This window comes from Aeromicrobium sp. (assembly GCF_047606445.1).
GTDB lineage: Bacteria > Actinomycetota > Actinomycetes > Propionibacteriales > Nocardioidaceae > Aeromicrobium.
Map to the genome: position 1 here is coordinate 1 of NZ_JASGEK010000017.1, position 57671 is coordinate 57671.

51 protein-coding genes, 1 pseudogene and 1 riboswitch (1 of these 53 running past the window's edge) are annotated in these 57671 nt (G+C 68.9%); of the genes and pseudogenes, 19 read left to right on the forward strand and 33 right to left on the reverse strand.

The features are described 5' to 3' along the window. Positions 1–185: 185 nt before the first annotated feature. Positions 186–1064, forward strand: a complete 879-nt coding sequence (locus QM621_RS04260) for a transglutaminase domain-containing protein (protein ID WP_414989118.1) — start codon at positions 186–188, stop codon at positions 1062–1064. Next, positions 1061–1927, forward strand: coding sequence for a CAP domain-containing protein (locus QM621_RS04265; protein ID WP_414989119.1), 867 nt, complete (start codon positions 1061–1063; stop codon positions 1925–1927). Before QM621_RS04260 ends, QM621_RS04265 begins: the two co-directional genes overlap by 4 nt. 19 nt (positions 1928–1946) lie before the next feature. Here the strand turns inward: QM621_RS04265 and QM621_RS04270 are convergent, their stop codons facing one another. Both QM621_RS04270 and QM621_RS04275 read right to left on the reverse strand, forming a co-directional pair. Continuing rightward, positions 1947–2567 carry a cysteine hydrolase family protein gene (locus tag QM621_RS04270; protein ID WP_414989120.1) on the reverse strand — a complete coding sequence of 207 codons (621 nt, stop codon included), beginning with the start codon at positions 2565–2567 and terminating at the stop codon, positions 1947–1949. Next, positions 2551–3486 carry a hypothetical protein gene (locus tag QM621_RS04275; protein ID WP_414989121.1) on the reverse strand — a complete coding sequence of 312 codons (936 nt, stop codon included), beginning with the start codon at positions 3484–3486 and terminating at the stop codon, positions 2551–2553. The genes QM621_RS04270 and QM621_RS04275 overlap by 17 nt, the downstream gene beginning before the upstream one ends. 245 nt (positions 3487–3731) lie before the next feature. Between QM621_RS04275 and QM621_RS04280 the strand changes: the two genes are divergently transcribed. Beyond that, complete coding sequence (locus tag QM621_RS04280) at positions 3732–4142, forward strand: hypothetical protein (protein ID WP_414989122.1); 411 nt, start codon at positions 3732–3734, stop codon at positions 4140–4142. Positions 4143–4151: 9 nt separating this feature from the next. Further along, positions 4152–6077, forward strand: a complete 1926-nt coding sequence (locus QM621_RS04285) for a hypothetical protein (protein ID WP_414989123.1) — start codon at positions 4152–4154, stop codon at positions 6075–6077. On the opposite strand, the gene QM621_RS04290 is transcribed toward QM621_RS04285, so the two are convergent. The 9 genes from QM621_RS04290 to QM621_RS04330 form a co-directional block, all read right to left on the reverse strand. Beyond that, a complete protein-coding gene (locus QM621_RS04290) occupies positions 6061–6888 on the reverse strand; it encodes a hypothetical protein (protein WP_414989124.1) in 828 nt (275 codons plus the stop codon). The genes QM621_RS04285 and QM621_RS04290 overlap by 17 nt on opposite strands. 49 nt (positions 6889–6937) lie before the next feature. Continuing rightward, positions 6938–8098, reverse strand: coding sequence for a hypothetical protein (locus QM621_RS04295; RefSeq protein ID WP_414989125.1), 1161 nt, complete (start codon positions 8096–8098; stop codon positions 6938–6940). Then, positions 8095–8805, reverse strand: coding sequence for a hypothetical protein (locus QM621_RS04300; RefSeq protein ID WP_414989126.1), 711 nt, complete (start codon positions 8803–8805; stop codon positions 8095–8097). Before QM621_RS04300 ends, QM621_RS04295 begins: the two co-directional genes overlap by 4 nt. Further along, positions 8802–9509, reverse strand: a complete 708-nt coding sequence (locus tag QM621_RS04305) for a hypothetical protein (RefSeq protein ID WP_414989127.1) — start codon at positions 9507–9509, stop codon at positions 8802–8804. The genes QM621_RS04300 and QM621_RS04305 overlap by 4 nt, the downstream gene beginning before the upstream one ends. Positions 9510–9647: 138 nt before the next feature. Continuing rightward, on the reverse strand, positions 9648–11240 hold the full coding sequence (locus tag QM621_RS04310; RefSeq protein WP_414989128.1) for a phospholipase D family protein: 1593 nt from the start codon (positions 11238–11240) through the stop codon (positions 9648–9650). Positions 11241–11264: 24 nt separating this feature from the next. Further along, a complete protein-coding gene (locus tag QM621_RS04315; RefSeq protein WP_414989129.1) occupies positions 11265–11696 on the reverse strand; it encodes a hypothetical protein in 432 nt (143 codons plus the stop codon). 3 nt (positions 11697–11699) lie between these two features. Continuing rightward, positions 11700–12683, reverse strand: a complete 984-nt coding sequence (locus tag QM621_RS04320) for a ribonucleotide-diphosphate reductase subunit beta (protein WP_414989130.1) — start codon at positions 12681–12683, stop codon at positions 11700–11702. Between the two features lie 32 nt (positions 12684–12715). Continuing rightward, on the reverse strand, positions 12716–15286 hold the full coding sequence (locus QM621_RS04325; protein WP_414989131.1) for a ribonucleoside-diphosphate reductase subunit alpha: 2571 nt from the start codon (positions 15284–15286) through the stop codon (positions 12716–12718). A 107-nt stretch (positions 15287–15393) separates the two neighbouring features. Further along, a riboswitch (cobalamin riboswitch) is annotated at positions 15394–15597 on the reverse strand. Between the two features lie 90 nt (positions 15598–15687). Beyond that, positions 15688–16050, reverse strand: coding sequence for a hypothetical protein (locus QM621_RS04330; protein WP_414989132.1), 363 nt, complete (start codon positions 16048–16050; stop codon positions 15688–15690). A gap of 60 nt (positions 16051–16110) precedes the next feature. On the opposite strand from QM621_RS04330, the gene QM621_RS04335 reads away from it, so the two are divergent. Beyond that, the gene (locus QM621_RS04335) at positions 16111–17151 is read left to right on the forward strand and encodes a 3-hydroxyisobutyryl-CoA hydrolase (RefSeq protein ID WP_414989133.1); all 1041 of its coding nucleotides are present in this window, start codon (positions 16111–16113) and stop codon (positions 17149–17151) included. On the opposite strand, the gene rraA is transcribed toward QM621_RS04335, so the two are convergent. The 3 genes from rraA to QM621_RS04350 all read right to left on the reverse strand — a co-directional run bounded on the left by rraA (position 17135) and on the right by QM621_RS04350 (position 19948). Then, positions 17135–17608 (reverse strand): ribonuclease E activity regulator RraA, encoded by a 474-nt coding sequence (gene rraA, locus QM621_RS04340; protein ID WP_414989134.1) that lies wholly within the window; start codon positions 17606–17608, stop codon positions 17135–17137. The two genes, QM621_RS04335 and rraA, sit on opposite strands and share 17 nt — an antisense overlap. Positions 17609–17618: 10 nt before the next feature. Then, entirely contained in the window at positions 17619–18365 is a 747-nt protein-coding gene (locus QM621_RS04345) for an enoyl-CoA hydratase/isomerase family protein (RefSeq protein ID WP_414989135.1), read from the reverse strand. A gap of 185 nt (positions 18366–18550) precedes the next feature. Continuing rightward, on the reverse strand, positions 18551–19948 hold the full coding sequence (locus QM621_RS04350; protein ID WP_414989136.1) for a short-chain fatty acyl-CoA regulator family protein: 1398 nt from the start codon (positions 19946–19948) through the stop codon (positions 18551–18553). Positions 19949–20109: 161 nt separating this feature from the next. On the opposite strand from QM621_RS04350, the gene aceA reads away from it, so the two are divergent. After that, the gene (gene aceA / locus QM621_RS04355; RefSeq protein WP_414989137.1) at positions 20110–21411 is read left to right on the forward strand and encodes an isocitrate lyase; all 1302 of its coding nucleotides are present in this window, start codon (positions 20110–20112) and stop codon (positions 21409–21411) included. After that, positions 21411–23012, forward strand: a complete 1602-nt coding sequence (aceB, locus tag QM621_RS04360; protein ID WP_414989138.1) for a malate synthase A — start codon at positions 21411–21413, stop codon at positions 23010–23012. Before aceA ends, aceB begins: the two co-directional genes overlap by 1 nt. Positions 23013–23294: 282 nt before the next feature. On the opposite strand, the gene QM621_RS04365 is transcribed toward aceB, so the two are convergent. The 7 genes from QM621_RS04365 to nth all read right to left on the reverse strand — a co-directional run bounded on the left by QM621_RS04365 (position 23295) and on the right by nth (position 29595). Next, on the reverse strand, positions 23295–24131 hold the full coding sequence (locus QM621_RS04365; protein WP_414989139.1) for an MT-A70 family methyltransferase: 837 nt from the start codon (positions 24129–24131) through the stop codon (positions 23295–23297). Positions 24132–24217: 86 nt separating this feature from the next. Next, a complete protein-coding gene (locus QM621_RS04370) occupies positions 24218–24961 on the reverse strand; it encodes a BglII/BstYI family type II restriction endonuclease (RefSeq protein ID WP_414989140.1) in 744 nt (247 codons plus the stop codon). Between the two features lie 136 nt (positions 24962–25097). Further along, complete coding sequence (locus QM621_RS04375) at positions 25098–26462, reverse strand: cytochrome P450 (RefSeq protein ID WP_414989141.1); 1365 nt, start codon at positions 26460–26462, stop codon at positions 25098–25100. Between the two features lie 4 nt (positions 26463–26466). Then, on the reverse strand, positions 26467–27636 hold the full coding sequence (locus tag QM621_RS04380; RefSeq protein WP_414989142.1) for a MarP family serine protease: 1170 nt from the start codon (positions 27634–27636) through the stop codon (positions 26467–26469). Continuing rightward, positions 27633–28277, reverse strand: coding sequence for an NUDIX hydrolase (locus QM621_RS04385; protein WP_414989143.1), 645 nt, complete (start codon positions 28275–28277; stop codon positions 27633–27635). The genes QM621_RS04380 and QM621_RS04385 overlap by 4 nt, the downstream gene beginning before the upstream one ends. Further along, a complete protein-coding gene (locus QM621_RS04390) occupies positions 28274–28843 on the reverse strand; it encodes a TlpA family protein disulfide reductase (RefSeq protein ID WP_414989144.1) in 570 nt (189 codons plus the stop codon). The genes QM621_RS04385 and QM621_RS04390 overlap by 4 nt, the downstream gene beginning before the upstream one ends. Then, positions 28840–29595, reverse strand: coding sequence for an endonuclease III (gene nth / locus QM621_RS04395; protein WP_414989145.1), 756 nt, complete (start codon positions 29593–29595; stop codon positions 28840–28842). Before nth ends, QM621_RS04390 begins: the two co-directional genes overlap by 4 nt. A 92-nt stretch (positions 29596–29687) precedes the next feature. Between nth and QM621_RS04400 the strand changes: the two genes are divergently transcribed. Genes QM621_RS04400 through QM621_RS04410 form a run of 3 tightly spaced genes read left to right on the forward strand, consistent with a single transcriptional unit; the run spans position 29688 to position 32595 of the window. Beyond that, complete coding sequence (locus tag QM621_RS04400) at positions 29688–30407, forward strand: Crp/Fnr family transcriptional regulator (RefSeq protein ID WP_414989220.1); 720 nt, start codon at positions 29688–29690, stop codon at positions 30405–30407. A 2-nt stretch (positions 30408–30409) separates the two neighbouring features. Next, positions 30410–32062 (forward strand): LuxR C-terminal-related transcriptional regulator, encoded by a 1653-nt coding sequence (locus tag QM621_RS04405; RefSeq protein WP_414989146.1) that lies wholly within the window; start codon positions 30410–30412, stop codon positions 32060–32062. 53 nt (positions 32063–32115) lie between these two features. Then, entirely contained in the window at positions 32116–32595 is a 480-nt protein-coding gene (locus QM621_RS04410) for a hypothetical protein (RefSeq protein WP_414989147.1), read from the forward strand. 6 nt (positions 32596–32601) lie between these two features. Here QM621_RS04410 and QM621_RS04415 read toward each other — a convergent pair whose 3' ends face one another. Together QM621_RS04415 and QM621_RS04420 are read right to left on the reverse strand one after the other, a co-directional pair. Further along, entirely contained in the window at positions 32602–33075 is a 474-nt protein-coding gene (locus QM621_RS04415) for a universal stress protein (protein WP_414989148.1), read from the reverse strand. A gap of 206 nt (positions 33076–33281) precedes the next feature. Beyond that, positions 33282–35570: a peptidoglycan recognition protein gene (locus tag QM621_RS04420; protein ID WP_414989149.1), complete on the reverse strand. Its 2289-nt coding sequence runs from the start codon at positions 35568–35570 to the stop codon at positions 33282–33284. A 361-nt stretch (positions 35571–35931) separates the two neighbouring features. Between QM621_RS04420 and QM621_RS04425 the strand changes: the two genes are divergently transcribed. Both QM621_RS04425 and tsaD read left to right on the forward strand, forming a co-directional pair. Beyond that, on the forward strand, positions 35932–36687 hold the full coding sequence (locus QM621_RS04425; RefSeq protein WP_414989150.1) for a lysophospholipid acyltransferase family protein: 756 nt from the start codon (positions 35932–35934) through the stop codon (positions 36685–36687). Positions 36688–36710: 23 nt separating this feature from the next. Further along, positions 36711–37754 (forward strand): tRNA (adenosine(37)-N6)-threonylcarbamoyltransferase complex transferase subunit TsaD, encoded by a 1044-nt coding sequence (tsaD, locus tag QM621_RS04430; RefSeq protein ID WP_414989151.1) that lies wholly within the window; start codon positions 36711–36713, stop codon positions 37752–37754. 21 nt (positions 37755–37775) lie between these two features. Here tsaD and QM621_RS04435 read toward each other — a convergent pair whose 3' ends face one another. The 9 genes from QM621_RS04435 to QM621_RS04475 form a co-directional block, all read right to left on the reverse strand. Continuing rightward, the gene (locus QM621_RS04435; protein WP_414989152.1) at positions 37776–38333 is read right to left on the reverse strand and encodes a Uma2 family endonuclease; all 558 of its coding nucleotides are present in this window, start codon (positions 38331–38333) and stop codon (positions 37776–37778) included. A gap of 109 nt (positions 38334–38442) precedes the next feature. After that, complete coding sequence (locus QM621_RS04440) at positions 38443–39192, reverse strand: enoyl-CoA hydratase-related protein (protein ID WP_414989153.1); 750 nt, start codon at positions 39190–39192, stop codon at positions 38443–38445. Positions 39193–39202: 10 nt separating this feature from the next. After that, positions 39203–40372 carry an acyl-CoA dehydrogenase family protein gene (locus tag QM621_RS04445; RefSeq protein WP_414989154.1) on the reverse strand — a complete coding sequence of 390 codons (1170 nt, stop codon included), beginning with the start codon at positions 40370–40372 and terminating at the stop codon, positions 39203–39205. After that, positions 40369–42267, reverse strand: coding sequence for an acetyl/propionyl/methylcrotonyl-CoA carboxylase subunit alpha (locus QM621_RS04450; RefSeq protein WP_414989155.1), 1899 nt, complete (start codon positions 42265–42267; stop codon positions 40369–40371). Before QM621_RS04450 ends, QM621_RS04445 begins: the two co-directional genes overlap by 4 nt. After that, on the reverse strand, positions 42264–43850 hold the full coding sequence (locus QM621_RS04455; RefSeq protein WP_414989156.1) for an acyl-CoA carboxylase subunit beta: 1587 nt from the start codon (positions 43848–43850) through the stop codon (positions 42264–42266). Before QM621_RS04455 ends, QM621_RS04450 begins: the two co-directional genes overlap by 4 nt. Before the next feature lie 10 nt (positions 43851–43860). Beyond that, entirely contained in the window at positions 43861–45027 is a 1167-nt protein-coding gene (locus QM621_RS04460) for an acyl-CoA dehydrogenase family protein (protein ID WP_414989157.1), read from the reverse strand. Next, positions 45024–46748, reverse strand: coding sequence for an acyclic terpene utilization AtuA family protein (locus tag QM621_RS04465; protein WP_414989158.1), 1725 nt, complete (start codon positions 46746–46748; stop codon positions 45024–45026). The genes QM621_RS04460 and QM621_RS04465 overlap by 4 nt, the downstream gene beginning before the upstream one ends. A gap of 52 nt (positions 46749–46800) precedes the next feature. Then, complete coding sequence (locus tag QM621_RS04470; protein WP_414989159.1) at positions 46801–47595, reverse strand: TIGR03084 family metal-binding protein; 795 nt, start codon at positions 47593–47595, stop codon at positions 46801–46803. A 1-nt stretch (position 47596) separates the two neighbouring features. Beyond that, on the reverse strand, positions 47597–48202 hold the full coding sequence (locus QM621_RS04475; protein ID WP_414989160.1) for a TetR family transcriptional regulator: 606 nt from the start codon (positions 48200–48202) through the stop codon (positions 47597–47599). Positions 48203–48411: 209 nt separating this feature from the next. Between QM621_RS04475 and QM621_RS04480 the strand changes: the two genes are divergently transcribed. Beyond that, complete coding sequence (locus QM621_RS04480) at positions 48412–50097, forward strand: DUF3352 domain-containing protein (RefSeq protein WP_414989161.1); 1686 nt, start codon at positions 48412–48414, stop codon at positions 50095–50097. Between the two features lie 58 nt (positions 50098–50155). On the opposite strand, the gene QM621_RS04485 is transcribed toward QM621_RS04480, so the two are convergent. After that, positions 50156–51421 carry an alpha/beta hydrolase gene (locus tag QM621_RS04485; protein WP_414989162.1) on the reverse strand — a complete coding sequence of 422 codons (1266 nt, stop codon included), beginning with the start codon at positions 51419–51421 and terminating at the stop codon, positions 50156–50158. A 104-nt stretch (positions 51422–51525) separates the two neighbouring features. On the opposite strand from QM621_RS04485, the gene QM621_RS04490 reads away from it, so the two are divergent. The 6 genes and pseudogenes from QM621_RS04490 to QM621_RS04515 all read left to right on the forward strand — a co-directional run. Further along, positions 51526–53013: a flavin-containing monooxygenase gene (locus QM621_RS04490; protein ID WP_414989163.1), complete on the forward strand. Its 1488-nt coding sequence runs from the start codon at positions 51526–51528 to the stop codon at positions 53011–53013. Positions 53014–53068: 55 nt separating this feature from the next. After that, positions 53069–53665 carry a winged helix-turn-helix domain-containing protein gene (locus QM621_RS04495; protein ID WP_414989164.1) on the forward strand — a complete coding sequence of 199 codons (597 nt, stop codon included), beginning with the start codon at positions 53069–53071 and terminating at the stop codon, positions 53663–53665. Positions 53666–53681: 16 nt separating this feature from the next. Continuing rightward, positions 53682–54149: a hypothetical protein gene (locus QM621_RS04500; protein ID WP_414989165.1), complete on the forward strand. Its 468-nt coding sequence runs from the start codon at positions 53682–53684 to the stop codon at positions 54147–54149. Between the two features lie 145 nt (positions 54150–54294). Further along, the gene (locus tag QM621_RS04505) at positions 54295–55614 is read left to right on the forward strand and encodes an ATP-dependent 6-phosphofructokinase (protein ID WP_414989166.1); all 1320 of its coding nucleotides are present in this window, start codon (positions 54295–54297) and stop codon (positions 55612–55614) included. A 115-nt stretch (positions 55615–55729) separates the two neighbouring features. Next, positions 55730–56617: pseudogene (locus QM621_RS04510) on the forward strand (DEAD/DEAH box helicase); the annotation flags it as partial. A gap of 312 nt (positions 56618–56929) precedes the next feature. Continuing rightward, positions 56930–57671, forward strand: the 5' portion of a protein-coding gene (locus QM621_RS04515) for a C-terminal helicase domain-containing protein (RefSeq protein ID WP_414989221.1). Its footprint extends 203 nt past the window's final position; 742 of the gene's 945 nt are visible here — the first part of the coding sequence; it begins with the start codon at positions 56930–56932; its stop codon lies off the right edge, out of view.

Below are 57671 nucleotides of genomic sequence, written 5' to 3' on the forward strand. Positions count from 1 at the left end.
AGCCAACAACGACAACCCCAAGCCCTACACCTGGACAGCCACCGCCGAGGACATCCTCGCCAAAGTCGCCCGCGCCCGGACCACACTCAACGAAATAGTCAACTAAAACTGCGCCGGACCACTAGGTACTTCGTCATGACAACAGCGACACCCCACCGGCTCGCCCCGTCTCGTTGGGAGGATCTGTGACAGCACCCGCGTCGAAGCGCATCTTCGTCAGCGACCGGCACTTCGTGACCACGCCCGTCGCCGTCAGGCCGGCGAAGATCAGCCGTCGTGACTGGGACGGCCTCGCGGTCATCAACGACCACATCATCGATCACGTCAGCTACGACCACGCCCGCGCCGCTATCACGAAGAACCGCGAGCAGCTCACGCCCCAGATGACCCTCGACCGCGGGCGCGGCGTGTGCAGCGACTACGCGGCGCTGTTCGAGAAGATCGCGCGGCAGGAGGGCTTCACGGCCAGGTCGGTCACCAGCGACCGGCTCAATCACGCCTGGAACGAGGTCAAACTGGCCGGACGCTGGTGGATCGTCGACGTCACCTGGAACGACGGCGAGATCTTCCACGACGGCCGCCCGATCCCGCCGGTCGTCACCAGCGACCCGGACTACCGCAAGCGCTACTTCCTGACGACGGTCGAGCGCGAAAGGCTCCTGCGCCGCCACGACCTGTTGGACGAGACCCACGACGTCCGCGACCAGAAACCTGTGGACTACGAGCGCTCTCGACAGGCCATCCGCATCATGGACCGGCGCAACGAGGAGGTCCGCCGTCGCAACGAGGTCGCCGCACGGCAGCGCGCTCTGGTCGACCAGCATCAGGCGCTCGTCCGTGAGTACAACAGCATCGTCCGGCGGCACAACGCCGCGACCGGCCGGGCCACCCGGGAGGCGCACAGCGCGAGCCTGGACCGCCTCAAAGTCAAGGAGGCCGAGTTGTCGGCGCTCATCGACCGCGCGAACGAGCGCGTCGAGGAACACGACCGGCTCATCGCCGAACTGTTGGGGCGTTACGAACGTCTGGCGGCCCGGCACTCGCTGGTGGTGAGCTACTCATGAGGCGCGCGCTGGTCGCGGTCGGCTTGGTCGTCGCGCTGGTCGCGGGGTGCGGCGGGGAACCGCCGGCCGAGACCCCCACGGAGCCGACGCCCGTGGTCGACACCCCGGTGTCGGTGTTGAACGAGCACCGTGAGGCGGCGGGCGCGCGACCCGTGGAGCACCGTGAGGAGCTCGACACGGTGGCCCGTCAACTCCTCGACGAGGTGGTCGTCGGCCGCGCGCCGACACAGGAGTACTTCAGCACGCGCATGGACGCCGCCAGTTTCCCTCACGGCGCATACGCGCAGGCGACGGGCGACGCCAGCTCGACGACGGTGGAGCTGACCGAATGGTGGATCGAGGAGGGCCGGACCAACGACCGCCTCCTCGACGACGCCTTCGGCTACGCGGGCTCGGCCGACGCCGAGTACGGTGACGGGGCGCGGGCCGTGGTGCTCGTGGTCGGCTACCGCGCCGACGACGGAACCCTGCCGCTGGCGTCCGACGGAGCCGCGGAGGCGCTGGAGCTGACCAACGCCGAACGCGCCCGCCACGGTCTGCCGCCGCTCACCCTCGACGACGAGTTGAACGCCGCCGCGCAACTCCAAGCCGACCATCAGGCCGAGATCCTGACGATGACCCATGATGGCCTTGGCGGACTGGCCAGCCGACTCGGCCAAGCGGGCTATGAGGCTCTGTCCGCCGCCGAGAACGTGGCCGTCGGTCAGATGTCCATCGCCGAGGTCGTGCAGGGCTGGATCGACTCCCCCGGCCACCACGCCAACATCGTCACACCCGAGTTCACCCACATGGGCTTCGCCGTCACCGTCGGCTCCGACGGCCGCGCCGCCTACTACGCCCAGGAGTTCGGCGCGCCGAAATAAGAGCAGCGAGGCCCACACGTCATTCCCGCCGCCACAGATCAGCGATCTCACGAGGCGATCTCACCTGGCCGACGATCGAGTCGATGATCGCCAAGAAGACCTTCTCCTCATGGTTCTGCCAAGGGTGCGGCTCAGCCAAGTCGCGCGGGACCACGACCTCGTACCCACGGTTCTGCGCGCCGAAGGCGGTCGCGAGAACGCACCGTCCCGCGTAGCCGCCGATCAGCACCAGCGTCGTCCTCCCGAGCGTCGAGAGGTGCTCCTCCAACGCCGCGCTCGAGAAGGCGTCGGGATAGACCTTCTCGAACACCGAGTCGCCCGACGCCGGGCTGGCGCCGACGAACTCATAACCACCGTCCAACCGTCGCATACGCGGCTCCTCCGGACGTCGCTCCCACCTCGCCAAGACGTTCGGCGGCGCGTGGTCGTCGCCTTCGGTCATCGTCGTCCAACAGACGGGAACGCCAGCGTCACGCGCGACCTCGATGAAGTCGTCGAGCTCGGCGACCGCACGCCGCATCTCCGACATCTCCTCCTTCCGGAGGAACGGGGAGACGGCGGGGTCGAGGTACCAGCGTTGTTTGTCGATCACCATGAGCACGCAGCGGCCCGGAGCCAACACGTCATTCCCCAGGCTCATAGTCGACCTTCCCCCGACCGTCGACCCGCGCCACGACGATCTCCTTATCCGTCATATCGGGATACGGCGAGTCATACTGGGCCACCCGGACCTGCCCTGCGGGCGGCACGAGACGTTTGCTCTCCAGGACGAGCCCCGGATAGTACGGATCCAGGTCGAGCGTGCGGAACAGCCGATGCAACGGGAGCCAGATCGCTTGGCTCTCCTGCCACCGCAAGTCGTCGATGTGTTTGAGGACCACGAGCACCGCGGCAAGCGCGGCCATCAACACCCCGCCGAGGACGGTGGTCACCACACCCGCGCTCGGCGCGAGCATCAGACCCCAGAGCGAGACGAACAGCGACAGCAAGACGAACCACTCGATACCGCTCACATGCTGCCGGATGAGCGCTTCGATCTGTTTGCGCCGCTCTCCCGATTGGCTCCATGTCGCCAGCATCTGCCCGTAGACGATCTCTTGAGCCGATCCGGCCGGCTCCAAGTCACGGAGCTGATCGAAGATCCGCAAGAACGACCCCGTCGACTGGTCGAAGTCGACCAGCCGGAAGTCGATCTGATCCTGCAGGTGCTCGTCGAGCAACACACGCAACTCGTCACGACAGTCCGGCCCGAAGGCGGCGGACAACTCGTACAGCGTCACGATGTCGGCGTCGCCCGCCTTGAGCAGTTCCTGAACTCGCCCGCTGGCCACGCGGGCGTTCTCCAAGGTGAAGGCGGCGAACAGGCCGAAGACGAAGTAGGCGGCCCCGGTGAGAGTCTCCGACGTCTGCCACTCCGGGAGGAGATGAGCCAGCCAGGACACGGCGAGGTGGAGCGCCAGGACCACGATCATGGCGAGCCACACGGTGGTGATCGTGCGCGTCCGGTGCCACCGCCTGACCAGCCACCGGCGCAGCCGCGGTCTCCCGATGGCCGCCATGCCTCACCGTCCTTCCCCACGCTTCGCCGACACCGCCATCCTCACAGACACGACGGGCGTCCACCAGCAGCGCTTCACAGCACGGGGACTTCTCCCCTTTCCACCAGCCCATGACCACGGTAGACAAGAAGCCACACTGACGCCGGGAGAGGTTGCGATCATCACCGAGGCCGAACTCGCGACGCCGCGACCGGATTCTCCCTACAGTGGACACCGAACCCACCCACCACAGGACCCGAGGGGCTATGCCGCTTTCCACTCTCGACGACGCCGCCGTCGCGGCCTTGCTCGACAACGCGCCGACCTACCGCAGCCGCACCCACGTGACGACTCGTCCTGTGGAGGCCGACACCGTCTGGACGACCGGAAACGGCAGCGAGCTCACCGCTCGCGAAGGGGACGTCTGGGTGAGCGACGGCGACGAGGAATGGTCCGTCGCTCCCGACGTCTTCGCCGCCACCTACACCTCTGACGGCGACGGACGCTACCGCAAGACCGCCACCGTGACCGCCGTCCAGCTCACTCGACCGGCCATCGTGTCGACCTTGGAAGGGCCGGCCGAAGCGGCCGCTGGCGACTGGCTGGTGCGCAATGTCACCGGAGAGCACTGGCCGGTGCCGCAGGCGACCTTCGAACGACGCTACGAACTCGCCTAGGAGAAGACGATGAGCACCGCCCCGTCTCCTGGTTCCGAGCGTCCAGGACTTGTCGCCCGACTCCGCTCCGCGGGCCCTTTCCTCCTCCTCGGAACAGGCCTCGCCACGACCGCCGTCTCGTTCGGCGTCTACACCCACTACTTCCCCGAGGCTGACGCCTTCTCCCGCCTGTACGCGAGCTTGCTGCTGTTCACCGGCACCTACCTCCCGCTGAGCGACCAGCCCTGGGATCCCTCGCCTCCCCCTCTTCTGGCCTATCCGGCGACGGTCGCCTTCCTCGTCACCTTGACCGCCGTCGCCGTCATCATCCGCGCGGTGTTGATCCAAGCGATCGACGTCGTCCGTTCGTTCGTCCGCTTCCCCGTCGTGGTGATCGTCGGCTCCGACGAGACCGCCGCGGCGCTCGTGCGCTCCTGCGTCCGATGGAAAGCGTCGACGGTCCTCGTCACCGAGTCCCGTGACAGCGAGGCCGCGCGAGCCTGTAGCTCGCCCGTCAGAGTGGTGCAGGTGCGGTCAGTCGAGTTCTGCGACAGCTCTCCCTCCGCCCGTCGTCTGCTCTCTCGCGCACGGCACGTTCTCATCGCGACTGACTCCGACGCCGTCAACCTCGGTCTGCGCCGTCGGATCCGAACAGTGCGTCCTGAGCGCCGCAGCGACAACCGCACGACGATCGCGGTGCTGTCCGACCCGGTGCTCACTGACACGATCCGCCCCGAACGGCTGCGTCAGTCCATCCCCGGCGAGGACCAGACGTGCCCCGCCGACAACATCGCCGAGCACATCGTGCATCTGGTCGACGTCGCTCTCACGACCCCGGTCGACGACGTCTCGGACGTGCTCCCTCCCGTAGAGGTCGAGCTGATCGATCCTGACGAGTCCACCGGGACGGTCGCTCACACCGTCGGACAGTGGCTCACTCGGATGTCCTGGTCGCGATCCTTCCTCGCCGACCACCAGGGGCGCCCCTTCCCGACCAACGACGACGGACGGCTCCCGGGACATCTCACCACCAGCCGCGTCCTCCACCAGCCGGGCACGCGCGTGGTCCGTGTCTACGCCGGCGAGGACGGAGCAGCGAACCTCACCGCCGCGCTGCGCGACCGTGTCAGCGACCAGACTCCCCCCGACCTGACCGTGGTACTGGCCGACGAGAGCCTCGCCTTGGCCGGCTATCACTCGGCAGCCCCCGACCGCCCCGAGCCGATGGGCAGCGAGGACTGGCTTCAGACGCCGGCCTCGGCCACCGCCCGGGCGTGGCAGTCCCCGCAGACCGTGATCGTGGACCCTGAAGTCGTCGGCCTCGACGTCGCCTTGGTCACCGATGATCTCGCCGAGCAGTGGGCTCGCAACTTCCATCAGACGTACGCCTTCATGTTCGCCGCCGACGAAGCGACGTCACCGGGTGTCGCCACATGGAAGCCGGGCGAGTCGTTGTCCACCTCGTTGCCCACGCTCGAACGACGTGCGGTCAAAGCCGGCGCCGACCGGGCCAAGCACCGCAAGAAGGTGCTCAACCGCGTGTCGAGCGGGATCGCGACCGAGAACATGCTCCGTTTCCTCGCTGAGGACGGCTGGGAACTGCGGCGTCACCACAGCGGCGAGCGCCCACCCGCGCCTGACTTCCCGAAGGAGTTGGTCGAGCAGATCGCCGAGAAGGAGCACGAGGACTGGCGTGGTCGCACCTGGGATGATCCCGCGTGGCGCTGGCCTTGGGACCGTCCTGGGCGGACCTACGCTGTCGCGCACGGCAGCGCCTCCGGCACCCACACGCTCTCCTTCGGCGAGCTGACCGGCTCCGAGGATCCCGATCTGCTTCGCGCCGCCGAGTACAACCGCCGTCTCGCCCGAGAGACCTATCCCGCCCTCGCCGCCCTGTTCGGCTACGCGATCGTGCGACGCGAGAACCCCGAGCAGGGTGTCAACCGCGCCGAGTGATCCCATCCTCGGCGGCGAGCCGCGCCAGTTCCCGATCGATTCTTTCGATCCATCCCAGTGGCGGCTCCGACCAGTCGAGAAGACTTTGCTCGGTCCATCGGGCACGTTCCTGCGGCGGCAAGGTCGCGTGCACTCCCTCGATATAGGCGTTCAGCACCTCACCCTGCGCCCGGCACAGATCACCGCAGGCTTCACGGATAGAGGTCATGTAAGCGATGTTCGCCGCAGCGACTCGTACGACGTCTCCCTCGGAACGGCTCTGGGCCCGCGTGTGCTTTCGGTTGAGGAGAACGAGGACCACCGCCACGCACAGGAACAAACCCACCCACCCCCAGTCGGCAACCCGGGCGTAGGGAGAGCCTTCATAGCTCTGAGTGTGCCAGGCCTGAATCACCAACAACATGACCACTATCAGCGACTGATAGGTGCTGGAGCGCCGCCAAAAAGCCTGCGGTCCGCGCCGAACGGTCAGCTCAGACGCAACTACCCGAGAGTCCAGAGGCTTGCCTCGCCTCGAAAGCATGAGTTTGCGATCGACCACGTACAGCTCGAAGTCGTAACTCGTCTGACGCAACTGATGGGAGACCTGGGCGCCCAACGACCACCATCGCGGGACGTCGATCGCGCCTTCAGCCGCCACACGACCGTCGTGTTCCCCGAGCAACCTGCCGACTCTCGCCGCCTCGGCGGCTCGGTCGGGATCGATCATCATGCGACCGGCCTTCTCGCAGACCATGCGCCGCAGAGCTTCTGACAGACCATCCAAGCACTCACGATAGGACGCCCAAGCGCCCGCCTCCGAGTCATTCATCGACATCATTCCTCGGAGACGGGCACCGCCATCGCGCTCACCCTCAGGGTCAGGAGACCACGCCGTGCTTGGCTTCCAGACGGTCGATCTCCTCGGCGAGCTCCGCCAGCCATTCAGGCTCGTCCATCTGGTCGTCGAGCAGCCGCTGGTGGTTCCAGTCGTCGGCGATCCGGTTGGAGAGCGTGCTCCGCACACCGGAGATATAGGCGCGGATCACGTCTTGGCGCACCTCCACCATCTCGGCGTACAGGTGCCTGAACTGGTCCAAATAGGCCAGATCGGCAGCCACAACCTCGTCGGGAGTCAGCGCGTTACGCGCCGCCTCGGCCGCGGCCTCCGTGTCCGCGTGCCACGCCCGGTAGAGGTCAATCAAATGCGTGAGCATCAACGTCACAGTGACCGCGAACAGCAGGGACACGTAAGAACCGAGTTTGACCAATGAGTACGCACCGTCGCCGTCGTCTCCCTCGGCGCCACCGCTCACACCGCCGCCCGTCACACCGCCACCGCCGTTTGAAGACGGCTCGACCTGACCCGACATCACCAGTCCCGCGCAGATGATGGCGGTGAAGAAGCCGAGCAACGTCAACACGACGGAGACGATGATGATCTTCTTCACCGAGCCTCGAGCGGCGATCATCACTCCCTGAGCGACGACAACGCCGATCACGGCGAACAAGATCGGCAACACTAACGCCAGGATGTGGGCCTCCGTGTCATCGACCTCGAAGATGCGTTGCGTCCATTCGATTCCGACGAAGTACTCGAAAACAGCGACCGCGACCAACGCGACCAACATGAAGGCATGCCGACGGAGAAAGTGGAGCACTTTTTGCCCCAGCGACGGCTCCTCCTGCGGCGGCTCCTGTGTCAGGTCCTCGCCTTCGCGAGACCGCTTGATCGACATGCTGACCTCAGCGCCCATGGCGTGCATCGCACTCTGCACGGAGTTGAGGATCAGGTCCTCGGACGGCATCACCTTCGTCGGCGAGTGCTCGTCGACTCCCGGAGCCTGGCCGTCCTTCTCACCGATCGCCCCGCCAACCGTCACAGCCTCCGCCGCACGGTCCTTACGGATCAGCGGCTGACGGGTCACGTCATAGGCGAACATGTCGCCGCACGCGGCGGTCAGCTGACCTCGTAAGTCCAAACTCTTGGCGGGAGCGGACACTCCTGTGGTCGTCGTCTCGGTCATCTGGTCCTCACTCACTGTTGGAATGTGACGCTCGCGCCCGTCAGGGCGGCGAACTCCTCATAGAAAGCACGCAGGCCCTGCACCTCGGTGCTCTGCATGTCCGCGCCGCGCGCCAATCCGACGAACTCGATCTCGACACCAGACATATCCGGCTTCATCGAGTCGGCGAGCGCGTTCAACTGCTGCTCACGCCAGGCAGGGTCGGACACACTCGGCGAGCACAATTCGAACAGGTACGTCTGGCAGCCGTCGCTCACCATCACGATGGACTTGTCCCCAGGGGTGTCCTTGAGCATCTGGTAGGACTCGACGATGGCCCCGACGACATCGGTGCCGTCACCTTCCACGGACTCCTTCGCGCAGTCGAGGTACGGCTCCACGGCTTCCACCGCCGGAACGATGTACGACTCTTTCGCGTCCTTCATCGACGTGGAAGAGCTCGACCACTCCAAAGTCACTTTGAGCGGCTCGCACGTCGGCGTGCCGACCTTGTAGTTGAAGGCCAGCATCGACACCGTCTCCGGCGCCTCCATGCCTTCCACCGCAGCCTGCATGGCGGCCTTCGCCTCCTCACGCATGCTCGCCTCCTCGGCGCTGCCCGACACGTCAGCGGCGATCACCGTCCCGCTGGCCGGCGGCGCCTCGCCTCCGCCGCAAGCCGTCAATCCACCAAGTGCGAGGGCGGCCGTCGCGACCGCTCCCCATCGACGCGTCCTCTTCATGTCTGTGGCCCGCCTTCCTGCGCGAAGTTCAACGCGCGTTCAATCTGTTCACGTGCGGTGTGCTGGCCGAAGTCGAGCATGTCGTCGGTCAACGGCAAACGCTCCGGGTCCCAGCGTGTGGCGAGGATATGGCCGAACTCGTGGGCGTCCTTCAACTCGTGGACGAACTCACCGCAGATCGCGTCAAAGTGCGACAACAACGCCTGAGTCCTCAACAAGAGCGCCCGCTCGAGTCGTTTCATCTCAGCTTCCAACTCGGCCAGTTCTGGGTACAGAGCGATGAACGAGTCCCAGTTGCGCTTGCTGTTCGGCTCGTTGTTGGCCTCACGGAAGCCTTGCAAAATCCTGGTCGTCACATCGGCGATCTGTTCCTTAGTCGGTTGGAACAGTTCGGTGGCCGCGGCGGCGCGCCCGTAGACCGCGTTCGTCACAACGCCGCGAAGCCGAGTCAAACCGTCAGGTTCGTCCAACGGCTTCGGCGCCGTGACGTCAGGGATCAACTTCGCGCCCGACTCACGAGCGTCACGCAGAAAACTCTCGCGCAGGGCGTCGGACGGCACCCAGTACGTGAACCCCAGGAACTCGTCCAAGGGTGTTCCATGATCGCCGGGCGTCACTTCGACCCAGGCGGGTTTGTCCGCCGACTCCGCCCCATCGGAACTCTCAGTCTTCTCAGACTTCTTGTCGGTGAATGGCCACACCACAGTTCGTCCTCTTCCCGCGACGACAGGACCTCGACGCTACGGGCTGAGGCTATCGAAGTTTCCTCGCCCCTGGGGCCGATTCCTCCGATTTTGGGCTTTCACCCTGTCCACACTTTTGAGGGCTTGTGCGGAACAGTCTTATCTGATAATGACCGGGATATCCCCTCGGAAAACCCTCCGGCGGCGCAGCACGCGCGGGCGGCCGTCGGGGTCGTGGAGGTAGCGGTACCAAGGGGCGGCGAGGGCCTGGCGGAACAGCGGGAGGGTGGGTTCGGGGAGGCGGCGCAGGCGTCCGGGCGGACGGGGGCCGCGACGTCCGGCTCGATGCCACTCCTCGAGCGCGTCGGCGGTGCGGGCGAAGGCCTCGAACATGTCCTGATGGCCGACGGGAGCCTCCTCGACCGCGACGTCCAGGTGCTCGGCGGCCAGCGTGAGCCGCAGCTTCCGCCCGTAGGCGCTGTGGTCGTCGCCCTCGGGGTCGATGACGACCGCCGACAGCTCGGAGTCGTTCGTCCAGGACCGGCGGCAGAAGTTGTCCGAGCCGATGGATGCCCACCAGTCGTCGAGCACGCAGACCTTCGCGTGCACGTAGACCGGCCGGCCGGCGTGGTTCTCGATCCCGTAGAACGCGACGCGGTCGGGCGCGGCGGCGTAGACCCGGCGCAGCGCACGCAACCGTCCGAGCACCTGCGGGTCGCGGGCGAACCAGCCGTCCTGATCCGGGAACTGCGGCAGCACGCCAATCAGCCGGAGGTCGGGGTTCTGTTCCAGCGCCTCCACGAGGACATCGCTCATCTGCTGACCCCAGAGGAACTGGTCCTCCAGATAGATGAGCGACCGGGCGCGCTGGACGGCCTTGCTGTAGCCGCGCGCCACCGACCGCTCGCCGTCCGGCGCGAAGTCATAGGACCACCCCGGCCCGAGCTTCGGGTAGGTGCGGAGCAGTTGGACCCGGTGGTCGGCCGCCTCACGCGGCGGGGGCGGGAGCTGCGGCGGCAGCGGGCGGCGCTCGTCGTGGACGCCTCGGAGCCGGTCCTGGAGGTGGCGCAGCGGGTGACGGGTCAGCGGGGTGGCGTCCTCCCAGCGTTCCCGGAACACCGTCTCGACATCATGCACGACCGGACCTTGCAACGCCACCTGCACGTCGTGCCAGGCGGGGCGGTCCCCGTACTCGGCGGCGATGGGGTCGGCCTGCGGATCACCCTCGTGCGCGGCGTCGTCGCGGCGGCCATGGCACAGGTCGATCCCGCCGACGAAGGCGATGTCGCGCGACGGGTCGTCGGCGTGCCGGATGACGAGGAACTTCTGGTGGTGCGCGCCTCCGGCCCTGACCCTCATGTCGAGCTGGACGTCGGCGCCGCGCTCTTGGAGGAGTTCGCCGAGCCGGTGGTGCTTCTCGGTCGCGTAGCCGAGCAGGCCGCTGTGCGAGCGCCAGACGAGCGCCCGAACATCGGCGCCCCGGTCGAGCGCGCGGCCGAAGACCTCGGCGACCTCCGAGTCGGGATCGTCGGTGAGCCGCTGGTCGGGGTCGCCCTGCCAGTCGGTGACGCAGATCAGATCGCCGGGGCCGGTCGCCTCGATCCGCTCGAAAAGCTCGGCGAAATAGGTCGCCCCGTGGATCAGTGGACGGGCGAGGTTGCCGTCGCTCCACGCCTGGTCGCCCGGATGCCGCGCGTCGATGCGAGTCGCCGGGTTGCCGCGCTCCGACGCGGTCAGGAACCACTCGCTCATCTCGCCGCCCTTCCGAACGTGAGATTACTCCGCCGAGGGCCACCGCCGGTTCCACGCGACGACCTCGCTCACTCCCTGGTCGGGGTCGTCGGCCAACTGGTCGAGCACGTCGGCCGGGGTGTCCCGGTGCGCCGCCGTCCAGCGGCGCACCGGGGCCTGATCGTCGGTCGCGAGCCGGGCCAGAATCTCCGGCGTGGCTCGCGGGCTGCGCGCGACACAGCAGCGCACCGACATCTCCGGATCACCAGCCAACCGCTCCAACGCCTCGGCCGGGATGTGCGCGTTGAGCGCCGCGCTCTCGCGCACCCGGGGGTCGTCGGACTCCGCCAACAGCGCCACCCGACGCCGCTTGCTCTCACCGATCTCCGGCGACGCGAAGGTCGCCACCGGCGGCGCCCCGGCCGCCTCGCGCAGCCGCTCCCGCTGCCGAGGCGTCCAGAAGGTCACGCAGGACATGGCTCAGGAGTCCGCTCGGGCGTTCACCTCGTAGGAGGTGTTGATCGACTCGAAGAAGTTGACCAGTTGGAGCGTGTCATTGGCGGTGGCCATCCACTTCGCCGGGTTCGCCGCGTTGAAGTGCGGGCCGAAGCCCAACTCGTCGAGCCGGCGGTCGGCCAGATAGCGCACGTACTGGTTGATGTAGTCGGCGTTCAGCCCGAGGATGCCGTTGGGCAGCAGATCCCGGTTGTACTCCTCCTCCATCTCGACCGCGTCGAGGATCATGTGCCGGATCTCGTCGGCGAACTCCGGCGTCGCGACGTCGGGGTTCTCCTCCAACACCGTCAGGATCAGGTTCAGGCCGAACTTCAGGTGCAGGCTCTCGTCGCGCACGATCCACTCGATGAGCGAGCCGAAATTGCGCAAAAGATTCCGTTGGCGAAAACTTAATGCCACCATGAAGCCCGAGTAGAACCAGATGCCCTCGAGGATCACGTTGTAGGCGACCAGGTTGCGGACGAAATCGCGCTTGCCCTCCGTGGTGGAGATGTCGAGGGTCTGCTCGGTCATGCGCTTGATGAAGCGGATCTCGAACTCCTCCTTGCGCGCCATCGACGGCACCGTCACATGCGACTCGTAGGCGGCCACCCGGTCGATCGGGAAGGTCTCCAGCACGTACTCGAAGCTCATGCAGTGGTTGGCCTCCTCCCACATCTGCTTGGCGAGGTAGAGGTGGCACTCCGCCGCGTTGACGTAGGGATAGACACCGAAGGCGAGCGCCTTGTTGACCAACAGCTCGTTCGGGTTGAAGTAGCTCATGAGGAAGGTGAGCGCGTGACGCTCCTCCTCGGTCATCCGCTCGAAGTCGGACAGGTCCTCGCCGAGCTGGATCTCGTTGGGGAACCAGGTGTTGGCGACGGCCTGGTCGTACAACTCCATCGCCCAGGGGTAGGTGACGGGTTTGAGGAGGAGTCCTTCCTCAATCCCGGTGCCGAGAATGCCCATGGTGTCTCGCTTTCGTTAGATCGCCGGGAAGGTCACTGGCAGGACTCGCACTGGAGGCGCTCCTGGGGGTCGATGGGGCACATCGCGCCATCGACGAAGTCGAGCTCCTCGACCTCCTCCGGCACGACCTCGACCTTCGGCTCGGGCTTCGCGACCGCGCCGAACCCGCGGGCGGCGGGTGCGGCCACCGGGGCGGGCGCCGCAGCCCCGAAACCACGACGCGGGGCGCCCGCACCGCTGGGGGCGGCGGCCTTGTTCACCTTGACCGTGCTCTGCTCGGCGGTGTGCCGGGGCATCATGTGCAGGTAGTAGGTGGTCTTGACGCCCTTCTTCCAGGCGGCCGCGTACAGGTCGACCATCTCGCCGACGTCGCGGCTGGCCAGGTAGATGTTGCGGCTGATGGCCTGGTCGATCCACTTCTGCGCCCGCGAGGCGACCTCCAAGAAGGCGTACGGGGTCAACTGGAAGCTGGTCTGGTAGATCTCGACCAGTTCAGCGGGCACCCCCTCGACCTTGCTCAGGTCGCCCTGGTGGCGCAGCAGGTCCTCGCGGACCGTCTCCCACAGGCCCAGCTCGCGCAGGTCCTCGACGAGGTTGCGGTTGACCTCCAGGAACTTGCCCGCGCTGGTCGAGCGGCTGAAAATCTGGCTGAACTGCGGGTCGAGGCCCGGCGTGGTGCCCGCGACGAGGCCGATGGACGCGGTCGGCGCGATGGCCATCAGCGTGGAGTTGCGGATGCCGCCGGCGACCTTCGCGCGCAGCGCGTCCCAGTCGAGGCGGGTCGTGCGGTCCACCTCGACCGGCACGCCCCGGTCGGTCTCCAACCGGTCGATGGAGTCGAAGGGCACCAGGCCGCGGCTCCAGCCCGACCCCTCGAAGTTCGGGTAGGCGCCGCGCTCGCGGGCGAGGTCGGCCGAGGCGTCGATGGCGTGCCAGGAGACGAACTCCATGATCTGGTCCATCAGCTCGTAGGACTCCTCCGAGGCGTAGGAGAAGCCGAACTTCTCCACGACGTCGGTGAAGCCCATGACGCCGAGGCCGAGCGCGCGGTTCTCCTCGTTGGAGTGCTCCGACTCCGACACCGAGCTGAGCGTGATGTCGATGAGGTTGTCGAGCTGGCGCACCGCCAGACGCGTCGAGGCGGCCAGGCGGTCCCAGTCGACCTTGGCCCGCTGGCGGCGTCCGGTGACGTGCCGCGACAGGTTGATCGACGCGAGGTTGCAGACCGCCACGTTGTCACGGTCCTGCGGAAGCGTGATCTCGGTGCACAGGTTCGACAGGTGGATCGTGCCGGTGTTGTCGTTGAGCGCGCGGGTGTTGATCGTGTCCTTCCAGGTCAGCCACGGGTGGCTGGTGGTCTGCAGGCTCACGAGGATGGCGCGGAACTGCTCGCGCGCGGTGGTCTTCTTGTGCCGCAGCTCGCCGGCCTCGGCCAGCGCCGCGTACTCGGCGTAGCGGCGGCTGAACGCCGAGCCGGTCAACTCGACCAGATCCGGGGTATGCAGCGGGTCGAACAGGTACCACGGCTGGTCGTTCTCGACGCGCTTCATGAACTCGTCCGAGATCCACACGGCGGTGTTGGCGGTGCGGGTGCGGCGGTAGGGGTCGCCGGAGTTCTGCCGCAGGTCGAGGAACTGCGGGAAGTCGAGGTGCCAGTTCTCCATGTAGAAGCACAGCGCGCCGAACTTCTTGCCGCCACGGCTCACCGCGCGCAGCGTCGAGTCGATGGTGTGCATGAACGGGATCGGGCCGGTCGAGGTGGTGTTGTTGGACCGGATCGGGCTGCCCTCGGCGCGCAGCTTGGTGACCGACAGGCCGATGCCGCCGGTGCCCTTGGTCAGCCACATGACGTCGCGCACGCTCTTGGCGATGTGCTCGATGTCGTCCTCCATCTGCATGACGAAGCAGTTGGACAGCTGCGGGTAGGCGGTGCCCGCGTTGACGAGGGTGGAGCCGGCGGCCAGGTACTCCAGGCGGCTCATCTTGTCGTAGAAACGCAGCGCGGCGGCCGTCGGATCGTCCTCGTTGAGCGCCAGGCCCATCGAGACGCGCATCCAGAAGAACTGCGGCACCTCCAGCGGCGTGCCGTCGGGCTCGGTGATCATGTAGCGGTTGCGCATGGTCTGCGCGCCGATGTAGCGCAGCAGGTCGTCGCGGTCGGGGTCGATGGCCGCGCCGAGCACCTCCAAGTCGAACAGCTCGGTCAGGCGGGAGTCGAGCAGCCTCAACTCGACGCCGCGCAGGATCGAGGCGACGAAGGCCGGACCGCAGAGCGTGTAGACCTCGTCGCGGGCGACGCCCTCGCCGAAGATCTTCTTGTAGAGGCTCTTGATGAGCAGGCGAGCGGCGATGGTGTCGAAGGCGGGGTCGTCCTTGACGTTGCCGAGCGCGACGCCGATGACCGCCTCGTCGAGCTGCTCGGAGCTGATGCCGTCGAAGAGGGTGATCTCCAGCTCGGCGCGCAACTGGGTGGCGCGCTCAACCTCCTCGCCCAGGCCCGCCGCGGCCTCGGTGATGGACTGCGCGATCTGGTACCCGTCGTAGGGAACCTTCGTGCCGTCGCGCTTGACCACCCGAATCTCCGTGTGTCCAGCAGTGCTCATTCGTCGACCCCTCGTCAACTCGTCGTGTGCGGCGCGTCCGTGGCACGGAGGACGAGGAGGGGTCGCGAGGACCGATCCCCTGACCGTCCCTCGCGGTCGCGGACCCCACCCGTCGGGCGGGCGCTGGCAGGTCTTCGGACTCGTGGGCGTCGTGCTCGTCCCTAGCCCGTCGCTTCCCAGATAGGTGATCCAGTGCGTTTGACGGGTTCGTTCCCACTCACCGCTGCGGGGCAGTCCCGGAGTCCCACCGGGTTCCCTCTTACGACGACCATTCCCGGAGGAACGGCCGAACCAGCTGCGTGCGCCACCATATACGCATCATCGGACGGTTTCTAGACCCCATATCTAGTGGTTGGCCACTTTCACTGGAATCCCGGGAGGAATTCGGCGACACGCCGGTCCTAGCGCTCGAGCTGGGCTCGCAATTGCTCCACGGCCGCCTGGTCGAGGGTGACGCCGAGCGAGATGATCCTCGTCCTCGTCGGCACATGCCAGAGGTCCGCGCCGTCGATCCGCAGGTCGAACGGGCCGGCGATGGGGAAGCGTCGAGGGGCGCTCCCGAGACCCCGGAGCACCCGCACCTCGTACGGCTCGACGCGCACGACCGGTGTCAGCGGAGCCATCGCGCCCACGACCATCAGGAAGAACCCCGCCCAGACCATCACCGGCCACCCTCGGACGGCGGCGACGCCGGCGAGGAGCATGCCGGCCACGGCGACGCCCACGCCGAGCCACCTGGCCCCACCGATCATCATCGGGCTCATAGCCGAAGAGTAAGCGAACCTCGTCGAGACGAGGTCCGGACGCATGGTGAGCTAAGCCCCATGAGCGTCCGCCCCATGTTCCCGCAGGCCTCCGACTCCGGTGTGCGCGCCGAGCGTGTGGGGCGTGCGGCGCGTCTGACACTCACGCGCCCGGACCACCTCAACGCGCTCCACCACCCGATGGTCCGAGCGCTGCGGAGGTTGATCCGCCAGGTCGCTGACGATCCCGGCGCCGAGGTGATCGTGCTGTCCGGGGAGGGCCGTGGTCTGTGCGCGGGCGGCGACCTGCTCTTCTTCCATCGGTCGATCACCGCCGACGACGGCGCGGCGGTGGCGTTCTGGCGCGACCTCTACGGCCTCACCCACGACATCGCGACCTCGCCCGTCCCCGTCGTGTCGCTGCTGGACGGCTTCGTGTTCGGCGGCGGGTTCGGGGTCGCGTCGCGGGCGGCGGTGCGGGTGGTGACCGAACGCAGCCACGTGGGCATGCCGGAGACCCGTATCGGCTTCTACCCCGACACCGGAGGCCTGCATCTGCTGTCGCACGCGCGCGGCGAGGTCGGGACGTGTCTGGGCCTGTGCGCGCAGACCATCGGGGCGCGCGAGGCCCTCGACGCGGGGCTCGCCGAGCGGTTCACGCGCTCCGTGGACCTGCCTCGCCTCCTCGACCTGCTGTCGCTCATGCCGATGGAGGAGGCGCTGGACGAGGTGTGCTCGCCGGCTCCGGCGGGACCGTCCTGGGACGACCGTCCGTGGGTCGAGGAGTGCTTCGCCGGCGACGATCCTCAAGCGATCCTCGACCGCCTGCTCGCCCACGACGACTCCGCAGCGCGCGCCGCGGGCGAGACGCTGGCGACGCGTTCACCGACCATGGTCGCCGCGACGCTGCGCGGCCTGCGCCACGCGCGTTCGCTGAGCGTGCCCGAGGATCTGGCCTTCGAGCTGCGCCTGTCGGAGGCCCTGCACCGCCACCCCGACTTCCGCGAGGGCATCCGCGCCCGCCTCATCGACAAGGACGGCTCCCCCGCCTGGACCCCCGCGTCGCTCGCCGACGTCGACCTGTCCTTCCTCGATCCGGTGTTCGTCAGCGAGGCGCGGTGACGAGCAGGCCAGTGGCGTCGGCGTAGAGGACGTCGCCGGGCTCGATCCGGACGCCGCCGACGGTCACCGGGACGTCGACCTCGCCGCGGCCCTGACGGGTCGACGGGCGCGGGATGGAGCCGAGCGCGCGGACGCCCAGGTCGAGGGTTCGCAGGATCTCCACGTCGCGCACCGCCCCGGCGATCACGACGCCCGCCCAGCCCTGTTCGACGGCCCCGGCGGCGATCATGTCGCCCAGCAGCGCGCAGGTCAGCGAGCCCGCGCCGTCGACCACCAGCACCGCACCGTCACCGGGCGTGGCCAGCAGCTCCTTGACCCGCGAGTTGTCCTCCAGGCAGCGCGCCGTCCGGACGGGCCCGGAGAAGACCTCGCGTCCGCCGTAGTCGAGGAAGCCGGCGGCGAGCACACGGGCCTCGTCGCGCAGCTCGTCGTACAGGTCGGGGGTGGTCCAGCTCATCGGTGCTCCTTCAGTCGCAGTGGCGGAAGTCGGGGGAACGGCGCTCGACGAACGCGCGCCGTCCCTCGCGGTAGTGGCGGGGCTCGCGGCCCGCGGTCACGGCGCGGCCTCGGGTGATCCGCTGCGCGCCGTCGATGGTGGCCGGCGAGCGTCCGGTCAGCAGACGGGCGAAGTCGAGCGCCCGGCTGAACGCCTCGCCCTCGGGCACGACCTCGTTGACGAGGCCCGCCTCACGCGCCCACCAGACGTCCAGCAGCTCGCCGCCCAACAGCATGCGGCGGGTCTCGGCCACCCCGACGAGCGCTTCGAGCCGCCGTGTCGGGGCCTCCGGGTAGACGATGCCGAGCCGGGAGGCGGTGACGCCGAAGCGCGCGGTGGTGTCGGCGAAACGCAGGTCGGCGGCCACCGCGATCTCGCATCCGCCGCCCACGCAGTCGCCGGAGACGGCCGCGATGACCGGCGTCAGGGTCTCGGCGATCACGTGCTCGGTGGCGACGTGAACGCGGTGGAAGTCGGCGGGGTCGGTCGGCAGGTCGCGAATGTCGGCACCGGAGCTGAAGTCCATGCCGTAGCCGCGCAGCACGATCGCGCGCACGTCGGGGTCGGCGTCGAGGGCGGCCACCACACGGGCCAGCTCCCGCCACATCGGAATGGTCATGGCGTTGCGCACCTCGGGATGGCGCAGCGTGACGATCGCGATGTGGTCGCGCGTCACGGCTTCGACGCGTCCTCCGGTGGAGCTCCTGTGCAGGATCACGGCGCGGGTCCTCTCGTCGGGTGTGACTCCCTCATCCTGCCGACTCGCGCCGCCCGACGGAAGGGCGCGAATCTGCGAAGAACAGCCAAGACCCCCACTTCATCTTGGCTCGCGTTCTTCCCCAGATTTGCTGACTTATCCACCATTCCCAGGCCGACAAAGGGTGGATAAGTCAGCAAATCTGGCTAGGGGGCGAGGGGGTAGGGGGCGAAGGAGCCACGGCCGGGGTCGATGCGCAGCGGGCGGCCGATGGGCGGGGCGGCGCGCTGCGGGCAGGCGGCGCGGTCGCAGGTACGGCAGCCGGGGCCGATCGGCATGACGTCGGGGTGGGCGAGGTCGAGACCCTGGCTGTAGACCATGCGCCCGGCGTGCCGCAGCTCGCAGCCGAGGCCGATCACGAAGGTCTTGGCCGCGTTGCCGTAGCCGCCGCGCCGCCGGGTCACCGTGCGCGCCACCCACAGATACCGCTGGCCGTCGGGCATCTCGGCCACCTGCACGTCGACGCGACCCGGCGCGGCGAAGGCGTCGTAGACGTTCCACAGCGGACAGGTGCCGCCCGACCGCGAGAAGTGGAAACCCGTCGCCGACTGCCGCTTGGAGATATTGCCCGCCCGGTCGACCCGCACGAAGATGAACGGGACGCCCCGCATCTCCGACCGTTGCAGCGTGCTCAACCGGTGCGCGACCGTCTCGTAGCCGACGCCGAAATGGTCGGCCAACACCTCCACGTCGTAGCGCATCTTCTCGGCCGCCCGGAAGAACGGCGCGTACGGCAGGATCAGCGCCCCCGCGAAGTGATGCGCCAGACCGATGCGGGCCAGCTCGCGCGTCGTGTCGTCGGGCCAGACCTCCTCGTCCAGCACCTGCTCGATGACGTCGCCGGCCTCCAGATACGCCAGCTGCGTCGCCATGCGGAAGGCCTGCTGTCCCGCGCGGAGGTCGGCCGAGAGGGTCAGCGTGCGACGGCGGTCATCGTAGGCGTGCGTGTCGACGCCATCGTCGTCGCGCGCCGGCACGACCGAGATGCCGTGCGCCGACGACAGATGCTCGCGCAGATGCCGCCGAACCTCGCCGCGCCGGGTGCCGATCGACCGTGCCAGCTTCTCGGCGGCCCGGTCGAGCGAGTCGATGTAGTTCTGCCGGGCGTAGAAGAAGTCGCGCACCCGCTCGTGCGGCATGAGCGACGGGGCCTCCGTGCGCGCGTCGGTCATCGACTCCAGCAGCGTCATCGCGTCGCGGTAGCGCCGATGCAGCGCCGACACCGCCTCGGCGACCTCCGGCATCGTGCCCGCGATCTGCTGCAAGTCCGACAGCGGCGGAGTCTGTCCGCCAGACGCCTCCGGCAGCGCCTCGCGCAACTCGGCGAGCTGGCGGGCGGTGTCCTGCGGGGCGAAGAACGCCGGGTCGACGCCGAAGACCTCGGTGAGCCGCACCAGCACCGTCACGGTGAGCGGCCGGGTGTCGTGCTCGATCTGGTTCAGATAGCTCGGCGAGATCGCCAGGACGCGGGCCAGCTCGACCTGGCTGAGCCCGCGCTCCTCGCGCAGCCGCCGCAGGCGCGTCCCCGCGAAGATCTTGTCCATAGGCCGAGCGTAAGCCGAGATCCGCGAAGAAAGTTATTCGCAAGCTTCGCAAAATCGCGGGATGTGGTTGTCAAGAACTAGCCATTTACGTGCGTTTACGCAGGTCAGAAGCTCATGTGTACTCGCTAGCACGACATCCACGTCCCCTCGAGGAGATTCACATGACCGCCACGCCCCTCACCGCCGAGCAGCTCGACCAGCAGTGGGCCACCGACCCGCGCTGGCGATGCGTCAAGCGTGACTACACCGGCGCCGACGTCGTCCGCCTGCGCGGCACCGTCCAGGAGCAGCACACCCTCGCCGACCTCGGCGCGCGCAAGCTGTGGGACTACGTGACCGGCCAGGTCGAGGGCGTCGACTACGTCAACGCGCTCGGCGCGCTGACCGGCAACCAGGCCGTGCAGCAGATCCGCGCGGGCCTGAAGGCCATCTACCTGTCCGGCTGGCAGGTCGCCGCCGACGCCAACCTCGCCGGCCAGACCTACCCCGACCAGAGCCTCTACCCGGCCAACTCGGTCCCGGCCGTGGTCCGCCGCATCAACAACGCGCTGCTGCGCGCCGACCAGCTCGAGCACGTCGAGGCCACTGACAACGGGCACCGTGTCACCCGCGACTGGATCGCCCCGATCGTCGCCGACGCGGAGGCCGGCTTCGGCGGCCCGCTCAACGCCTACGAGCTGATGAAGGCCATGATCGCCGCCGGCGCCGCGGGCGTGCACTGGGAGGACCAGCTCGCCAGTGAGAAGAAGTGCGGCCACCTCGGCGGCAAGGTGCTCATCCCGACCCAGCAGCACGTCCGCACGCTGAACGCCGCGCGTCTGGCCGCCGACGTCTCCGGCGTCCCGTCGGTCGTCATCGCCCGCACCGACGCGCAGGCCGCGACCCTGCTGACCAGCGACGTCGACGAGCGCGACCGCAAGTTCCTCACCGGCGGCCGCACCCCTGAGGGCTTCTACGAGGTCAGCAACGGCATCGAGCCGTGCATCGACCGCGGCATCGCCTACGCCGAGTACGCCGACCTGCTGTGGATGGAGACCTCCGAGCCCGACCTCGAGCTGGCCCGCCAGTACGCCGAGGCCATCAAGAAGGAGCACCCGGACCAGCTGCTGGCCTACAACTGCTCGCCGTCGTTCAACTGGAAGAAGCACCTCGACGACGACACCATCGCCAAGTTCCAGCGCGAGCTCGGCGCGATGGGCTACACCTTCCAGTTCATCACCCTGGCCGGCTTCCACGCCCTCAACCACTCGATGTTCGACCTGGCGCACGGCTACGCTCGCACCGGCATGAGCGCGTACGTCGAGCTGCAGGAGCGCGAGTTCGGCGACGAGGACCGCGGCTACACGGCCACCCGCCACCAGCGCGAGGCCGGCACCGGCTACTTCGACGCGATCAGCACGACCGTGAACCCGGCCTCGTCGACGACGGCGCTGACCGGCTCGACCGAGGAGGCACAGTTCTGATGGCTGTCACCCGCAACGACATGGAGTTGCTCGGCCCGGAGGGGCCGCGCGACGCCGAGATGCTCACCGACGGGGCGCTGGGCTTCCTGCGCCTGCTGCACTGCCGGTTCGACGAGCCGCGCCGTGAGCTCCTGCGGGCGCGCGCCGAGCGCGACCCGGTCGAGGCCTTCGCCTTCTCCCCCGAGACCGCCGCGATCCGCGAGGACCGCACCTGGCGGGTCGCGGGGGCAGGTCCGGGCCTGGAGGACCGCCGCGTGGAGATCACCGGCCCGGTGGACCGGAAGATGACGATCAACGCGCTCAACTCCGGCGCGCGCTGCTGGCTGGCCGACTTCGAGGACGCCACCGCGCCGACCTGGCGCAACGTCATCGAGGGTCAGATCAACCTGCACGACGCGATCAGCCGGGTCATCTCCCACGAGGAGAACGGCAAGCAGTACAGGCTCAAAGAAGACCAGCGGCTCGCCACCATCATCGTGCGACCGCGGGGCCTGCACCTGGCGGAGCGTCACGTGCTCATCCAGGGCCGGCCCGTCGCCGGGGCCCTGTTCGATTTCGCCGTGTACATGCACCACAACGCGCGACGGCTGATCGCCCAGGGCGCCGGCCCCTACTTCTACCTGCCGAAGCTGGAGAGCCATCTCGAGGCGCGCTGGTGGGACGAGGTGTTCACGCTCGCTGAGCGCTGGTACGGACTCCCGCACGGCACGATCCGCGCCACCGTGCTCATCGAGACCTTCCCGGCGGCCTTCCGCATGGAGGAGATCCTCTACGAGCTGCGCGACCACATGGCCGGGCTGAACGCCGGACGCTGGGACTACATCTTCAGCGCCATCAAGAACGTCGGCGGCGATCCCGCCAACGTCTTCCCCGACCGGGTCGCGGTGACCATGACGGTGCCGTTCATGCGCGCCTACACCGAACTGCTCGTGTCGACCTGCCATCAGCGGGGCGCGCACGCGATCGGCGGCATGGCGGCGGTCATCCCCGCTAAGGACCCGGCGGCCAACGAGGCGGCGCTGGCGAAGGTGAAGGCCGACAAGGAGCGTGAGGCCGGCGACGGTTTCGACGGCTCCTGGGTGGCGCACCCGGGCCTCGTGCAGACCTGCGTGGACGCGTTCACGGCGGCCTTCGGCGACGCGCCGAACCAGCTCGACAAGCTGCGCGAGGACGTCGCGGTGACGGCCGAGCAGTTGCGCGACATCGCCGCGACGCCGGGCGAGGTGACGACCGAGGGCGTGCGCGCCAACGTGTCGGTGCTGATCCGGTACGTGAACGCGTGGCTCGACGGCCTCGGCGCGGTCGGCTTGGACGGGCTGATGGAGGACGCCGCCACGGCGGAGATCTCCCGCTGCCAGTTGTGGCAGTGGAGCAAGCACGGCGTCCGCACCAGCGACGGCACGGCGGTGACGCCCTTCCACATCGCGAAGGTGTTGGAGAACGAGCTGTCGAAGGAGGCCGCCGCGAGCGGTCTGTCCGAGGAGCGGGTCGACGCGCTGCGCGAGCTGGTCCGCTTCGGCTGCCTCGGCGACGAGCTGCCGGAGTTCCTAACGAACCGGGCCTACGACGACCACCTCGTCACCCTCCCGGTGCCCGCGTGAGCATCGAACGCGTCGCGGTCGTCGGCGGCTTCGGCGGCCTATGAGACCGGCTGGTTGGCGCTGGGACTCCTCGACGCGGGAGCCTTCCTCCAAGGGCGCGCGGGGCTTGTCAGTGGGTAGTCCCGTCCCGGGTCCAGGAGCCCATCTCTTCTCCTCGCGAGATGGTGAACGGGGACCAACCCAGCGCCGGCCAGCCTCCTCTCGCCATCGGACCGCGCATACCGGTGGTGGACCGGCTCCGTCGGTGAAAGGTCGGTCCGTTCTCAGCGGAACTCAGCCGAATCACTTCTTCTCAGTCCTCGACGGACGCCCGGGTCGTCGCAACTCGGTACCGGCGGCCTGCAGGACGGAGCGAACCCGACCGATGCTGACCCCCTCGGATTCTGCTATCTCTCGAATTGATTCGCCCGCCGTGTAGCGCTTCTTGTAGACCTCGCCGATGCGTTCCTGCGCCTCTACCGGAAGGTGGATGCCGGGGGGAATCACCGAGGGACGTTCAATCTCGCCTCCCTGGTACCCACGGTGCACCTTGCCACGGGGCGCCACCTCGTCGGCGGACTCGTCGCCCCAAACCGTCCACCCCGGCTGCGGGTGACGAGCGAACATCTCCAGGTAAGGACCCGGGGAACAGCGCTCGATCAGGTCGTACTGCTCATCTGGCTTCCGCGAATGCTCTCGCTTGCGAGACTCGATCATGTTCACCTGCGAACGAGCGGGCGGCAACGTGCGCATACTCCCGCGAACGCCGAACAGAATCGGCTCGGTGACGTTGCGGAAGTAGAAACCGACCCCCCGCCCATCAGGCCCGCCGTCCTTGCGACGCTTGGCCCAGATCACGTTCGAGACGTATCGGAAACCCCATGCCTCCATCACGCGAAGACCCTCGGGCAGGAGCGCATTGGGAACCCACAAATAGAGGTGGGCGTCCTTGGCCGCGACATCAGCCACTGGCAAGTCGCAGATCGACTTCAGATCCATGGTCGAGTAGCGGTCGAGCCGTCGATGCTCAGGTGCGACCTTGCCCGTACGATTGGCGAATCGCCACGGCGGGTCAGCAAGGATCGTCTTCCACCCTCCCTCGACGCCGGGCAGCGGGGGGGGCGGCTGCTCGTCACGCAACGGCGGCGCGGGGTCTTGTCGACTCGTACGGCTTAGATCTTTTTCTCGCACGAAAAAGATCTTTGCATAAGCTACCCCTCCGGCCCTCACTCACCCGGCGTGTCGCCCGCCGGAATGACTCCTCCCGTGGCGGCCGGGACCTGTGGGACCGGCGCGCGGTTCCAGGTTCGCGTCGTGATCGAGATCCCCAGAAAGGGACACCCTCCGGCGTTTCCCGACTGAACCCGAGGGAGCAGCTTCCCCGCGTTCGTCGTGGTCGTGGTCTTCAACCACGCCTTAGCGGACGCCTCGTCCTGGCCCGCCCTCCGACGCAGGTCCACACCCAGGTCCCGGAGATCGGCATGCTCCCGCGTGATCATCACCGCCACGTCGACGAAGCCGACCTCGTAGAGCCAGCGGTACATGTTCAAGTCGCGGTCCAGGTTGCCGTCCTTGGCATTCCACTCGACGTCGAGCACCACGCGGCCCTTCACATTGTCAATGAAGTACCCCTCGTTGGTTTGGTCTGCCTGAGCACGAATGGCACCGGGCTTGTTGCGTGGCCCCCGTTCCCGCATGAAGTTGCGGATCGTCGTGACCGCTTGTTCCTCTTTCCACTCCCGGTCCCTGAAACCGTGGTTCAGCCGCGCGGCGATCCCTGTCTCATTGCCGCCCGTCGCCATGATGTCGTAGGTCGTCAGCTCGAAGCCCTCGAGCACATCGCAGAGATCTCGGAACTCATCCGGGTTGGTGGCCGACAAGATGGCGGCCGCGTTGCGCGTCTCCATGAAGTCGTACCTGTCGATGATCGCCTGAGGCATCACATCGCGCCAAGAGTCGGTGAGATCCATGCGAAGAGGCTACTGTCGTGGCGGACGGCGTGGAAGCGACATCGTCGTCATGTCGGCGACGAGACGTGGGATCGGGTTCTTCAGGATCCCCCCGCACAGGTCACGCTATGAGGAGAAACGTCCTAGGCTCGACCCCTCAGGGGCGGGTGGAGAGGAGTCGGACGCGGCCGCCCTGGGCGGGGATCATCGTGACGTTGCGGTGGCGCGGGCGCTCGGGCGGCGCGTCGGTCACAGCGAAGTCGGCGCGACGGGCCATCTCCCGCAGGACGACGCGCAGCTCGGCCATCGCCAGCGCGGCGCCGAGGCAGCGGCGGTCGCCGCCGCCGAAGGGCAGCCAGGCGTAGGGGCTCGGCCGCACGCCGACGAACCGGTCCGGGTCGAAGCGCTCCGGGTCGGGATACAGGTCCTCGCGGTGGTGCGTCAGCAGGATCGCCATGACCACGCGCGTCTCGGCGGGCACGACGAAGTCCCCGAAGCGCCACGGAACGCTCGGCCGCCGTGCGACCACCGGCACGACCGGACGCGCCCGCATCGCCTCCTTGACCGTCGCCTCCAGATACTCCTCGCCGCCGGAGCGGACCTCCTCGCGCAGCCGGTCGTAGGCCGCAGGCGTGCGGGTCAGCCGCTCGAAGGCCCACGCGACCGTGTTCGCGGTCGTCTCGTGCCCGGCCAGCACCAACGTCAGCAACTCGTTGCGCAACTCGACGTCGGTCAGCGCGGACCCGTCCTCGTCGCGCGCGTCGAGCAGCAGCGACAAGATGTCGTGCCGCTCCCCCGGCGCGTGCGCGGCACGACGCTCGGCGATCACCGCGAACATCGCCCGGTCGAGCAGACCGATCACCCACTTCTGCGGCCCGACCGGCTCGGCGCTGCGCAGGTTGACGAACTCGCCGGCCTTCGCCACCGGACTCGTCGACAGCCGCAACACCTGCCGCACCCGCGTCCGCAGCCGCCGCTCGGCCTCCCCGGTCCGCCGGTCGATGCCGAAGACCCCCGCCATGATCACGTCGAGGGTGATGGCCTGCGCGGCGTCGGCCAGCCGCAGCGTCGCTCCCGCCTCCCAACGGTCGAGCTGCCGGGCGGTCGCCTCCTCGATCTGCGCCTGGTAGCGCGCGACAGCCTCGCCGTGGAAGGGCGGCATGAGCAACTTGCGCCGACGACGGTGGTCGTCGCCGACCATCGTCAGCACCGACAGCCCGACCACCGGCCGCACCGGCGACTCCCCGGCCAACGACGGAGCCAGCCGCGGCTCGGCGAACAGCGAGCGCAGGTGGTCCGGATGCGACACGACCGCGACCGGCAGCTCGTCGAGCAGGGAACGGAACGCGAAGACGTCGCCGTGACGTCGCGCGCCCTCGGCCAGCTCCCCGCTGAAGTCGGCGCTGATCCGCAGACTCTGCCGCAACCGTCCAGCCCCGAACACCGGCGGCGCGGTCCGTGGCGCGTCAGTCCCCGCCGGGCCGGCCGGAGAAGGAGGGAGGGAGCCCGTGCCGTCCGTCATCGCCCTACGCGCAGTTCCCCGTGGAGACCGCCTTCGTGGCGGCGGCGCCCTGGTCGGCGGCCTCGCGCACCTGCTCGGCGGTCAGCGCGTAGCCGGTGTTGGAGTCGGTGATCGACGCCGCGAAGATCACCCCGAGCACCGCGCCCTCGGTGGAGACCAGCGGGCCGCCGGAGTTGCCCGACCGCACCAGCGAACGGATGGAGAAGGACTCCCGGATGTGCTCGCCCTGGTCGTAGATGTCGGGGCTGTTCAGCCGGATCTCCTCGCGGATGCGGGCCGCCTGCGCGTCGAAGGGGCCGTTGCCGGGATAGCCGAGCACGGCGGCGTCCTGCCCGGCCTCGCCGTCGTAGTCGAAGGGCAGCGCGGGCAGGTCGAGGTCGACTTTCAGCACCGCGACGTCGAGGTCCGGGTCGAAGTGGACGACCGTCGCCGGGAACGACCCGGTGGTGGTCACGACGTCGGGGGCCGCGACCCCCGCGACGACGTGCGCGTTCGTCATCACCCGGTCGTCGGCGAAGACGAAGCCGGAGCCCTCGATGCCGGTGTCGCAGGTGGTCTGGCCGAGGATCTTCACCACCGACCCCGACGCCTGGGCCACCCCCGGCAACTCCAGCGTGGACGGGTCGGGCGGGCCGACCTTGACGATGTCCTCCTCGTCGAAGGGGTCGAGGTAGCGCGGGAAGAGATTGGCGTCGATGACGTCGCTGAAGGCCTGCAGCAGCCGGGGGGCCTGCGGCGGCATGACGTCGTCGACCGCGCCCAGGATCGCCGAGCCGCGCACCCCCGTCGACAGGTAGGGCACCGAGGCTCCGCTGACCACGTAGCCCAGCGCCCAGGACACGACGAGCGCCGAGACCACGCTGAGCGCGCCGCCGCCCGTCGCGTCGATCCAGCGCCCGGGTCGGGTTCCGACGGACTTGCGCAGGTCCGCGCCGAAGACGGTCCCCGCGACCTGGCCGCCGGCCGCCGCGATCACGACGACGGCCAGCGCGCCGAGCGAGGACCACAGCGTCGGCTCGTCGGGCGAGATGACGTAGGGCACGACGAGCACCGCGATCAGGCCGCCGCAGAGCAGGCCGAGCGTCGCGGCGAGGTTCGCCAGGAATCCCTGCACGATCCCGGAGACCATGAAGGCCAGCAGCAGCACGACCAGCACGACGTCGACGGCGTTCACGGCAACTCCCGCACGACGTCGGCGTTCCACGGGCGCTCCCACCCGACGACCTCGAAGAGCCGCGCGAGGATGCCCGCCGTGAACCCCCACAGCGGGACCGGCGTGCCGACGTCGAAGGCGGGGCCGCGCCACCCAGAGGGATGCACGACGGTGAAGCGGCGGGCCGGGTCGAGGAGCTCGTCGAGGCTCTGATGCAGCACCGATCCGACCTCCGCGTCGGACACCGGCGAGAGCACCTCCGGCTCGCGCCAGTAGCCGAGCACCGGGGCGACGGCGAAGTTGCTGGGCGGCAGCCAGAGCGTCGGCAGCACGCCGAACACGTCGACCGCGCCCGGGTCGAGGCCGACCTCCTCGCGGGCCTCGCGCAGCGCGGCGTTGACGAAGCCCTGCTCGCCCTCGCCGTCCTCGGGGTCGAGCCGACCGCCGGGGAAGGAGACCTGTCCGGCGTGCTGGCGCATGGTCGGGGCGCGCTCGGTCAGCAGCACTTCGCGGCCGGAGGGTCCGTCGGAGAAGGCGATGAGCACCGCGGCCGGGCGGGCGCCCGCCGGCGGGTGCGGGAAGCGCGGCGAGAGTCGTTCGGCGCGCACCGAGGAGGCGATCTCGGCGAGGGGGCGCAGCCAGTCGGGCAGGGCGGTGGTCACGACCCCACCTCCAGGTGCTCGGCGATATCGCTGACCAGTCCACCGTAGTCGGTGTACGGCGTGGGCTGCGCGCCGACGACCTCGCCGTCGACCAGGAAGACGGTGGCGGGCAGGCCCCGCAGGCTGAGCGGGACGCGCAGCGAGCTGGAACGGTCGGCGGCCTGCGGGTACGCCACACCCGCCTCGACGGCGAGCTCGACGGCGGCCTCCGGGTCCTCGTCGGCGAAGAGCACGCCCACGAACGTCACCTCGCCCGCGTACTCTCGCGCGGCCCGGGCCAGCAGCGGCAGCTCCTCCCGGCACGGCTCGCACCAGTGCGCCCACACGTTGACGACGACCGGGCCGTCGAGGTCGAACAGGTCGACGGGCTCGCCGGTGGCCAGGCAGACGAGGTCGCCCCCGCCTGCTCCGCCGGGCGGGCAGTCCTCGATCCCGGCGTCCCGTGCTGCCGCGACCACGGCGTCGTCGACCGGCGCCCCCTGCGTCCGCTCGTTCGCCGACCGGTCCGGCGCGCACGCGGCGAGCAGGAAGGCGAGGAGAAGGGCCGCCGCGACGGAGCCCTTCATGCGCGCCCCTGCGTCGTCACCAAGGCCTCCGCCTCGACGGGGTCCGTGGGGCCGAGGCCGTAGGACGGGCACCAGCGCGACACCGGGCACGCGCCGCAGGCGGGCTTGCGGGCGTGGCAGCGGCGGCGTCCGTGGAAGATCAGCCGGTGGCTGAGCATCGCCCAGTCCCGCTTCGGGAACAAGGACCCGAGGGCGTGCTCGGTGCGCACCGCGTCGGCGACCGTGTGCGCGTCGGCCCAGCCGAGCCGCTCGACCAGCCGCAGCACATGGGTGTCGACCGGCAGTCCCGGCACGTCGAAGGCGTTGCCGAGCACGACGTTCGCGGTCTTGCGCCCGACCCCCGGCAGCGTGACGAGGTCGGCCATGCGGGCGGGCACCTCGCCGTCGAAGCGCTCGACCAGCGCCGCGGAGAGGCCCAGCAGATGCCCCGTCTTGGCCCGGAAGAAGCCGGTCGGACGGATGACCTCCTCCACCTCGGCGCGCTCGGCGCCTGCCATGGCGGTGGCGTCGGGCCAGCGGGCGAACAGTGTCGGGGTGATCGCGTTGACCCGCCGGTCGGTGGTCTGCGCCGACAAGACCGTCGCGACCAGCAGCTCGAACGGCGAGCCGAAGTCGAGCTCGCAGTGCGCGTCGGGATAGGTCTCGGCTAGTACGCGGTGGATTTTGCGGGCGCGTCGCACGAGCGCGGTCCGGGAGACGTCACAGGGCGGCGGTGCCGTCTCCTCGACGGTGATCGCGCCTCGACTCGTCACCGGTCCAGCCTAGCCAGCGGTCCGTCTCAGTGAATTCTGTGTGTCGATCCGGCGCGACACCTCCCGGAAAGCCTGAAGATGTGTCAGACTTCATGCGGACGTGTGACGAGATTGACATTGGAGAGAAGGCCATCGTGTCTGATGACGTGCTCCGCCAGGCCCCCTTGTTCGCCGGACTCGACGAGGAGGCGGCCGCGACGCTCGAGGCGTCGATGGCGACGGCGAGTCTGCGGCGCGGCGAGGTGCTCTTCAACGAGGGTGACGAGGGCGATCAGCTGTACGTCGTGATCGACGGCAAGATCAAGCTGGGCCGCACCTCGCCCGACGGCCGCGAGAACCTGCTCGCCATCCTCGGCCCGGGCCAGATGTTCGGCGAGCTGTCGTTCTTCGACCCGGGTCCCCGTTCCGCCACCGCCACCGCCGTGACCGACGTCGAGATGCGCAGCCTCGGCCATGAGGCTCTCAGCCCCGTGCTCGACGCGTACCCAGGGGTCGCGAAGGCGCTGCTGCACCAGTTGGCCGGCCGCCTGCGCCGCACCAACGAGGTCGTCGGCGACCTGGTCTTCTCCGACGTCCCCGGTCGGGTCGCGAAGGCATTGCTCGACCTGGCCAGCCGCTTCGGCCGCGGCGCCGACGACGGCATCCATGTCAACCACGACCTCACGCAGGAGGAGTTGGCCCAGCTGGTCGGCGCTTCGCGAGAGACGGTCAACAAGGCGCTGGCCGACTTCGCCTCGCGCTCGTGGCTGCGTCTGGAGCCCCGCTCGGTCATCATCCTCGACCTCGAACGCCTGCAGCGTCGCGCCCGCTGAGCGTGAACGATCGCGTCGAGCGCACCTGGCTCACCCTCGACGGGATCGTCACCGGATACCCGTATTTCGGGCGCGACGACAGCGCCGCCGACTCCTGGTCGGCGGCGCTGTCGTCATTCGAGGCGTCTTGGCTCCTCGACCACGAACGAGCGTGGTCCAGGGCCGAGCGAGCGGTCGCCCTCTTGCCCGCGAACCTCCACGATGATCCTGAGACGGTCGTCCTCGCCTACGCGACGCTGGCGCTGGCCCGCGCCGGACTCGGCCTCCGTGGCGATTGGACCGACCTCGCCCCCGGCCTGACGCCGACCGGCGACCCGCTCATCGACGCGCACCCCTTCCTCTTCACGCTCGGTCCCGGCGACGCGGCGACTTTCGCCCGCTACGCGATGGCCGAGGCCGCGTTGGCGCTCGGCCGTGTCTCACTCTCCCATCGGCTGCTGCGCTCGTCCGCGTCGTTCGCGGACCAGCTGGCCGGTCATCATTTCGAGACGGTGATGACCGTGCTGCAGGTCCGCGCTGCGGCCTTCGCCGGATGCGTCACCCACGCCACCCAGTACGCCGCCGCGCTGTCGGCCGAATCCGACGACCGCCTTTCCCTGCTGGTCGAGTCGACCCGTGCCCTGGTCAGCGGATACGCCGCCGACCCGACGGCCACCCATCGACTGACCGCCCGCGTCGAACAGCTCAGGCCCACCCGCCACGACCGCCTCACGTCCGGCGTGGCGCTGCTGTGCGCCTACGGCCTGATCGCGCTGGGCGAGGTGCGTCGCTCCGCCGCGCTCATCGGCCGCTCCGGCTGGCAACGGGCCATGGTGATCGACCGGGTCATCGCCCACGAGTTCCTGATCCACGCCGCGATCGACGACGGCGACGACGTGGCGGTCGCAGCCTGGCTGGCGGCCGCCGAGAAGCAGTTCGAGGGCGACCCCATCGCCACCTCCACGGTGGAGCGCTGTCGCAGTCGGGCGGCGCTCTTCCTCGGCGATCCGGCGGCCGCGCTGGCGGCGGCGGAGCGCTCCATCGCCGCAGCGCGGGTCGATGGACGGGCCGTCGAGGCGGCTGAGGGCGAGATCGTCAAGGCGCACGCCGGGATCGCCCTCGGCGAGCGCGGCGAGGTGGCCCGTGATCTGGAACGGCTCATCGACCGGACCGACTCGACGGGCTTCCGCGCGGCCCGACGCTCGGCCAACCGCGAGTTACGCGGCACCGGACGCCGCCTGCGACCGGTGCGCGGGCTGGGCGGGTCGGCGCTGAGCGAACGGGAACGACAAGTGCGCGACCTGCTGTTGTGCGGCCTCGGCACAGCGCAGATCGCGGCCGAGCTGTTCATCTCGACGCACACCACGCGCGTCCACCTGGCCCGAGTGCTGGCCGCGTACGGCGTGCCGTCCCGGGTGGCGTTGGCGAGACAGGTCGCACGGACCTCCGGCGACCCCGACGTGGCGGCGGCCTGGCTCCGCTACCGTCTGACGTCTCGTCAACGGGCGGTGGCCCGCGAGACGGTGGCGCACGCCAGCACCGCCGAGATCGCCGAGGCCCTGGGACTGTCGGTCCGCACGGTGGAGAAGCATCTCACCGCGATCATGCGCGCCTGGGGGACCGACAGTCGTCTCGGCGTCGTGGTGCGGGCCGGGGGCGTGCTGCCGCGCCAGTGAATAAGCCGCGTCCGCACTGTTCTCCAAGCGGCTCGCAGACCGACAATCTGGCTATGAGACTCCTGCGCGCGACCGCCCTCCCGACGCTCCTGCTGACCTTGCTCGCCAGTTGCGGCGGCTCCGACTCCGGCTCCGGTGATTCCGGGAACGACAACGCCTCGGACGGCGGGGTGTCCTGCGGCGAGGTGACCACCGGCGGCTGGGAGTTGTTCACCGAGCCCCGGCTGACGTACACGCCCGACGAGGAGGTCGTCTCGCTCGCCGAGGAGGGCGACGTCCTGGAGTTCACCGACGCCGAGTACACGCCCGACACCACCTACACCTACGAGTGGGCGTACGTCGACGACGGCCAGGCTTTCACCAACGGCGGCAGCCCGTTCTTCGACAGCGAGGGCGGCGTGTTCCGGGTGGAGGGTCCGCTCGCGCCGATGGGCGTCGACGGCGGACCCTACGCGGGCGTCGTCTCGGTGACCGCGACGGACAGCGCCGGGTCCACGCACCTGGGCAACGTCTGCGTGGAACTGGCCGAGTGAGCGGCGTCAGTCGGAGGTGAGATCGCCGCGCTCCCGGCTGACCAGCACCGGGCAGTGGGCGTGACGGACGATCTGCTCGCTCACCGATCCGAGCAGCAGCCCCTTGAAGCCGCCGAGACCCCGGCTGCCGACGACCACCAAGCCGGCGTTCTCGGAGGCGTCGACGATGGTGGAGACGGCGTTGCCCTGGACGACGGTCGCGGTGATCGTGACGCCGGGGTAGTCGGCGCGCACGACGTCGGCGTGGCTGTTCAGCTCGGCGAGCGTCGCGGCCTCGAACTCGTCGATGGGCGGCACGTAGCCGAACTCCTTGGTGGTCGGCTGCGGCGCGGTGCTGAGGCTCCACGCGCGCGCGACGGTGACCGGCAGACCGAGCGCCTGGGCGTACCCCGCCGCCACCCGCAGCGCCTCCTGCGAATGCTGGGAGCCGTCATGGGCGACCAGGACCCCGCCGTCGATCTCGATCCGCTTGTTCGTCATGTCCTCACGGTAGCGGCTACCCGCTCAGCCCCCAGGGAGGCGACACGGCGGTTCAACCGCCTCGCCGACTTCCCTGGAACCATCGGCAGACAAAGCAAACAGCCCACTCCCCGAACACATCCGCTCGGCCTTGGAGCGGAAAACGCTCCGACCCGCCCGAGAGGATTGGGAAAGGCCCAACTCCCGCATGAATGGAATGTGAATTTCTACGTAATCGGTTCACCGACGGAATAGTAATCTTTGAATTCTGCGGAAACTTGCTCGATTTTCGGCTCTCGCCCTCCATTGCTTCGCAGCAGACTCTGATACGAAGTCACATGCTGAATGGTTCGGCCATCCGTCCGATAGACTTCCGGCTCCGTACCAAAACGAATATATGAACCAACGCCGAACTCCGGGGCTCCAACTTTAAGAACCGCAGCAGTGCGATTGCTCCACACCAGAACCTTCGGCTCCGATCCGCCTGCCAACTCCAGCAAACGTGACCAGCTCCGCACGTGATGCAACTCCCCTTCCCCTACGAGATAAACGTCCGCCACACCGCGTCGTTGCACAAAAATTGGAGGAGAAACAATCCCGGAGGCGATCCGCAGCGAAGTACAGGGCACATTGGCCATTGCGGAGGGCGTCAAACCAGTCGAATCCCATCCTGAAACAGGATTCAACAACCCACTACCAATAATATAGGAAGTTCCTCCGCAGGAAACCGCCGGCTGAAGGCCCTGAGCGGCCTTGGAATTCCGTGCCAGTTCACCATCCGCAACTGTCACTAATCTGGTGGCACCGAGATCCGCAGCCATATCGAACGAAGGAATATGCACCAGATGAGAATCAGTGGCGCCCAAGTAAACCGACGGAGACGACCGCTCTTTAAACAGAACACCCGGCTCAAGAATTGCCGCGCCCAACTGATAGCGCGAAGCCCCGGAAGCAGACATCCGGGCAGCATAGGTAGAACCGCCTCGAACCGAAGCCCAGGCATTGAGCGTGGTGATCGGGCGTCGGGTCTGACCCTCAATCAGGTTCAGCGCACTGGAATTCTCGATCGCGAAAATCCGGCCAACCTCGGCACCGGTGGAAAATGACTGCAGTTGAGCAGTGTTGAGCGGCAGATAAGAATTGAGAGAATAACCATAACTCGCAACCAACTCAGCGCTTGGGAATCGATGCTTCGTCCCGTCAGACTGCAAGAGGTACAAGGTCTGAGTCTGCTGATCACGAACATAACGCGAAGCCTGCACACCGCTCGGGTAAGCACTCAGCTGCGTGCCGCTCATCGTCTGGATGCCACCGAACCGTGACGCCAAGACAGCGAGCTCAGATCCGTCGATCACATGATACTTCGTCCCGTTGGCCAATAAATAAACCTTAGGATCGTTCGCGGACTTGACGAGGCCGACTCCGCCGTTTGCCATCGCCGCCTGCACCTGGTCGCGCAAACCACCCGCCGCGTTCATCCAGTTGATGACTTGCGTTCCCGGACACGCGGTCGCCTGGACGCGATAGTGGCCGTCGATACGGTTCAGCGTCACACCGCCGACACTGTAGGTACCGATAGCGGGGATGCCGTGGATCGAGTGCTTCCACGCGATGAGACGGACCAGCGCGTCCTTCATCGCCTGCGAGGGCGCGTCGTTCACGAACGTGCCCATGAGCGAGACGCCCGTGGTGTTGAGGTTGACGTCGAAATTCCCCGCGTGGGCACCCCGAGGGATCTTGGTGATCCCTCCGGCGCGTCCCTCGAATATCTGCCCGTAAGCGTCGACGAGGAAGTTGTAGCCGATGTCGCACCAGCCCTGGCCGTCCATGTGGTAGGCCTGGATCGAGCGGACGATGCCCGCCGACTGCGCGGCGGTGTACGAGTTCGAGCCGGCGGTGTGGTGGACGATCGTTCCGTAAGCGCTGCCGTACTGCGGGGCGCTACACGTCGTGGACGCTCGCGCGCCCCAGGAACTCCGCGAGATGATGCCCGGCTGCGACACAGCCGCCTGGGTGAGGGTCGGGCCCTCGCCGGAGTCGACCGTCACCAGCGTCAACCCCTCCGGGTTGACCTCGCCGGTGGCCACGACGCGCGCCTCGGCGGCGTCCGACGGGCCGATCCACTTCGGGGCCGTCCCCGGGACGCCGCCCTCGGCCTCGGCGGTCTCCGGCTCCAACAGCGTCCAGTCCGACCACACGCCCTCCTGGCGCCAGCGGACCTGGACCTCGGAGTTCTCCGGGGTCAGCCCGCCGGTCCAGGTGACACCCAACAGCTCGAAGGTCGGCACCTCGTCGGGCTCGATCTCCGCGACCACCTTGCCCTCGTCGATCCGCGGAGCCTCCGGGTCGACCGCGTCGACCTCTGCGGCGTCGTCAGGGGTGTAATCCGACTGCTCCTCGACCGGCAGCACCTCGAAATCCCGTCGGTCCAAGCTCGCGGGCGTGCCCGTGGCGTCTTCCGACCACGGCGCGGTCAGCCCCACCACCACGAGCAGACCGGCGACCAGCACACCCATGACCAGCAGGGGGACCGCCTTCAGCAGAGGAGAGACCCGTCGCGACGAGGAACGTCGGTGGTGCGACTTCCGAGCGAACATAACCGTGACTCCATCCGGCCGTGACGCCGAGGACCGACCTCGCGTACCCCTACACGCTACACACCGCACGCTCGCCGGCCAACCCTGCGCCGTGGAACGGCACGGCACACGCCGTCAGGACCCCGCCCGAAATCCCTCGGCGACCCTGAGGAACATCCCTGCTCGGATAAGAAAGCGCCTCGTGACCGCCTGCGGCCGCACCACCGTCGGCGCCGCCCAGTCGACACTTTGGGGCTCCGTGACGTCGCCGCAGAGCACACGTGTGCATTAGGATCTTCCCATGCGCGACATCACGTATCCGCCGGTCATCGTCACGGCCAAAACCCTGTTCAAGCTGTCGGGGATGAAGTTCCAGATGTCGGGCACCGAGCACATCCCGCGCACGGGCGGGGCGGTGCTCGCGGCGAACCACATCGGCTACGTCGACTTCGTCTTCGACGGCCTGGCCGCGCAGCCGAGCAAGCGGCTGGTGCGGTTCATGGCGAAGAAGGAGGCCTTCGAGGGCGCCACCGGCAAGCTCATGCGCTCCTTCCACCACATCCCGGTCGACCGGGCGCAGGGCGAGGCGTCCTACAACATGGCGGTCGACTATCTCCGCGACGGCGAGGTCGTCGGCATCTTCCCCGAGGCGACGATCAGCCGCTCGATGGAGATCAAGGAGCTCAAGACCGGCGCGGTGCGCATGGCCGCCGAGGCGGGCGTCCCGCTGATCCCGATGGTCACCTGGGGCACCCAGCTGCTCAAGACCAAGGACCACCCGTCCGACTTCACGAGCCGCGGCCGCACCGTCGCGCTGCACGTCGGCGCGCCGCTGGAGGTCACCGGCGAGGACCCGGTCGCCGAGACCCAGAAGCTGCGCGAGGCGATGGCCCGCCTGCTCGACAAGGCGATCACCGAGTACCCGGTCAGCCCGGAGGGCCAGTGGTGGGCCCCCGCCCGCCACGGCGGCACGGCCCCCACCCCGGAGGAGGCGGCCCGCCTCGACGCCGAGGAGCTGGCCGCCCGCGCCGCCCGCCGCGCCGAACGCCAGGACTGACCGCGCCTGAGAGGATGGGGCGCGTGAGCGAACCCATCGTCCTCGGCGTCGAGTCCTCGTGCGACGAGACGGGCGTCGGCGTCGTGCGCGGGACGGAGCTGCTGGCCCACGTCGTCGCGTCCAGCATGGACGAGCACGTCCGCTTCGGCGGCATCGTGCCGGAGGTCGCCAGCCGCGCCCACCTGGAGGCCTTCGTCCCGACGCTGGACGGCGCGCTCGCCGAGGCCGGGCTGACCATGGCCGACGTCGACGCCCTCGCCGTCACCAGCGGCCCCGGGCTCACCGGCGCGCTGCTCGTCGGACTGGCCGGGGCGAAGGCCCTGTCGGTCGCCCACGGCCTCCCCCTGTTCGGCGTCAACCACCTCGCCGCGCACGTCGCGGTCGACCAGTTGGAGCACGGCCGCCTCGACCGACGGGTCGTGGCGCTGCTGGCCAGCGGCGGGCACTCCGAGATCCTGCTCGTCGACGACATCGCCGCCGACATCACCCTGCTCGGCCAGACCATCGACGACGCCGCCGGCGAGGCCTTCGACAAGGTCGCCCGACTGCTCGGCCTGCCCTACCCGGGCGGCCCGCACATCGACCGCGTCGCGGCCGACGGCGACCCCTCCGCGGTCGCCTTCCCCCGCGGCCTGACCGCCGCCCGCGACCGGGAGAAGCACCGCTGGAACTTCTCCTTCTCCGGCCTCAAGAGCGCGGTCGCCCGCCATGCGCAGCGCGAGCGGTTGGCCGGACGCGAGCCGGCCGTCGCCGACGTCGCGGCGAGCTTCCAGGACGCCGTCTGCGACGTGCTCACCGCGAAAGCCGTCGAGGCCTGCCGCGAGCACGACGTCGACACCCTCGTCATCGGCGGCGGCGTCGCGGCCAACTCCCGGCTGCGCCGGTACGCCGAACAGCGCTGCGCCGACGCCGGCCTGGAACTGCGCGTCCCCCGCCTCGGCCTGTGCACCGACAACGGCGCGATGGTCGCCGCGCTCGGCGCCGAGGTCGTACGCCGCGGCCTGACCCCCTCGGCCCTCGACCTGCGCGCCGACTCCAACCTCCCCGTCACCCACATCGTCGCCTGAAGTCTTTCGAGGCGGAAGATGTCAGCGCTTCAGCTCACCCGGCGTGATCGTGACCTCGAAAGGTTGCTGCGCAGTCCAGGTCTCATCGGCGCCGACCTCCGCCACCACCGAGTACACACCCTCGCCCAGCTCGTACGCCGTGAGACGTAGCGACTCCGGGTCGACGATCCAGTACGACGCGATGCCGGCCCGCTCATAACGAGCCTTCTTGACGTTCAGGTCGAGAATGGCGGTGCCGGGCGACAGCACCTCCACCGCGAGGAGCGGCGCCTCGGGCAGGTTGACCTCGGAGAACGCCTCGCGAGGGGCCACGAGGACATCGGGCTGCGCCACCGTGTCATCGTCCAGCACCACATCGAGCGGCGCCACATGGACTGCCAGATGATCCGGAGCAGCCGCGTCGAGCAACTGCCACAGCCGAACAACGACCTCCTGGTGGACCGGACGAGGCGCGGGGCTCACGACCAGCGCTCCGTCGATGAGCTCATAGCGACGACCGTCATCGGGCAACGCCTCCAGGTCGGCGACCTTCCAACTCCCCCGCACCTGGAGTGTTTCGACCACCGGCAACGTCTCCATGACACTCATGGTGCCTCACTTCCCCGAGAATCGACATGCCCACGAGCATGATCGGCGCTCACGAAGGCGTCAAAGGCGTTGTCCACAGTTACCTGGAAGCATCGACGCATCAGCCCTTCGGGCGGGAGAGGAACGCCATGATGGCCTCGCGGGCCTCGTCGCTTGCGAATAAACGCGCCGACTGGGCGGCGACGTCCTCGCCGAGGGTGTCGATGCGGGCGACGAGATCGTGGTTGAGCAGCAGCTTCGTCTCGCGGAAACCCTGCGGATAGCCCTGGGCGAGGTCGGCCAGCAGGTCGGCGAGCGCCGTCTCCAGCTCCTCGTCGGGGACCGCCCGGGTGACCAGGCCCGCAGCCACCGCCTCGGCGGCGCTGAACTTGCGGCCCGTCAAGAACAGGTCGGCGGCGGTGCGCGAGCTGAACCGCTCCAGCAGGGTCAGCGAGATGATCGCCGGGGCGACCGCGAGGCGCACCTCGGTCAGCGCGAAGTTGACCGACTCCGCCGCCAGCACGACGTCGGCCGCGCCGACGATGCCGAGCCCGCCCGCCCGGACCGGGCCGCCGAGCACCACGACCACCGGCTTCGGCGCCGTCGCGATCTGCCGCTGCAGCCCGACCATCGCGCGCGCGCCCTCGGTCGGATCGGTCGTTGCCGCCTCCGACAGGTCCGCGCCCGAGCAGAACACCCGGTGCGCCGACCGCAGCACGACCACCTTCGCGGCGTCGTCGGCGACGGCCGTGTCGAGGTGGCCGATCAGCTCGGTCACCAACTGGCGGCTCAGCGCGTTGCGGTTGTGCTCGCTGTCGAGCGTGATGGTCGCGACGCCGTCGGCGGTGTCCAGATGGACGAGTTCGGTCATCGTCGCCCCCTCAGTACGACTTGGGCAGGCCCAGGGAGAACTGGGCGACGAAGTTGAGCACCATCTCGCGGCTGACCGGTGCGATCCGGCCGAGACGCGTGGAAGCGAGCATGTCGACCAGTTGGTACTCGCGGGCCAGGCCGTTGCCGCCGTGCGTCTGGATCGCCTGGTCGACGGCCTTCACCGACACCTCGCCGGCCGCGTACTTGGCGATGTTGGCCGCCTCGCCCGCGCCCATGTGGTCGCCGACGGCGTGCAGCGCGGCCGCCTTCTGCGTCATCAGCCGCGCCATCTCGATCTCCATGTGGATCTCGGCGAGCGGGTGCGCGATGGCCTGGTGCGCGCCGATCGGCGTGTCCTTGAAGACCTTGCGCTCCTTGGCGTAGGCGACCGCCCGCTGCACCGCGAGCCGCGCCGACCCGAGCGCCATCGACGCGCCCATGATGCGCTCGGGGATGAGGCCCGCGAACAGCTGCGCGATGGCGGCGTCCTCGCTGCCGACCAGCGCGTCGTAGGGCAGCACGACGTCGTCGAGGAACAGCGTGAACTGCTTCTCCGGGATGACCAGGCCCATGTCGATCTCGGTCTTCACCAGGCCCGGGGCGTCGGTCGGCACCATGAACAGCGCGGGCTTGAGACTCCCGGTCTTGGCGTCCTCGGTGCGCGAGACGATGAGGATGTGGCTGGCCTCGTCGACGCCGGAGATGAAGGTCTTATTGCCCTTCAACCGCCAGCCGCCGTCCTCGGTGCGGTAGGCCGTCGTGACGATCTTGTGCGAGTTCGACCCGGCGTCGGCCTCGGTGATGCCGAAGGCGTACTTGGCCGTGCCGCTCGCGACGCCCGGCAGCCACCGCTGCTTCTGGTCGTCGGTGCCGAACTCGGCGATGATCGTGCCGACGATGGCCGGGGAGACGACCATCATGAGCAGCGGCGCGCCCGCGGCGGCCATCTCCTCCAGCACCGCGGCGAGGTCGCCGAGGTCGCCCCCGCCTCCCCCGTACTCCTCGGGCAGGTTGACGCCGAGGTAGCCGTTCTTCGCGGCGGCGTCCCACAGCTCGGTCGTCTTCTCGCCCGCGTGCGCGGCCTTGAGGAAGTAGTCCGAGCCGTAGCCCTGGGTGAACTCGAAGACGGCCTTGCGGAGCTCACGGCGCTCCTCGGACTCGATGAACGCGTTGGTCATGCGGGGCCTCCTTCCGCGTTGATGACGGCGAGCACGGCGCCGGTCTCCACTTGTTGTCCCGCGCTGACGGCGAGCTCGCTGACCACGCCGTCGGTCGGCGCGGCGATGGTGTGCTGCATCTTCATGGCCTCCAGGACGACGACCGTGTCGCCCTTGGCCACCTGCTGTCCGGCCTCGACCGCGACGCTGACGACCGAGGCGGGCATCGGCGCGAGCAGCGAGCCCTCGGCGACCACGTCGGCCGGGTCGACGAAGGTCGGCACGACGGCGAGGTCGAGGGAGCCGTGCGGCCCGTCGACGTCGACGTGGTCGTCGCTGATCGCGACCTCGTAGGTCTCGCGGATCCCGTCGACCGCGAGGACGACCCGGTCGGCCTCGGCCGAGACGACCTCGGCGATCTCACTGGTCAGGCCCCGGACCGAACCGGAGTAGCTCGCCTCGACCTCCTCGCCGCCGACCGTGTACCGGCGGACGCGCGGCTGGCTCGGGACGTTGCGGAAGGCCGTCGGGATGCGGCCCGACACCGACCGCGCCTGGGCGAGCGCGGCGGCCAGCACCAGGCGGTCGCGCTGCTCGGTCGTGAGCGGCGGGGCGGTCCAGTCGTCGATCCGCTCGCCGAGCAGCGCCGTGTGCACGTTCCCCGCGACGAACTCGTCGTCAGCCAGCACGCCGCGCAACAGGTCGCGGTTGGTGACGAGGCCGTGCAGGCGGGTGCGGCGCAGGGCGTCGTCGAGCACACGGATCGCCTGGTGGCGGTCCTCGGCGTAGGCGACGACCTTGGCGATCATCGGGTCGTAGAAGTGCGACACGACCGAGCCGGACTCGACGGCCGAGTCGACGCGCACCGTGTCAGGCGTCTCGAAGGTCCGCAGCACGCCGGTCTGGGGCGACCAGTCGTCGGCGGCGTCCTCGGCGTAGAGGCGCACCTCGATGGCGTGCCCGAACGGAACGCCCGGGTCGTCGCCCAGCTCGCGGCCCTCGGCCACGGCGATCTGCGCCTCGACCAGGTCGACGCCGAAGACCTCCTCGGTCACCGGGTGCTCGACCTGCAGGCGCGTGTTCATCTCCAGGAAGAACGGACGGTCGCCGTCGACCAGGAACTCCACCGTGCCCGCGCCGACATAGTCGACCGCCTGGGCGGCGTTCCGGGCGGCGGTGTGCAGGGCCTCGCGCGTCGCCTCGGAGAGGTTCGGCGCGGGGGCCTCCTCGACCACCTTCTGATGGCGGCGCTGGATCGAGCAGTCGCGGTCGCCGAGGATCCAGACCGTGCCGTGGGTGTCGGCGACGACCTGCACCTCGACGTGGCGCGCGGTCGGCAGGTAGGGCTCGACGAAGACCGTGCCGTCGCCGAAGGCCGACTCGGCCTCCGAGCGGGCGGCGGCCAGCTCGCGCTCCAGGTCGTCGGCGCTCTCGACCACGCGCATGCCGCGTCCGCCGCCGCCGGCGGACGCCTTGACGAGCAGCGGGAAATCGTCAGGCTTCGCGGCGGCCGGGTCGACCTCCAGGATCGGCACGCCCGCCTCGGCCATCAGCTCCTTGGCGCGGATCTTGCTGCCCATCGCCTCGATCGACTCCGGGGTCGGACCGATCCACGTGAGACCGGCCTCGACCACCTGACGCGCGAAGTCGGCGTTCTCCGACAGGAAGCCGTAGCCGGGGTGGATGGCGTCGGCGCCCGCGGCCTTCGCGGCGGCGATCACGAGGTCGCCGCGCAGGTACGTCTCGGCGGCGGTGTTGCCCGGCAGCGGGACCGCGACGTCGGCCTCACGCGCGTGGGGCGCGTCCGCGTCCGCGTCGGAGTACACCGCGACCGTGCGGATGCCGAGCTCCCGGCAGGTGCGGAAGACCCGCCGCGCGATCTCGCCACGATTGGCGACCAGAACAGAACGGATCATCGGAAGACTCCATATCCCTCGGCGCCCTGGACGGGGGCGGTGTGGATGGCCGACAGGCAGATGCCGAGGATCGCGCGGGTGTCGCGCGGGTCGATCACGCCGTCGTCGTACAGCAGGCCCGAGGTGAAGTAGGCCAGCGACTGCGCCTCGATCTGGTCCTCGATCATGCGCTTGATCGGCGCGAACTCCTCGTCGTTGAAGGGCTGCCCCTTCGACTCGGCCGACTGCTTGGCGACGATCTCCACGACCCCCGCCAACTGCGCCGGACCCATGACCGCCGACTTCGCGTTGGCCCAGCTGAACATGAAGCGCGGGTCGTAGGCGCGCCCGCTCATGCCGTAGTGGCCCGCGCCGTAGGAGCCGCCGATGACGACCGACAGGTGCGGCACCGTCGAGTTCGAGACGGCGTTGATCATGCGCGCGCCGTGCTTGATGATGCCGCCCTGCTCGTACTGCGCGCCGACCATGTAGCCGGTCGTGTTGTGCAGGAACAGCAGCGGTGTGTCGCTCTGGTTGGCGAGCTGGATGAACTGCGCGCCCTTCTCGGCCTCCTCGCTGAACAGCACGCCCTGCGCGTTGGCGAGGATGCCGATCGGGTGGCCGTGCAGCTCGGCGAAACCGGTGACGAGGCTGGACCCGTACAGCGGCTTGAACTCGTCGAACTCCGAGCCGTCGACGATCCGGGCGATCACCTCGCGCGGGTCGAAGGGGATCTTGAGGTCGGTCGGGGTGATGCCGAGCAGCTCCTCGACGTCGTAGGCCGGCTCGGCGTAGTCGGTCCGCACCGCGGGTCCGGCCTTGCGGTGGTTGAGACGGCGCACGATCTGACGGCCGAGACGGATCGCGTCGTACTCGTCGACGGCGAGGTAGTCGGCCAGGCCCGAGGTGCGCGCGTGCATCTCCGCGCCGCCCAGCGACTCGTCGTCGGACTCCTCGCCGGTCGCCATCTTGACCAGCGGCGGGCCGCCGAGGAACACCTTCGCGCCCTCTTTGACCATGACCACGTAGTCGCTCATGCCGGGGATGTACGCGCCGCCGGCGGTCGAGTTGCCGAAGACGAGCGAGACCGACGGGATGCGGTCGGCGCTGGCCCGGGTGATGTCGCGGAACATGCGACCGCCCGGGATGAAGATGTCTTTTTGCGTCTGGAGGTCGGCGCCGCCGGACTCCACCAGGCTCACCGTCGGCAGCTTGTTCTCGGCGGCGATCTGCGAGGCGCGGAAGCTCTTGCGCAGCGTGTACGGATTCGACGCGCCGCCCTTCACCGTCGGGTCGTTGGCGACGATCATGCACTCGACGCCCTCGACCACGCCGATACCGGTGACGAGCGAGCCGCCGACGTTGAACTCGGTGCCCCAGCCGGCCAGCGTGGACAGCTCCAGGAAGGGGGAGTCGGGGTCGAGCAGCAGCTCGATCCGCTCGCGGGCGCCGAGCTTGCCGCGGTCGTGGTGGCGCTTGACGTACTTCTCACCGCCTCCGGCGAGCGCCTTCGCGTGCTCCTCGGCGAGCGAGGCGACGCGTTCGAGCATCGCCTCCCGGTTGGCCGCGTAGGTCGCGGACGAGGTGTCGATGGCTGTCTTCACGGTGTTCCTCTCACAGACCCATGAGTTTCGCGGCGAGGTCGCGCATGACCTCGTTGGCTCCGCCGCCGATGCCGAGGATGCGGACGTCGCGGTAGTGGCGCTCGACCTCGGTCTCGCGCATGTAGCCCATGCCGCCGAAGATCTGGACCGCCTCGTGCGCGACGTGCTCGGCGCAGGCGATGGCCTGGTCCTTGGCGATCACGGCGTCGAGGATCATCGACGGATCGGACTTCGTGGTGGTCAGCGAGCGCTCGACGGCCTGGCGGGTCAGCGCCCGGGCGGCGGCGATCCGCGCGTGCATGTCGACCAGCTTGTGCCGGATCACCTGGCGGGTCGACAACGGACGCCCGAAGGTGTCGCGGTCCTTGGCGTAGGCGACGGCGAGGTCGAGGCAGCGCTGCGCGGTGGCGTAGCCGGTGACGGCGAGGCTCAGCCGCTCGGCGACGAACTGCTGTGCGATCTGGTAGAAGCCGCTGTTCTCCTCGCCGACGAGGTTCGTGGCCGGCACCCGCACGTTGTCGAAGGCCAGCTCGGCGGTGTCGGAGCAGTGCCAGCCCATCTTGCGCAGGCTGCGGCTGACGGTGAAGCCGGGCGTGCCTTTGTCGATGACGAGCAGGCTGATGCCGCCGTGCCCGGCCTCCCCGGTACGCACGGCCGTGGTGACGAAGTCGGCGCGGACGCCGGAGGTGATGAACATCTTCGCGCCGTTGACGATGTAGTCGTCGCCGTCGCGCACCGCGCGGGTGCGGATGCCGGCGACGTCGGAGCCGCCGCCGGGCTCGGTGACGGCGAGCGAGCCGATCTTCTCCCCGGCGAGCGTCGGGCGGACGTAGCGGTCGATCAGATCGGGGTTGCCTCCCCCGGATCGGACGCTGTCGATGATGTGCGGCACGGCGATCGAGTGGGTGAACAGACTCGCCTGCACGCCCCCGGAGGCGCCCGCCAAGAGCATCGCCTCGGCCGCCACATAGGCGTCCACGAGGTCGCCGCCGGCGCCACCGGCCTCCTCGGGGAAGCCGATGCCCAGGAATCCGGCGTCGGCGGTCTTCTGATGGAGTTCGCGCGGCAGGATGCCGTCGTCCTCCCACTGGTCGAGGTGCGGGACGATCTCGGCCTTGGTGAAGTCGGTGACGGCCTGGCGCAAGGCCTGCCGTTCGGGGGTGGTCCAGGGGCTCATGCGCTCTCCAAAAGTTCGACGGGGATGTCGACGACGCGGGCGCGCAGCCACTCGCCGACGGCTTTGGCCTGCGGGTCGAGCCGGGTCGACGACGCAACCCCCTCGCCGAGCAGGCCGTGGATGACGATGTTGACGCCCGCGAGGTTGGGCAGCGGGTAGACGTCGACGTCGAGTTCGGCGGCCTCCGGCAACAGCTCGCGCACCCGCTCGGGCGTCAGCTCGGCGGCCAGCCAGGCGAAGGCCTCGGCGCGGCGCGGGTGGTCGGCCGGGACCCACACCCCCACGTTCGCGTTGCCGCCCTTGTCCCCCGACCGCGCGTGCGCCAGCTCCCCCAGCGCCACGGCTCGCGTCTCTCCCAGATTTGCTGACTTATCCACCGTTTCCTCCGCCTCATTCGGTGGACTACTCAGCAAATCTGGCGAGAACGGGACCATGGAAGAAGGTGGGGGGATGTCGAGGCGGGAGCCGTCGGGGAGGACGACGACGTGCGGGACCTCGGCCTGCGGCAGGTAGTCGGGACGGTAGACGCCGTAGGGGGTGCCCTTCGTGGGCATCGCCGTCAGATAGAAGCCCGGGTACGACGCCAGCGCGATCTGGACCGCGGCGTCGCTGAAGTTCCGCCCCACCGGATCGGGCTGGGCGCTGCGGACGTGGCAGTGCAGGACCGACGTGCCGTGCGCCTGGGTGACCGGGTCGGCGACCGCGGTGTCGTCGAAGCGCCAGACCACCTCGTCGGGCGGGTCCACCGCCATCGCCGCCTCCAACTGCGCCCGCGCCCACGCCGCCTTCTCGGCGATGTCGAGTCCGGTCAGATAGAAGGCGACCTGGTTGCGGAAGCCGCTGAAGAAGTTGAGGCAGACCTTCGTGTCGACCGGCGCGGTCGACCCGCGCACGCCGCTGATCCGCACCCGGTCCGGACCCTCCTGGGCCAGCTCGACCGTGTCGAGGTGGGTGACGACGTCGGGGTTGGCGTAGACCTGCGTCTGGATCTCGTAGACCAACTGGGCCGTGACCGTGTCGACCGTGACCGCGCCGCCGGTCCCGGCGTGCTTGGTGATGACGCTCGACCCGTCGGCGTCGATCTCGGCGATCGGGAAGCCGAGCGGCTGGTCGGTCGGGATCGACCCGAAGCCGCTGAAGTTGCCGCCGGTGGCCTGGGTGCCGCACTCGACCACGTGTCCGGCGACGACCGCCCCCGCCAGCGCGTCGAGGTCGTCACGTCCCCAGCCGTGCGCGTGGATCGCCGGACCGACGACGACCGAGGCGTCGGTGACCCGGCCGGTGACCACGACGTCGGCGCCGGCGTCGAGCGCGGCGGCGATGCCGAAGGCTCCGAGGTAGGCGTTGGCGGTCATCGCGCCCTCGAAACGGCTCCGGACGTCGTCGCCCTCGACGTGCGCGACCGCCACCTCGATCCCCTGCTCGGCCGCGACCTCGCGCAGTTTCGCGGCCAGGCTGGCCGGGTTGAGACCGCCCGCGTTGGCGACGATGCGCACGCCCTTCTCCTGGGCGAGCGCGAGGCAGTCCGCGACCTGCCGCACGAAGGTGCGCGCGTAGCCGAGGTCGGGGTCTTTCATTTGCTGGCCGCCCAGGATGAGCATGGTCAGCTCGGCGAGGTAGTCGCCGGTGAGGTAGTCGAGGTCGCCGCCCTCCAACATCTCGCGCATGGCGGAGAGGCGGTCGCCGAGATAGCCCGAGCAGTTGCCGATGCGTGTGGTCACATCGGCATCCTGCCCGTTCGTCAACAAACAGTCAAGCTTGCTTGTTTGTTTCTCAGCCACGCTCGCTCAACGGCAAGGGGTCGTTGCCGGGCAGGCCCGCGAAGGTCTGCACGACGTTCAGCCAGTCGTCGGCCGCCTCGCCCTCGGCCCGCACGTCGACGTCGACCCGGTGCCGCCGCCGCGTGCCGAGCAGCGCGAAGCCCCAGGCGTCGCCGGTGACCCGGTTCTCGGCGTCCTCCGGCCCCCAGGTCCACAACTCCCCCGACGGCGCGGTCAGCTCGACCCGGATCTCGGCGTCGGGCGCCTCCTGGCCACGCATCAGGTACGCGAAGCCGCGCGTGCGCACCCCGAGATGGCAGACGTGCCGCACCCGGTCGGTGCGCGGCACCTCCACCCCCAGCGCCTCGGCGACGTCGTGGGCGTGCGCCCAGGTCTCCATCAGCCGCGCCGTCGCCATCGACGTGGCGCTCATCGGCGGGCCGAACCAGGCGACCTTCTCGCCCTTCGGCACCCCCGCCAGCGCGTCGGCGAGCCGCTGCCGGGAGTCGCGCCAGTGGTGCAGCATCGACTCCGGCGCGATCTCGACCAGGCGCTCGGCCTCGGAGTCGACGAAGCCGAAGGGGTCGGCCTGCGCCGTCGCGACCAGCGCCTCCCACTCCTCTCCGGCGGCGATGGCCGCGAGGCTGGCGCGGTCGGTCCACATGAGGTGGGCGATCTGGTGGGCGACGGTCCAGCCCTCCGGCGTGGTGACGACCTTCCAGCCGTCGTCGTCGAGGTCGCTCACCCACCCGTCGAGTTGGTCGCTCTCAGCGGCGAGATCGGCGAGCACGGCGTCGGCGTCGGTCATGTCAGGTCTCCAGTTCACGGTCGAGGGTGTCGGCCCAGGCGTCGAGGATCGCCGCCCGGCGCCGGCTGTCGTCGGTGAGCGAGGCCGCCAGGCCCAGCCCCCGCGCCAGATCGAGGGTCGCCTGGACGAGCTGGCGGTTGCGGCCGCGCGACTCGTCGACCCCCAGCACCTCCACGACGTAACGGTGGGCCTCGCGTCCGAAGCGACGCTCCAGCGGCACGACCGCCTCGCGCAGGGCCTCGTCGGTGCGCGCGGCGACCCACAGCTCCAGCGCCGCGAAGAAGATCCGCGAGACGTACTGCTGGGCGATCAGCTCCACGGCGGCACGGGTGCGTCCCTGCTCGGGCAGCTCGACCTCGGAGGGGGACATCGCGAAGAGCCGCTGCTCGGTCAAGAACTCGACCGCCGCGAGCACGAGGTCCTGCTTCGTCGGGAAGTGGTGCAGCTGGGCGCCCCGGCTCACCCCGGCCCGTCGGCTGACCACGGTCGTGGTGGTCCCGGTCCAGCCCAGTTCCACCAGGCAGTCGACCGTCGCCTCCATGAGGCGCTGCCGCATCAACCGCGTGCGTTCGCCCTGGGGCGTGGGGGAGCCTGAGGATTCGGACACGCACCCAGCATGGAGAACGACGGAGAAACAGTCAACCCTGCCGGTTTCCGGGTCGGCGGATCGACGCGAACTTGGCTATTCTGCCGTCATCTGGCCACACGACGTGAGGACGTCCCATGAGCAACGCACTGCCTCCCCCTCCTAGCGGAGCCACCCCTCCGCCGATTCCCCCGGCCGCACCAGCCGCAGCCGGCGGCGCTGGCGCTGGCTTGAAGATCGGCGCCGGCGTCCTGGGCGCCGTCCTCGTCGTCGGCGGCGTCGGCTACGGCGGCTACACCGTGTACGACAAGACCCTCGGCGGCGGCGGCCCGCAGCCCGCCGACGCCCTGCCGGCCAACACCATCGCGTACGCGCGCGTCGACCTCGACCCGTCCGCCAGCCAGAAGATCGCGCTGATGGACCTGATCGACCGCCTCCCCGACGTCAAGAAGGAACTCGGCATCGAGGGCCTCGACTCCGAGGACGACCTGCGCGAGACGGCCTTCACCGACTGGTTCGACCTCGAGGACGAGTGCGGCGTCAGCTACGCCGACGACGTCGAGCCGTGGATCGGCCAACGCGTCGGCGTCGCGCTCACCGACGACTTCGAGATCAGCGACGACGAGGACGAGACGGGCGAGAGCCTGGCCAAGAGCGTGGCGCTCGTCATCCAGGTCACCGACGAGGAGAAGGCGAAGGACGGCATCACCAAGCTCGCCACCGAGTGCGGGATCATGGAGGACATCGACGACGAGCTCGGCACCGGCGACGAGCCGGGCATCGCCTTCCGCGAGGGCTACGCGGTCGTCACCGTCGACCAGGACGCCGCCGACGCGATGGTCGAGGCCGCGAACGGGAGCAGCCTCTCCAGCAACGACAAGTTCTCCTCCGACATGGACACCCTGGGCGAGGACGGCGTCGCCTCGGTCTGGTACGACCAGGCCGCCATCAACGAGCGTGTCGAGCAGGCCATGGACGAGTTCGGCGGCGTGCCGTCGGAGGTCGAGGACATGATGGGCTACTACTCCAAGGTCGACTCCTCCGCAGCCACGCTGCGCGCCACCGACGACTCCCTGGAATTGGCCGGGGTCGCCAGCCTGACCGAGAAGTTCGAGGCCCCGGAGGCCGAGGGGCTCGCCGGGCTCCCCGAGGACACCCTCGCGGGCCTGTCCATCGTCGGCGGCGGCAAGCTCGCCGAGAAGGCCTGGGAGGCGTTCCTGCCGTGGGCTGAGATGTCGGGCGAGTTCGACAGCTACTCCGACATCTACGAGGACGAGGACTGCTTCGACGCCTACCTCAACGACACTGACTACTACGACTACGAGGAGTACGCCGAGGAGCAGTGCGGGATCAGCAGCGAGCCCGTGGACGTCGAGGAGATGATCGAGGAGCAGACCGGACTGAGCATGCCCGACGACCTCGCGACGGTGTTGGGCGACGAGTTCAACATCTACCTCGGGTCGAGCAATATCGACGACATCGCCGACGCGGTCGAGGACGAGGACGTCGAAGGCGTGCTCGAGTCCGGCAACGCCGGCATCGAGATCGTCTCCGACGGCGACCCCGCCGCGATCCTTGAGGACCTGACGGACCTCGCCGGTGTCGACATCGACATCACCGAGACCGACTCCGGAGCCATCATCGCCACCAACGACGGCGCGGCCGACACGCTGGAGAACGACAACGGCCTCGGTGGCACCGACGCCTTCACGAGCGTGGCCGAGGGCCACGACCGTCCGCTCGGCGGGTTCTACGTCGACCTCGCCGCCGCCTTCGACGCCATCGAGGCCGTCGACAGCAGCGCGGGCGACGAGCTCGACGACTACGCCTTCCTGAAGGCGCTCGGCGTCACCGCGTGGATGGAGGACGACACCACCGTCGGCTTCAGCGCGAAGTTGAGCTTCACCAACGAGTAAGCGCATGCGCGAAGGGGCCCGGAGGCGATCGCCTCCGGGCCCCTTCGCGTGCTCGGGCTCAGCGGCGGCCGAACAACCGGCGCCACCACGATGCGCGGGCCGGGCGCGGCTCGGCCTCGATCGCCGGACGCGTCGGCGGGGCGAAGTCGGGCTGGTCGCCGACCACGACGCCGTCGACGACGGGCGCCTCCTGCGGAGTCTCCTCCTCGACGATCTCGCCGACGAGGGTCTCGACCGTCGTGTGCGGGCTCGCCGCCTCCTCGACCTCCTCGCCGACCGCTCGCCGGGCGAAGACGCCGGCCAGCCGGACCGCCTCGCGGCTCTCCGGGAGCAGGTCGGCCAGCACCGGGAAGGCGTGGACCTGGCCGCGCCACAGGTGCGTCTCCACCTCGACGCCCTTCGCCGAGAGCTGCAAGGCCATCGCCTCGACCTCGGGGCGCAGCATCTCGTCCTCGACGGCGATCATGAAGGTGGGGGAGTCGATGAACTCGGCGGCGTCGAGCGGGGAGTCGCAGCCCTCGATGTCGCTCTCGCTCGACAGCCAGCGGCGGCGCACGACCCGCACCTTGCGCAGCGGCAGGTAGGCGTCGTTCATGCGGCTGACCTGCTCGACGCCCTTGTCGAAACGGTCGGGGTCGAGGCTGAGCAGCGGCGAGAAGCCGATGATCGCCGCCGGCGGCTGCAAGCCGCGACGGGCGGCGAGCTCGGCGACCTTCATCGACAGGTAGCCGCCCGCCGAGTCGCCGGCGACGACGATCTTGTCCGGGTGCGGCGACTCGGCCAGCAGCGCAGTGTAGGCGTTGATGGCGTCCTCGACCGAGTCGGCGACCGCGCCGTCGGGCAGCTGGATGTAGTCGACCGAGATCACGGGGGCGCCGGTGACGAGCGCGAGCCGCTCGCACACCCGGCGGTGCGTCTCGATGCCGCAGGAGAAGAAGCCGCCGCCGTGGAAGTAGAGGACGGTCATGTCGCTGTCGGGACCGTAACGGTGGGTCATCTGCTCGACCCGGACCCCGCCGAGGCGGTACTCGACCGGCTCGACGTAGCGCGAGCGCGGTCCCTTCGACGTGACGACGTCGAGCCGGCGGATCAGCCGGACGGTGCTGTCGTTGAAGGGCACCAGCGTCAGCGCGGGCTTGACGGCGATGCGCGCGACGCGCCCCAACACGCGCGAACGCACGCTCGGGGTGTCGTGGACGATCGCCTTCTGGTCGACCACCTGCAGCGGCCCCCGGCCGCGCCGCACGATCCGCAGGGCGCCCTCGCGCGGCACGCTCGCCCGCTCGAAGACCGAGGCCTGGCGCTTCATGAAGTCACCGATCATCCCCCCACGGTACCCGCGCATCCCGTCATCGGACGGATACAGGGTCGTATCTCACATGTGACGGCACCGACGTTTGCGCAGGCCACGGGCTATAGGGTGTCGTCATGTCGGACCACATCCATGACGCGGTGATCGTCGGGGCGGGCTTCGGAGGCATGGGCGCGGCCATCGCGCTGCGCCGTCGCGGACGCCGCGACCTGGTGATCCTGGAGCGCGAGGACGACCTCGGCGGCACCTGGCACGTCAACCGGTATCCGGGGCTCGCGGTCGACATCCCGTCGTCGACCTACTCGTACTCCTTCGCGCCGAATCCCTACTGGTCGCGGCTGTACGCGCCGGGGTCCGAGCTCAAGGCCTACGCCGACCACGTCGCCGAGCGCTTCGACCTGCGCCAGCACATGCGCTTCGGCGTCACCGTCGAGAACGCGGCGTGGGACGAGCAGACGCGCTCGTGGGCGGTCACCGACAGCACGGGCGCGGTCACGCGCGGGCGGCTCTTGCTCACCGCGACCGGCTTCCTGTCGCAGCCCAGGCTCCCCGACGTCCCCGGCGTGGAGTCCTTCGCCGGAAAGGTCATCCACACCGCCCGCTGGGACGACGCGCACCGGCTGACCGGCGAGGACGTGGCGATCATCGGCACCGGCGCGACGTCGGTGCAGCTGGTGCCGGAGCTGGCCCGGGTGGCCGGGTCGCTGGCGGTGTACCAGCGCACGCCGATCTGGGTGACGCCGAAGCTCGACGGCCCGATCCCGCGCGGCGTGCAGAAGCTCTTCGCCCGGCTGCCCTTCACCCAGCGGATCGCTCGGCTCGTCGGCAGCGCGGCGCTGGAGGCGCTGATGGTGATCGGCGTGCTGCAGTACCGCCGGTTCCATCCGCTCAACAAGGTCGCGGAGGCGTGGGCGAAGCTGCATCTGCGCCGTCAGGTCAAGGACCCCGACCTGCGGCGCGCGCTCACCCCCGACTACTCCTTCGGCTGCAAGCGCCCCACCTTCTCCAACACCTACTTCCGCACGTTCAACGAGCGGCACGTCGACTTGGAGACGACCTCCATCGACCACATCGACGAGCGCGGCATCGTCACGACGGACGGCCGTCGCCGCGACATCGACACGCTGATCCTCGCCACCGGCTTCGACCTGTGGGACGCGAACTTCCCGGCCTTCGCCGTGGAGGGCACGGACGGACGGGAGCTGGGCGCGTTCTGGCGGGCCGAGGGCTTCCAGGCCTACGAGGGCGTCAGCGTGCCCGGCTTCCCGAACTTCTTCAGCCTGAACTCGCCGTGGTCGTACTCGGGCCTGTCCTACTTCACGACGATCGAGTCGCAGATGAAGCACATCGACCGGCTGCTCGCCGAGGCCGACCGCCGACGCGCGACCCGGATCGAGGTCGGCGAGGAGGCCAACGCCCGGTTCCTCGCCCAGATGCGCGCGAACATCGAGTCGTCGGTGTTCGCCCTCGGCGACTGCGGCAGCGCCCGCAGCTACTACTTCAACCAGCACGGCGAGGCCACCCTCCTGCGCGCCACCTCCACCCTCGGAGCCTTCGCCGCCGCCAGCCGGTATCCGCTGGAGGACTATGAGCTGAGCGATTGACCACCCTTGACAAGGCCCGCCGGAACTTCCCTAAACTGTCAGCTAGGTGACATTTATGAGAAGTTCAACCCCCCATCTGCTGCCGCTACTGCGCTCACGAGCTCAGGGCGACATCCTCGCCTGCGTCTTCCTCGCTCCTGAACGACGTCATAGCGTCAGCGAACTCAGCGATCACGCCAGGACTTCCCTCCAGCAGACGTTGCGCGAGGTGCGCCGACTCGAGGACGCGGGACTGGTCCGCACCCAGAAAGCGGGCAACACCCGTTACGTGGAGGTCCGCGACGACAACCCGCTGGTCAAGCCGTTGACAGAGTTGCTGACCCTGTCCTTCGGACCCATCCCCGTGCTCACCGAACTACTGGACGAGATCAACGGCGTCGAGTCGGCGATCATCTACGGCTCCTGGGCCGCCCGCTACCTCCAAGTCCCCGGCCCCGTGCCCGGCGACATCGATGTCCTGCTCCTCGGCGACACCGATATGGACCAGGTACGAGATATGGCGAAGGAGGCCTCCCACCGCCTCGCCCGCGAAGTGTCAGTCCGTCGCATGACCATGGTCTCCTGGAAGATCGACGCCAACACCGGTTTCCGCGAGACGTTGCGTGACCGGCCACGCGTCGTGTTGAGAGGAGCGGACATCGATGAGCTCTGACCGAGGCGGTGGTGGAATGAGGCGATGGCCCGTCGGAGCCGCTGAGATCGAGGACATGTTGGAGCGCGGATCACTCGAACGAGTGCGTCCCAACACCTTCCACGCCGACCATCTTCTCTCGCAGGCCGCGCTCGACCTCACGACATCGCAGGCGATGGCCCAGACGAATCCGACCCGCGCCTACGAAGCGCTCTACGAATGCCTGCGCGGCTCAGTCGGAGGACTCTTAGCCGTCCAGGGCCTCCGCGTCACCCGTGACGGTGGCCATGTCGCCTATGTGGAGGTCCTGCGCCATCAAACCGGACAGGACGACGACGCCGATTTCTTTCACGAGATGCGACAACGCCGCAACGAACTGCAGTATCCGACGGAGAGCACGATGAGCGTCGTGGCTGACGAGGTCCTGGAACGGGTCACCCGTGTGAGCGACATCGCTGCGAAGATCCGGCAACTCCTCGAATCCAGCGGCATCGGACAGTTCTAGCAGCGCGTTCGTGGCGTTCGCTCGCACTCTCCACCTCTCCCAGTGTGGGATTTGTCAAGTAGAAAGTGCGGTATTTGTCAAGTAGGAGCCTCGCCGTCGTGCCGCTGGCTCTCCTCGGGCCATAGGGCGCGACTAGGCTCTCGTCATGGTGACGCTCGCTGATCTGCAGGTGACCCGGCTGGGGGAGGGGACCGTCGACTCGCCGCTCGCGGCGTATGTCGGGGACCGCTCGACGAACGAGTACTACGTCGGCGAGGACGACCGCGTCCTCTTCGACGACACGCTCCGGCTGATCGGCGAGCGCGGCGTGCCGTTGGAGGAGCTGCCGTCGTTCGAGGCGGGCGGGCCGCGCGCGAGGCTGTTCTTCGACCCGGCTGCCACGAAGGTCGGCATCGTCACCTGCGGCGGCCTGTGCCCCGGGCTCAACGACGTGATCCGGGCGCTCACCCTCGCCCTCTACGAGCGCTACGGCGTCACCGACATCACCGGCTTCCGGCACGGCTACGCGGGCCTCGTCCCGGAGCACGGGTTCACGCCGGTCCAGCTGACCCCGGAGTACGTGGCGACGATCCACGAGCGCGGCGGCACCGTGCTCGGGTCGTCACGCGGCGCGCAGGACGTCGGCGCGATGGTCGACACCCTGCAGCGGCGCGGGATCGACATCCTGTTCGTGATCGGCGGCGACGGATCGATGCGCGGCGCGCACGCCCTCGCCCAGGAGGCGCTCGCCCGCGAGGCCGGCATCGCGGTCGTCGGCGTGCCGAAGACGATCGACAACGACATCCCGCACATCGGCCAGAGCTTCGGCTTCCAGACCGCCTACTCCCGGGCGGCCCAGTCGATCAAGGCCGCCAAGATCGAAGCCGAGGCGGCGATCAACGGCATCGGCCTGGTCAAGGTGATGGGCCGACACGCGGGCTTCATCGCCTGCTACTCGGCCATCGCCAACCACGACGCCGACTTCGTGCTGATCCCCGAGGTGCCGTTCAGCCTCGACGGCGACAACGGCGTGCTGGCGCACATCCGCCGCAAGGTCGACGAGCAGGGGCACGCGGTGATCGTCGTGGCCGAGGGGGCCGGGCAGGAACACCTCTCCGCCGACGGCGGCGCCGACGCCTCGGGCAACGCCAAGCTCGCCGACATCGGACGGCTGCTGCGCGAGCGGATCACCGCCGAGTTCGCCGAACGCGGCGAGGAGTCGCTGTTCCGCTACTTCGACCCCGGCTACTTCATCCGGTCGGTCCCCGCCGACCCCGCCGACTCGGTCTACTGCGCGCGCCTCGCCCACACCGCCGTGCACGCGGGCATGGCCGGGCGCACCGACCTCGTCGTCGGACGCCGCCGCCACCGCTTCGTGCACGTGCCGATCCCCTACGTCACCCACCGCACCCACGGCGTCTCCCCCGACGGCGACCTCTGGCTCAGCGTCTTGGAGTCCACCGCGCAACCGGTCGACATGACCTGAGGCGACACGTCCATGACCATCTGGAGTCACGCAGTCCAACCGCTTCTGCCGGCTGCTGTCGATAGGTTGTCTCTGTGACGTCAGACACTTCGAGAGAGCAGCGCCCATGAGTCGAATGGGCGACACCCTTCCAGCTCCCGGCTCCGTGCTGCTCATTCGTGACGAGGAGTGGCTGGTCACACGCGCTGAGCGCGCGAATGACGGCGAGTGGTTCGTCACCGTCCAAGGAGTCTCCGAACTTGTCCGAGACACCTCGGCCACCTTCTCGACAGCGTTGGACGAGATCCAGCTTCTCGACCCCGCCGGCGCCACGGTGGTGGCCGACGACTCTCCCGAGCATCGTCGCTCTCGGCTCTGGCTCGAAGCGATGGCCCGCAAGACCGCTGTCCCGATCACCGATCCGACGCTCACCGTCGCGACGCAAGGCCTCGCCGACAGCCTCCCGTACCAACTGGCCGCCGTGCGCAAAGCCCTCGCCCCCGACAACCTCCGTCCGCGCATCCTGCTCGCCGACGCGGTGGGTCTCGGCAAGACGCTGGAGATCGGAATGATCCTCTCCGAGCTCGTGCGGCGCGGGCGCGGCGAGCGCATACTGATCGTCACGCCCAGGCATGTCCTGGAACAGATGCAATTCGAGATGTGGACCCGCTTCGCTCTGCCGTTCGTCCGTCTCGACTCGCTCGGCATCCAGCGCATCCGCCAGAAGCTGCCCGGCAACCGCAATCCGTTCGCGTACTTCAAGCGGGTCATCATCTCGATCGACACGCTCAAGAGCGACCGTTACATCAACCACCTGCGAAAGCAGCACTGGGACGCGGTCGTCATCGACGAGAGCCATAACGTCACCGGCGCCTCGCAGAACAACCGCCTCGCCCGGCTTCTGTCCAGCCGCACCGACGCCCTCATCTTGGCCTCGGCGACGCCTCACAACGGTCGCAAGGAATCCTTCGCCGAACTGATCCGCATGCTGGAACCCAGCGCGGTCACCCCCGACGGAGACTTGGTCGAAGAGGAGGTTCAGCGCCTCGTCATCCGTCGGCACCGCCACAGCGAAGAGGTCGCCAACTACGTCGGAGGCGATTGGGCCGAGCGGTTGCCGCCGGACAACCAGATTGTCAAGGCGTCCGCCATCGAGAACGAGATCGCCCGCGAACTCGACGAGGTATGGCTGCACCCGGTCAGCGGCAAGAGTCCCTACTCCGGGCCGAACTCGTCGTTGTTCCCGTGGACCCTGGTCAAGGCGTTCCTGTCATCACCGGCTGCTCTGCTGGCTTCGGCCTCCGCGCGGCGCAAGCGCCTCGGCCATGAGCTGTCGTTGGAAGAACAGGCCGAGGAATCAGCGCTTCAACGGCTCGAGGACCTCGCTCAACGAGGCCTGACGGAACCGACCGCGAAGTACGACGCCCTCCGCGCGCACCTCGCTGCCATCGGAGTCGGCAAGGGCAAAGCGACGCGCGTCGTCGTGTTCGCCGAGCGCGTACCGACACTCCATTTCCTACGCGAGAAGCTCCGCGAGGACTTCGGGTTCAAGAGTGATGAGGTCGAGGTGCTGCACGGTGGCTTGACCGACACCGACCAACAAGCCGTCGTCGAGTCTTTCAAATTGGAGTCGTCACCCATACGAGTTCTGGTGACGGGCGATGTCGCGTCCGAGGGCGTCAACCTTCACCTGCAGTGCCACCACCTCGTCCACTACGACATCCCCTGGTCGCTCATCCGCATCCAGCAGCGCAACGGTCGCGTGGATCGCTATGGCCAGAAGAACCCACCGCGTATCACCACTCTGTTGCTCGATCCCGATGTCGAGAACTCGCTGGGCGACCTGCGTGTCCTCACACGGTTGATGGAACGCGAGCACGAGGCCCACCAGGCCCTCGGTGACTCCGCCTCACTCATGGGCAAGCACGATGTCAAGACCGAGGAAGACGAGATCCGCAAGGTGCTCGCCGGTCAACAGCGTTTCGAGGACACGGTCAGGGAAGTCGGCCAGGTCGGGGTGGGTGACAGCTTCGACGACCTGTTCGCCCGGCTCATCGGTGACACGAACGACGGTTCCG

What these genes read in the sequence shown, in the direction of transcription:
- QM621_RS04290 (WP_414989124.1), bottom strand. Translation starts at nt 6,888, where the DNA reads ATGAATGACTCGGAGGCGGGCGCTTGGGCGTCCTATCGTGAGTGCTTG.
- QM621_RS04410 (WP_414989147.1), top strand. Translation starts at nt 32,116, where the DNA reads ATGAGACTCCTGCGCGCGACCGCCCTCCCGACGCTCCTGCTGACCTTG.
- QM621_RS04270 (WP_414989120.1), bottom strand. Translation starts at nt 2,567, where the DNA reads ATGAGCCTGGGGAATGACGTGTTGGCTCCGGGCCGCTGCGTGCTCATG.
- QM621_RS04490 (WP_414989163.1), top strand. Translation starts at nt 51,526, where the DNA reads ATGTCGGACCACATCCATGACGCGGTGATCGTCGGGGCGGGCTTCGGA.
- QM621_RS04325 (WP_414989131.1), bottom strand. Translation starts at nt 15,286, where the DNA reads ATGAGCACTGCTGGACACACGGAGATTCGGGTGGTCAAGCGCGACGGC.
- QM621_RS04485 (WP_414989162.1), bottom strand. Translation starts at nt 51,421, where the DNA reads ATGATCGGTGACTTCATGAAGCGCCAGGCCTCGGTCTTCGAGCGGGCG.
- QM621_RS04275 (WP_414989121.1), bottom strand. Translation starts at nt 3,486, where the DNA reads ATGGCGGCCATCGGGAGACCGCGGCTGCGCCGGTGGCTGGTCAGGCGG.
- QM621_RS04440 (WP_414989153.1), bottom strand. Translation starts at nt 39,192, where the DNA reads ATGACCGAACTCGTCCATCTGGACACCGCCGACGGCGTCGCGACCATC.
- QM621_RS04280 (WP_414989122.1), top strand. Translation starts at nt 3,732, where the DNA reads ATGCCGCTTTCCACTCTCGACGACGCCGCCGTCGCGGCCTTGCTCGAC.
- QM621_RS04470 (WP_414989159.1), bottom strand. Translation starts at nt 47,595, where the DNA reads ATGACCGACGCCGACGCCGTGCTCGCCGATCTCGCCGCTGAGAGCGAC.
- QM621_RS04310 (WP_414989128.1), bottom strand. Translation starts at nt 11,240, where the DNA reads ATGAGCGAGTGGTTCCTGACCGCGTCGGAGCGCGGCAACCCGGCGACT.
- QM621_RS04285 (WP_414989123.1), top strand. Translation starts at nt 4,152, where the DNA reads ATGAGCACCGCCCCGTCTCCTGGTTCCGAGCGTCCAGGACTTGTCGCC.
- QM621_RS04350 (WP_414989136.1), bottom strand. Translation starts at nt 19,948, where the DNA reads ATGGACAAGATCTTCGCGGGGACGCGCCTGCGGCGGCTGCGCGAGGAG.
- QM621_RS04330 (WP_414989132.1), bottom strand. Translation starts at nt 16,050, where the DNA reads ATGAGCCCGATGATGATCGGTGGGGCCAGGTGGCTCGGCGTGGGCGTC.
- QM621_RS04415 (WP_414989148.1), bottom strand. Translation starts at nt 33,075, where the DNA reads ATGACGAACAAGCGGATCGAGATCGACGGCGGGGTCCTGGTCGCCCAT.
- QM621_RS04495 (WP_414989164.1), top strand. Translation starts at nt 53,069, where the DNA reads ATGAGAAGTTCAACCCCCCATCTGCTGCCGCTACTGCGCTCACGAGCT.
- QM621_RS04420 (WP_414989149.1), bottom strand. Translation starts at nt 35,570, where the DNA reads ATGGGTGTGCTGGTCGCCGGTCTGCTCGTGGTGGTGGGGCTGACCGCG.
- QM621_RS04425 (WP_414989150.1), top strand. Translation starts at nt 35,932, where the DNA reads ATGCGCGACATCACGTATCCGCCGGTCATCGTCACGGCCAAAACCCTG.
- QM621_RS04500 (WP_414989165.1), top strand. Translation starts at nt 53,682, where the DNA reads ATGAGGCGATGGCCCGTCGGAGCCGCTGAGATCGAGGACATGTTGGAG.
- QM621_RS04315 (WP_414989129.1), bottom strand. Translation starts at nt 11,696, where the DNA reads ATGTCCTGCGTGACCTTCTGGACGCCTCGGCAGCGGGAGCGGCTGCGC.
- QM621_RS04390 (WP_414989144.1), bottom strand. Translation starts at nt 28,843, where the DNA reads ATGAAGGGCTCCGTCGCGGCGGCCCTTCTCCTCGCCTTCCTGCTCGCC.
- QM621_RS04450 (WP_414989155.1), bottom strand. Translation starts at nt 42,267, where the DNA reads ATGATCCGTTCTGTTCTGGTCGCCAATCGTGGCGAGATCGCGCGGCGG.
- QM621_RS04445 (WP_414989154.1), bottom strand. Translation starts at nt 40,372, where the DNA reads ATGACCAACGCGTTCATCGAGTCCGAGGAGCGCCGTGAGCTCCGCAAG.
- rraA (WP_414989134.1), bottom strand. Translation starts at nt 17,608, where the DNA reads ATGAGCTGGACCACCCCCGACCTGTACGACGAGCTGCGCGACGAGGCC.
- QM621_RS04370 (WP_414989140.1), bottom strand. Translation starts at nt 24,961, where the DNA reads ATGGATCTCACCGACTCTTGGCGCGATGTGATGCCTCAGGCGATCATC.
- QM621_RS04265 (WP_414989119.1), top strand. Translation starts at nt 1,061, where the DNA reads ATGAGGCGCGCGCTGGTCGCGGTCGGCTTGGTCGTCGCGCTGGTCGCG.
- QM621_RS04435 (WP_414989152.1), bottom strand. Translation starts at nt 38,333, where the DNA reads ATGGAGACGTTGCCGGTGGTCGAAACACTCCAGGTGCGGGGGAGTTGG.
- aceA (WP_414989137.1), top strand. Translation starts at nt 20,110, where the DNA reads ATGACCGCCACGCCCCTCACCGCCGAGCAGCTCGACCAGCAGTGGGCC.
- QM621_RS04320 (WP_414989130.1), bottom strand. Translation starts at nt 12,683, where the DNA reads ATGGGCATTCTCGGCACCGGGATTGAGGAAGGACTCCTCCTCAAACCC.
- QM621_RS04400 (WP_414989220.1), top strand. Translation starts at nt 29,688, where the DNA reads ATGCGGACGTGTGACGAGATTGACATTGGAGAGAAGGCCATCGTGTCT.
- aceB (WP_414989138.1), top strand. Translation starts at nt 21,411, where the DNA reads ATGGCTGTCACCCGCAACGACATGGAGTTGCTCGGCCCGGAGGGGCCG.
- QM621_RS04335 (WP_414989133.1), top strand. Translation starts at nt 16,111, where the DNA reads ATGAGCGTCCGCCCCATGTTCCCGCAGGCCTCCGACTCCGGTGTGCGC.
- QM621_RS04505 (WP_414989166.1), top strand. Translation starts at nt 54,295, where the DNA reads ATGGTGACGCTCGCTGATCTGCAGGTGACCCGGCTGGGGGAGGGGACC.
- QM621_RS04460 (WP_414989157.1), bottom strand. Translation starts at nt 45,027, where the DNA reads ATGAGCCCCTGGACCACCCCCGAACGGCAGGCCTTGCGCCAGGCCGTC.
- QM621_RS04300 (WP_414989126.1), bottom strand. Translation starts at nt 8,805, where the DNA reads ATGAAGAGGACGCGTCGATGGGGAGCGGTCGCGACGGCCGCCCTCGCA.
- QM621_RS04375 (WP_414989141.1), bottom strand. Translation starts at nt 26,462, where the DNA reads ATGACGGACGGCACGGGCTCCCTCCCTCCTTCTCCGGCCGGCCCGGCG.